Annotated in this window: 41 protein-coding genes and 1 pseudogene (1 of these 42 only partly in view); 18 read left to right on the plus strand and 24 right to left on the minus strand. The window is 58.2% G+C overall.

Annotated elements, in window-relative coordinates:
- From AB5Y84_RS12820 to AB5Y84_RS12850, 7 genes are all read left to right on the plus strand, one after another.
- Positions 1-506 carry the 3' portion of a YchE family NAAT transporter gene (locus AB5Y84_RS12820; protein ID WP_005337678.1) on the plus strand. It extends 130 nt beyond the left edge of the window, so 506 of the gene's 636 nt are visible here — the last part of the coding sequence; the start codon falls outside the window, past its left edge; it ends in the stop codon at positions 504-506.
- A 279-nt stretch (positions 507-785) separates the two neighbouring features.
- Positions 786-2,405, plus strand: a complete 1,620-nt coding sequence (locus AB5Y84_RS12825) for an ABC transporter substrate-binding protein (protein ID WP_005337675.1) — start codon at positions 786-788, stop codon at positions 2,403-2,405.
- Positions 2,406-2,503: 98 nt separating this feature from the next.
- Positions 2,504-3,424 carry an oligopeptide ABC transporter permease OppB gene (gene oppB, locus AB5Y84_RS12830; RefSeq protein ID WP_005337672.1) on the plus strand — a complete coding sequence of 307 codons (921 nt, stop codon included), beginning with the start codon at positions 2,504-2,506 and terminating at the stop codon, positions 3,422-3,424.
- A 14-nt stretch (positions 3,425-3,438) separates the two neighbouring features.
- Entirely contained in the window at positions 3,439-4,350 is a 912-nt protein-coding gene (oppC, locus tag AB5Y84_RS12835; protein ID WP_005337670.1) for an oligopeptide ABC transporter permease OppC, read from the plus strand.
- Between the two features lie 54 nt (positions 4,351-4,404).
- Entirely contained in the window at positions 4,405-5,385 is a 981-nt protein-coding gene (locus tag AB5Y84_RS12840) for an ABC transporter ATP-binding protein (RefSeq protein ID WP_368177084.1), read from the plus strand.
- On the plus strand, positions 5,386-6,381 hold the full coding sequence (oppF, locus tag AB5Y84_RS12845; RefSeq protein WP_005337666.1) for a murein tripeptide/oligopeptide ABC transporter ATP binding protein OppF: 996 nt from the start codon (positions 5,386-5,388) through the stop codon (positions 6,379-6,381).
- A gap of 302 nt (positions 6,382-6,683) precedes the next feature.
- The gene (locus AB5Y84_RS12850; protein WP_033137996.1) at positions 6,684-7,628 is read left to right on the plus strand and encodes a TerC family protein; all 945 of its coding nucleotides are present in this window, start codon (positions 6,684-6,686) and stop codon (positions 7,626-7,628) included.
- 65 nt (positions 7,629-7,693) lie between these two features.
- On the opposite strand, the gene alr is transcribed toward AB5Y84_RS12850, so the two are convergent.
- Positions 7,694-8,920, minus strand: coding sequence for an alanine racemase (alr, locus tag AB5Y84_RS12855; protein WP_368177085.1), 1,227 nt, complete (start codon positions 8,918-8,920; stop codon positions 7,694-7,696).
- Positions 8,921-9,093: 173 nt separating this feature from the next.
- Between alr and AB5Y84_RS12860 the strand changes: the two genes are divergently transcribed.
- Positions 9,094-9,543, plus strand: a complete 450-nt coding sequence (locus AB5Y84_RS12860; RefSeq protein ID WP_368177086.1) for an isoprenylcysteine carboxylmethyltransferase family protein — start codon at positions 9,094-9,096, stop codon at positions 9,541-9,543.
- A 94-nt stretch (positions 9,544-9,637) separates the two neighbouring features.
- Here the strand turns inward: AB5Y84_RS12860 and tapW are convergent, their stop codons facing one another.
- A complete protein-coding gene (gene tapW, locus AB5Y84_RS12865) occupies positions 9,638-10,777 on the minus strand; it encodes a type IVa pilus ATPase TapW (protein WP_005353124.1) in 1,140 nt (379 codons plus the stop codon).
- Between the two features lie 58 nt (positions 10,778-10,835).
- Entirely contained in the window at positions 10,836-11,192 is a 357-nt protein-coding gene (locus AB5Y84_RS12870; protein WP_005353120.1) for a DMT family protein, read from the minus strand.
- Between the two features lie 112 nt (positions 11,193-11,304).
- On the opposite strand from AB5Y84_RS12870, the gene AB5Y84_RS12875 reads away from it, so the two are divergent.
- The 3 genes from AB5Y84_RS12875 (at position 11,305) to AB5Y84_RS12885 (ending at position 14,002) form a co-directional block, all read left to right on the plus strand.
- Positions 11,305-12,036, plus strand: coding sequence for a substrate-binding periplasmic protein (locus AB5Y84_RS12875; RefSeq protein WP_368177087.1), 732 nt, complete (start codon positions 11,305-11,307; stop codon positions 12,034-12,036).
- A 95-nt stretch (positions 12,037-12,131) separates the two neighbouring features.
- Entirely contained in the window at positions 12,132-13,139 is a 1,008-nt protein-coding gene (gene btuC, locus AB5Y84_RS12880) for a vitamin B12 ABC transporter permease BtuC (RefSeq protein WP_368177088.1), read from the plus strand.
- Between the two features lie 65 nt (positions 13,140-13,204).
- A complete protein-coding gene (locus AB5Y84_RS12885) occupies positions 13,205-14,002 on the plus strand; it encodes an ATP-binding cassette domain-containing protein (RefSeq protein ID WP_368177100.1) in 798 nt (265 codons plus the stop codon).
- 239 nt (positions 14,003-14,241) lie between these two features.
- Here AB5Y84_RS12885 and AB5Y84_RS12890 read toward each other — a convergent pair whose 3' ends face one another.
- Positions 14,242-15,309 (minus strand): 3-deoxy-7-phosphoheptulonate synthase, encoded by a 1,068-nt coding sequence (locus tag AB5Y84_RS12890; RefSeq protein ID WP_139493988.1) that lies wholly within the window; start codon positions 15,307-15,309, stop codon positions 14,242-14,244.
- A 144-nt stretch (positions 15,310-15,453) separates the two neighbouring features.
- Between AB5Y84_RS12890 and AB5Y84_RS12895 the strand changes: the two genes are divergently transcribed.
- The gene (locus tag AB5Y84_RS12895; protein WP_111899524.1) at positions 15,454-15,834 is read left to right on the plus strand and encodes a diacylglycerol kinase; all 381 of its coding nucleotides are present in this window, start codon (positions 15,454-15,456) and stop codon (positions 15,832-15,834) included.
- Positions 15,835-15,915: 81 nt separating this feature from the next.
- On the opposite strand, the gene serA is transcribed toward AB5Y84_RS12895, so the two are convergent.
- The 5 genes from serA to AB5Y84_RS12920 all read right to left on the minus strand — a co-directional run bounded on the left by serA (position 15,916) and on the right by AB5Y84_RS12920 (position 21,835).
- Positions 15,916-17,148, minus strand: a complete 1,233-nt coding sequence (gene serA, locus AB5Y84_RS12900; RefSeq protein WP_005337639.1) for a phosphoglycerate dehydrogenase — start codon at positions 17,146-17,148, stop codon at positions 15,916-15,918.
- Between the two features lie 324 nt (positions 17,149-17,472).
- The gene (gene rpiA / locus AB5Y84_RS12905) at positions 17,473-18,126 is read right to left on the minus strand and encodes a ribose-5-phosphate isomerase RpiA (protein WP_279505264.1); all 654 of its coding nucleotides are present in this window, start codon (positions 18,124-18,126) and stop codon (positions 17,473-17,475) included.
- Positions 18,127-18,287: 161 nt separating this feature from the next.
- Entirely contained in the window at positions 18,288-18,884 is a 597-nt protein-coding gene (locus AB5Y84_RS12910) for a 5-formyltetrahydrofolate cyclo-ligase (RefSeq protein ID WP_058059524.1), read from the minus strand.
- A gap of 212 nt (positions 18,885-19,096) precedes the next feature.
- Entirely contained in the window at positions 19,097-20,431 is a 1,335-nt protein-coding gene (locus AB5Y84_RS12915; RefSeq protein WP_005361588.1) for a Na+/H+ antiporter NhaC family protein, read from the minus strand.
- A gap of 423 nt (positions 20,432-20,854) precedes the next feature.
- Positions 20,855-21,835, minus strand: coding sequence for an alpha/beta hydrolase (locus AB5Y84_RS12920; RefSeq protein ID WP_368177101.1), 981 nt, complete (start codon positions 21,833-21,835; stop codon positions 20,855-20,857).
- 273 nt (positions 21,836-22,108) lie between these two features.
- Here AB5Y84_RS12920 and dapB point away from each other — a divergent pair, with 273 nt between their 5' ends.
- From dapB to AB5Y84_RS12940, 4 genes are all read left to right on the plus strand, one after another.
- A complete protein-coding gene (gene dapB / locus AB5Y84_RS12925) occupies positions 22,109-22,921 on the plus strand; it encodes a 4-hydroxy-tetrahydrodipicolinate reductase (RefSeq protein WP_005347132.1) in 813 nt (270 codons plus the stop codon).
- Positions 22,922-23,591: 670 nt separating this feature from the next.
- Positions 23,592-24,728 (plus strand): glutamine-hydrolyzing carbamoyl-phosphate synthase small subunit, encoded by a 1,137-nt coding sequence (gene carA / locus AB5Y84_RS12930; RefSeq protein ID WP_005337628.1) that lies wholly within the window; start codon positions 23,592-23,594, stop codon positions 24,726-24,728.
- Positions 24,729-24,748: 20 nt separating this feature from the next.
- Complete coding sequence (carB, locus tag AB5Y84_RS12935; protein WP_368177089.1) at positions 24,749-27,973, plus strand: carbamoyl-phosphate synthase large subunit; 3,225 nt, start codon at positions 24,749-24,751, stop codon at positions 27,971-27,973.
- 301 nt (positions 27,974-28,274) lie between these two features.
- Positions 28,275-29,426 (plus strand): DUF1615 domain-containing protein, encoded by a 1,152-nt coding sequence (locus AB5Y84_RS12940; protein WP_368177090.1) that lies wholly within the window; start codon positions 28,275-28,277, stop codon positions 29,424-29,426.
- 36 nt (positions 29,427-29,462) lie between these two features.
- On the opposite strand, the gene AB5Y84_RS12945 is transcribed toward AB5Y84_RS12940, so the two are convergent.
- The 4 genes from AB5Y84_RS12945 to AB5Y84_RS12960 all read right to left on the minus strand — a co-directional run bounded on the left by AB5Y84_RS12945 (position 29,463) and on the right by AB5Y84_RS12960 (position 32,813).
- Complete coding sequence (locus AB5Y84_RS12945; RefSeq protein ID WP_368177091.1) at positions 29,463-30,461, minus strand: DUF1176 domain-containing protein; 999 nt, start codon at positions 30,459-30,461, stop codon at positions 29,463-29,465.
- A gap of 322 nt (positions 30,462-30,783) precedes the next feature.
- Positions 30,784-31,491 carry a phospholipase D family protein gene (locus tag AB5Y84_RS12950; RefSeq protein WP_368177092.1) on the minus strand — a complete coding sequence of 236 codons (708 nt, stop codon included), beginning with the start codon at positions 31,489-31,491 and terminating at the stop codon, positions 30,784-30,786.
- Positions 31,492-31,802: 311 nt separating this feature from the next.
- Positions 31,803-32,186, minus strand: coding sequence for a hypothetical protein (locus AB5Y84_RS12955; protein ID WP_368177093.1), 384 nt, complete (start codon positions 32,184-32,186; stop codon positions 31,803-31,805).
- 87 nt (positions 32,187-32,273) lie between these two features.
- Positions 32,274-32,813, minus strand: a complete 540-nt coding sequence (locus AB5Y84_RS12960) for a hypothetical protein (RefSeq protein WP_368177094.1) — start codon at positions 32,811-32,813, stop codon at positions 32,274-32,276.
- Positions 32,814-33,113: 300 nt separating this feature from the next.
- On the opposite strand from AB5Y84_RS12960, the gene AB5Y84_RS12965 reads away from it, so the two are divergent.
- On the plus strand, positions 33,114-33,311 hold the full coding sequence (locus AB5Y84_RS12965; RefSeq protein ID WP_368177095.1) for a hypothetical protein: 198 nt from the start codon (positions 33,114-33,116) through the stop codon (positions 33,309-33,311).
- A gap of 130 nt (positions 33,312-33,441) precedes the next feature.
- Here AB5Y84_RS12965 and AB5Y84_RS12970 read toward each other — a convergent pair whose 3' ends face one another.
- Positions 33,442-34,365 (minus strand): autotransporter domain-containing protein, encoded by a 924-nt coding sequence (locus tag AB5Y84_RS12970; protein ID WP_368177102.1) that lies wholly within the window; start codon positions 34,363-34,365, stop codon positions 33,442-33,444.
- A 265-nt stretch (positions 34,366-34,630) separates the two neighbouring features.
- Between AB5Y84_RS12970 and AB5Y84_RS12975 the strand changes: the two genes are divergently transcribed.
- Complete coding sequence (locus tag AB5Y84_RS12975) at positions 34,631-35,506, plus strand: OmpA family protein (protein ID WP_005337611.1); 876 nt, start codon at positions 34,631-34,633, stop codon at positions 35,504-35,506.
- Between the two features lie 84 nt (positions 35,507-35,590).
- On the opposite strand, the gene gloA is transcribed toward AB5Y84_RS12975, so the two are convergent.
- From gloA to AB5Y84_RS13025, 10 genes and pseudogenes are all read right to left on the minus strand, one after another.
- Entirely contained in the window at positions 35,591-36,004 is a 414-nt protein-coding gene (gene gloA, locus AB5Y84_RS12980; RefSeq protein ID WP_005337610.1) for a lactoylglutathione lyase, read from the minus strand.
- A gap of 56 nt (positions 36,005-36,060) precedes the next feature.
- Positions 36,061-36,702 carry an endonuclease III gene (gene nth, locus AB5Y84_RS12985; protein ID WP_042056548.1) on the minus strand — a complete coding sequence of 214 codons (642 nt, stop codon included), beginning with the start codon at positions 36,700-36,702 and terminating at the stop codon, positions 36,061-36,063.
- A gap of 13 nt (positions 36,703-36,715) precedes the next feature.
- Positions 36,716-37,468 (minus strand): electron transport complex subunit E, encoded by a 753-nt coding sequence (locus tag AB5Y84_RS12990; protein ID WP_041202329.1) that lies wholly within the window; start codon positions 37,466-37,468, stop codon positions 36,716-36,718.
- A 24-nt stretch (positions 37,469-37,492) separates the two neighbouring features.
- Positions 37,493-38,125, minus strand: coding sequence for an electron transport complex subunit RsxG (gene rsxG / locus AB5Y84_RS12995; protein WP_005359614.1), 633 nt, complete (start codon positions 38,123-38,125; stop codon positions 37,493-37,495).
- A 43-nt stretch (positions 38,126-38,168) separates the two neighbouring features.
- Complete coding sequence (gene rsxD, locus AB5Y84_RS13000) at positions 38,169-39,221, minus strand: electron transport complex subunit RsxD (RefSeq protein ID WP_368177096.1); 1,053 nt, start codon at positions 39,219-39,221, stop codon at positions 38,169-38,171.
- Positions 39,222-39,232: 11 nt separating this feature from the next.
- On the minus strand, positions 39,233-41,965 hold the full coding sequence (rsxC, locus tag AB5Y84_RS13005; RefSeq protein WP_368177097.1) for an electron transport complex subunit RsxC: 2,733 nt from the start codon (positions 41,963-41,965) through the stop codon (positions 39,233-39,235).
- A gap of 14 nt (positions 41,966-41,979) precedes the next feature.
- Positions 41,980-42,558: an electron transport complex subunit RsxB gene (gene rsxB, locus AB5Y84_RS13010; RefSeq protein WP_005350799.1), complete on the minus strand. Its 579-nt coding sequence runs from the start codon at positions 42,556-42,558 to the stop codon at positions 41,980-41,982.
- A 2-nt stretch (positions 42,559-42,560) separates the two neighbouring features.
- A complete protein-coding gene (gene rsxA / locus AB5Y84_RS13015) occupies positions 42,561-43,142 on the minus strand; it encodes an electron transport complex subunit RsxA (protein WP_005337600.1) in 582 nt (193 codons plus the stop codon).
- A gap of 181 nt (positions 43,143-43,323) precedes the next feature.
- A pseudogene (locus AB5Y84_RS13020) lies at positions 43,324-45,492 on the minus strand (DUF3427 domain-containing protein); the annotation flags it as partial.
- 22 nt (positions 45,493-45,514) lie between these two features.
- Complete coding sequence (locus tag AB5Y84_RS13025; protein WP_001809438.1) at positions 45,515-46,546, minus strand: IS630-like element ISAhy2 family transposase; 1,032 nt, start codon at positions 46,544-46,546, stop codon at positions 45,515-45,517.
- Positions 46,547-46,654 lie beyond the last annotated feature (108 nt).

Raw genomic sequence — 46,654 nt, forward strand, 5'->3', positions numbered from 1 at the left:
CCAATACCACCGCCAATATCGCGGTGATGGTGATCCTGCTGGTCTCCATGTATATGGGGCAGCTGATCCTCGATGGGTTTGGCATCTCGCTGGCGTCGTTCCGGATCGCCGGTGGGTCGCTGATTACCCTGATTGCCTGGTCGATGCTGCAGGGCAAGCTGGGCGAGGTGAAGCACAACAAACAGGAGAAGGGTGAACTGGCGGTGCGCGAGTCTATCGCCGTGGTACCGCTGGCGCTGCCGCTGATGGCGGGCCCCGGTGCCATCTCCTCGGTGATTGTCTATGCCAGCCAGAGCCACTGGCAGCAGCTGCTCGGCATGTCAGTGGTTGTCGTGGTCTTCTCCTTCTGCTCCTGGCTCATCTTCCGCGCCGCGCCGCTGCTGTTCAAGATCATGGGCAACACCGGCATCAACGTGGTGACCCGTATCATGGGTCTTATCATGATGTCGCTGGGTATCGAGATCATGGTGGCCGGTATCAAGGGGGTTTTCCCCAGCCTGATGTGAGCCAGCTCCGCTTTATGAAAGCCGGTCCTCGTGACCGGCTTTTTATTGGTTGCTTTTTGCCCGGTCTTTTCTAGAATCGGTCGTTTGTGTGAAAAATGAGCGCCTTGCTGGTGTTTTAATACTGAAAAAGCGCATGCCAGCTGATTTTTTGACCAGAAAATGACGATTACCCTGACAATATCTGTTGCATTATCGGAATTGGCAGGGAATTATGCTGGGAGCGGGTTTTAACCCCGTCACTTTAAAAAACGCATGGAATGTTCTTGTTGGAGTAGGGAAATGACTCATAAAAAAACAATGATTAACACATTGCTGGTGGCTGCACTGTTTGGTGGCGTCAATGTGGCTCAGGCTGCCGATGTCCCGGCGGGAACCAAGTTGGCTGAAGTCCAGCAACTGGTAAAAGGCAACGGCTCCGAGCCTGCGACCCTTGACCCGCACAAGACCGAAGGAACGGTCGAATCCAATATCCTGCGCGACCTGTTCGAAGGTCTCGTTGCATCCGGCCCGAAAGGGGAAATTCTCCCGGCGGTGGCTGAATCCTGGGAAACCAAGGATAACAAGCACTACGTCTTCCACCTGCGCAAAGATGCCAAGTGGTCCAACGGTGACCCGGTCACTGCCCACGATTTCGTTTTTGCTTTCCAGCGTGCCGTTGATCCGAAAACCGCCTCTCCTTACTCCTGGTATCTGGAGATCCCGACCATTGCCAATGCCTCCGAGATCATCGCAGGTAAAAAGCCGGCTGATACGCTGGGCGTGAAGGCGACCGACGACTACACCTTCGAAGTGCAGCTCGAGAAAGCGATCCCTTACTTCGTCAGCATGCTCTCCCACACCACCACCTATCCGGTACCGAAGAAGGTGATCGAGAAGTTCGGTGACAAGTGGACCCAGCCGGAAAATATGGTATCCAACGGTGCCTATACCCTGAAGAACTGGGTGGTGAACGAGCGCGTCGAAGTAGAGCGCAACAAGCACTACTGGAACGATGGCAAGACCGTCATCAACAAGGTGGTCTATCTGCCCATCCAGTCTACCAACGCCGACTTGAGCCGCTATCTGGCGGGCGAAGTGGACATCACCTATCAGATGCCCATCGAGCGCTTCAAGCAGATGAAGAAAGAGAAGCCGGACGAGCTGAAAGTGACCGGTTATGTTGGTACTTACTACTACCAGTACAACGTCAAGAAGAAGCCGTTTGACGATGTGCGTGTCCGTACTGCGCTCTCCTATGCCATCGATCGCGACGTGATCGCCGACAAGGTGATGGGTCAGGGTCAGACGCCCGGTTACACCCTGGTGCCGGACTTCGTCGATGGCTTCAAGCCGGTCGCCCCCGAGTGGTCGAAGATGACCCAGGCCGAGCGTGATGCCAAGGCCAAGGCGCTGCTGCAAGAGGCCGGTTTCGATGCCAGCAAACCGCTGAAGTTCGAGCTGCTCTATAACACCGACGACAACCACAAGAAAGTGGCTGTGGCCGTTGCCTCCATGTGGAAGAAGCTGGGCGTGCAGGTGAGCCTGGTCAACCAGGAGTGGAAAACTTACCTGGAAACCAAGAAACAGGGTCAGTTTGACGTAGGTCGTGCCGGCTGGATCGCCGACTACAACGAAGCCTCCTCCATGCTGGATCTGATGCAGACCACCCACGGCAACAACGACGGCAAGTACTCCAATCCGGAGTTCGACAAGCTGATGGATTCGTCCCGTGATCAGGTCGATGTGGCTGCCCGCAACAAGCTCTACGTCCAGGCTGAAGAGATCCTGGCCAAGGACATGCCGATTGCCCCCATCTACCAGTACGTGACTGCCCGTATGGTCAAACCCTATGTAGGCGGCTACCCGGCCAACCCGCTGGATAACCTCTACAGCAAAGATATGTACATCATTGCTCATTGATTTAAAGCAACAAGTCGCATAACAAGCAGGGCCCGCCGGACGGCGGGCCTTTATTACAACCGCGACCATTTGGAAGCAGTACAGGACAGGAAATGTCTATGTTGAAATTCATTTTTAAACGGCTATTGGAAGCGATCCCGACTCTGCTGGTCTTGATCACCGTCTCTTTCTTCATGATGCGTTTCGCCCCCGGTAACCCCTTTACCAGCGAGCGTTCACTGCCCCCCGAAGTCATCGCCAACATCGAGGCCAAATATGGGCTCGACAAACCCATTGGCATGCAATATCTCACTTACCTGGGCAACCTGGTGCAGGGTGATTTGGGCCCCTCTTTCAAATACAAGGATTTCACCGTCAATGATCTGGTGAGCCAGGCGCTGCCTGTTTCCGCCAAGATCGGGACCACGGCCTTCTTCTTCGCCGTGCTGCTGGGGGTCACCTTCGGCACCATAGCGGCCCTGAAACAGAACACCATCATCGACTATCTGCTGATGTCGTCGGCCATGGCCGGGGTGGTGATCCCGGGCTTTGTGCTGGCGCCCTTGCTGGTGCTGTTCTTCAGTATTCATCTGGGTTGGTTCCCTGCCGGTGGATGGCAGGGGGGGGGCATCCAGTTTATGGTCCTGCCGGTGTTCGGCATGATGATGTACTACATCTCTGCCATCTCGCGGATCATGCGGGGCAGCATGATCGAGACCATGAACTCCAACTTCATTCGTACCGCCCGTGCCAAGGGCTTGCCGCTGCGCCACATCATCCTGAAACACGCGCTGCGCCCGGCCATGCTGCCGGTGGTCTCCTATCTGGGCCCGGCCTTTGTCGGCATCATCACAGGTTCCGTGGTGATCGAGACCATCTTCGGCCTGCCGGGGATCGGTCAGCTGTTCGTCAACGGTGCCCTTAACCGTGATTACTCCATGGTGCTCGGTCTGACCATTCTGGTCGGCGCCCTCACCATCACCTTTAACGCTGTGGTCGATATTCTCTACGCCTTTATCGATCCCAAGATCCGTTACTAATTCAGGAGTTCATCATGGTTGTTTCAACTGAAAAACGCGATGCCGTCGAGGCGTTCGCGCAAAAGGTCGAGGTGGTGGAGGGGCGCTCCCTGTGGAAGGATGCCCGTCGCCGTTTCCTGCGTAACAAGGCGGCCCTGACCAGCCTGATCATTCTGACCATCATCGGTCTGGCGGTCATCTTTGGCCCCCATTTGTCCCAATACACCTTTGACGATCCGGACTGGGGCGCCATGCAGTCGCCGCCCGATATGGAAGCGGGTCACTACTTTGGTACCGACAGCCTGGGACGCGATCTGTTCGTGCGCACCCTACTGGGCGGTCGCATCTCCCTGATGGTCGGCATCATGGGCGCCATGGTGGCGGTCATCATCGGTACTTTGTATGGCGCTGCCTCCGGTTTTATCGGCGGGCGGGTCGACAGCCTGATGATGCGGGTACTGGAGATCCTCAACGCTTTCCCCTTCATGTTCTTTGTCATCATGCTGGTCACCTTCTTTGGCCGCAATCTGGCACTCATCTTTATCGCCATCGGGGCGGTTAGCTGGCTCGACATGGCGCGGATCGTGCGGGGCCAGACCCTGAGTCTCAAGAGCAAGGAGTTTATCGAGGCAGCCCACGTCTGTGGCGTCTCCAAGTGGAAGATCATTACCCGTCACATCGTTCCGAACGTACTCGGTATCGTGGCCGTCTACGCCACCTTGCTGGTGCCGGGGATGATCATGTTTGAATCCTTCCTGAGTTTCCTGGGCCTTGGGGTTCAGGAACCGATGACCAGCTGGGGTGCCCTGCTGGATGAAGGCTCCAAGTCGATGGAAGTGGCCATCTGGCAACTGCTGTTCCCCGCCTGCTTTATGGTGGTGACCCTGTTTTGCTTCAACTTCCTCGGGGATGGTCTGCGTGACGCCCTCGATCCGAAAGATCGTTAATCGAGCATCGGGTCGACAGGAAAGCATCACGAAAGATCGATAAGGAGTTTTTATATGAAGTTACTGGATGTGAAAGATCTGCGGGTCGAGTTCAAGACCCCGGACGGCAATGTGGTGGCGGTCAACGACCTCAACTTTTCTCTCTCTGCGGGTGAAACCCTGGGGATCGTCGGTGAATCCGGCTCTGGCAAATCCCAGACGGCCTTTGCCATCATGGGGCTGCTGGCCAAGAACGGCATTATTACCGGTTCCGCCAAGTTTCAGGGCGAAGAGATCCTCAACCTGCCGGAGTCCAAGCTCAACAAGATCCGCTCCGAGAAGATCGCCATGATCTTCCAGGACCCCATGACCTCGCTCAACCCCTACATGAAGGTGCAGGATCAGCTGATGGAAGTGCTGATGTTGCATAAGGGCGTCAGCAAGGCGGAAGCGTTCGAAGAGTCGGTGCGGATGCTCGATGCGGTCAAAATTCCCGAAGCACGCAAGCGGATGGGGATGTATCCCCACGAGTTCTCCGGCGGCATGCGTCAGCGGGTGATGATCGCCATGGCACTGCTCTGCCGGCCGCAACTGCTGATCGCCGACGAGCCGACCACCGCGCTCGACGTGACCGTACAGGCCCAGATCATGACTCTGATGAACGAGCTCAAGCGTGAGTTCAACACCGCCATCATCATGATCACCCACGACCTTGGCGTGGTCGCCGGTATCTGCAACAAGGTGCTGGTGATGTATGCCGGTCGTACCATGGAGTACGGCAAGGTAGACGATATCTTCTATCGCCCGAGCCACCCCTACACCGAAGGTTTGTTGCGCGCCATTCCCCGCCTCGATGCCGAAGGGGAAGTGCTGCCCACCATCCCGGGCAATCCGCCCAACTTGCTGCGTCTGCCCACCGGTTGCCCCTTCCAGGAGCGTTGCCACCGGGTCAGCGAGATTTGCGGCCAGCAGTCACCGATCCTGACCCCGTTCAACGACGGTCGGGAGCGTGCTTGCCACTGGGTTTCGGATGCCATGAACAAGGGGGCCAACTAAATGGGTGCCGACAAAAAATTGCTGTTGGAAGTGTCTGACCTCAAGGTCCACTTCAGTATCAAGAGTGGCAAGGCGTGGCCCTGGGCCAAACCGTCCGACCTCAAGGCGGTCGATGGTGTGACCTTGCGTCTCTACGAAGGGGAAACCCTCGGCGTGGTGGGGGAGTCCGGTTGCGGCAAATCGACCTTTGCCCGCGCCATCATCGGCCTGGTACCGGCCACCGATGGCAAGGTGGTGTGGCTGGGTGACGATCTCACCAAGCTCGATCAGAATGCCCTGCGCGAGAAGCGCAAAGAGATCCAGATGATCTTCCAGGACCCGCTGGCTTCTCTGAACCCGCGCATGACCATTGGCGACATCATCGCCGAGCCGCTCATCACCTTCTATCCCAACCTGCCACGGGAAGAGGTGAAGGAGAAGGTGCGCGCCATGATGAGTAAGGTGGGGCTCTTGCCCAACCTGGTCAACCGCTATCCGCACGAGTTCTCCGGTGGCCAGTGCCAGCGGATCGGGATTGCCCGGGCGCTGATCCTCGAGCCCAAGATGATCATCTGCGACGAGCCGGTGTCGGCGCTTGACGTCTCCATTCAGGCGCAGGTGGTCAACCTGCTCAAATCCCTGCAAAAGGAGATGGGGCTGTCGCTCATCTTCATCGCCCACGATCTGTCGGTGGTCAAACACATCTCCGATCGGGTGCTGGTGATGTATCTGGGCAATGCCGTCGAGCTGGGGACCCGCAAGGAGATCTTTGCCAATCCGCTGCATCCCTACACCAAGGCGCTGATGTCAGCGGTGCCGATCCCGGACCCTGAGCTGGAGCGCAACAAGGTGATCCAGATCCTGGAGGGGGACTTGCCCTCACCGATGAACCCGCCTTCCGGTTGCGTGTTCCGCACCCGCTGCCCGGTGGCTGGCCCCGAGTGTGCCAAGACCCGCCCTGTGCTGGAGGGTAACTTCGATCACGCGGTCTCCTGCCTCAAGGTCGACCCGCTCTGATGGGGCTGTGTTGAACCTGTTTGCGGGGCTCCTTGATGGGGCCCCGATTTATTTTTGACGGCAGTGAAGATGCCTCTTGGCGTTATCTTTTACCGCTGCTACTATCCGCACAACAAGGGGAGTAACTTCTCGCCGGTTTGTCGTCATTACGGTGCACCCATTTCCTGCAGTGCACCCGGCAGCCGGGCAGTTGATGCAAATCAGCTGTAAGTGAGACCTTGCCGAGAGGCAAGGTGTATCTGCTCCAAACGCAAACCCACGCCTCTCGGTCGTGGGTTTTGTCGTTTTTGGGAGAAGTGAACATGGGTGAATGGTGGATGTGGACCGGTTTCTTCAGCATAGTGCTGGTCCTGTTATGGATAGACATACGCTTTGTCGGTGGCGGCAAGTCACACAAGGTGTCCCTCAAAGAGGCAGGAGTCTGGTCTCTTATCTGGATCAGCGTGGCCCTGCTCTTCAACCTGGCTATCTGGCTTTGGCTCGATCACAGCGCGGGCCGTGAAATCGCCAACCAGAAGGGGTTGGAGTTCCTCACCGGCTACCTCATCGAGAAAGCGCTGGCAGTGGACAACGTCTTCGTCTGGCTGATGCTGTTCGGTTACTTTGCCATTCCGGCCGAGCTGCAGCGCCGGGTGCTGCTCTATGGAGTATTGGGTGCCATCGTGATGCGTGCCGGTATGGTGTTCGCGGGCAGCTGGCTCATCGAGCAGTTCCACTGGATCCTCTATCTGTTCGGCGCTTTCCTGCTGCTGACCGGCGCCAAAATGCTGTGGGCGGCCGACAAGGAGCCAGATCTCGCCAACAACCCGTTGCTGGGCTGGATGCGCCGTCGTTTCAAGGTGACCGAGACTCTGGAAGGGGAGAACTTCTTCGTCTGGCGTGACGGTGTGCGCTATGCCACCCCGCTGCTGCTCATTCTGGTGCTGGTGGAGGTGAGCGATCTCATCTTCGCGGTGGACAGTATTCCGGCCATCTTCGCGGTGACCACGGATCCCTTCATCGTGCTGACCTCCAACATCTTCGCCATCATGGGTCTGCGTGCCATGTACTTCCTGCTGGCGGGTGTGGCTGATCGCTTCGCCCTGCTCAAATACGGTCTGGCGCTGATCCTGATGTTTATCGGGGTCAAGATGCTGCTGCTGGATATCTTCAAGATCCCGACCGGCATTGCGCTTGGTGTCGTTGCGTTGATCCTGCTGGCATCCATGGGGCTGAGTCTGTTTGTGACCCGTAAAAAGGCCGCTTGAGCGCGGCAGACAATGAAGCAATAACAACAAGGGCTCCCGCGGGAGCCCTTTTTCATATCGCGTGATCAGCGTTTGATCTTCTTGGGGTTAGTGTAGCCCCAGATGGTGTACATGTCCGCCAGCAGGGCGCCGTTGTACTCCTCCAGATCCGCCTGTTTCACTTCGGCTTCACCCTGACGGCCAAACAGCACCACCTCGTCGCCGGGTTTCACCCCTTTCAGATCAGTCACATCCACCATGATGGTGTTCATGGAAGTCTTGCCGACCACCGGCACCTTCTGACCCTGGATCAGCACATAGGCCTTGTTGCTCAGGGAGCGGCGATAGCCATCGGAGTAGCCCAGCGGCAGGTTGGCGAGCCAGGAGTCACGCTTGAGGGTAAAGGTGCGGTCATAACCGACGGTGTTACCCGCTGCATAGTGGTTGACCGAGGCGACCTGGGTCTTGAATGCCATCACCCGCTTGTATTCGGTGTGGGAGGGGATGGAGTCACCGTAGAGCAGGCCGCCCGGGCGCACCATGTCGAAGTAGGCGTCCGGCACGGCCAGGGTGGTGAAGGAGTTGGCGGCGTGGATGGTGATCTTGCTGCGATCCAGCTTGCCCGCTTCCAGCAGCCACTGGGAGTCCAGTTTGAACTGGGCCAGCCCCATCTTGACGTCCTCTTTCTCCTCCACCGGGAAGTGGGTCATGATGCCGACCGGGGTGATCCCCTTGAGCTTGAGCATGGCCAGCGCATCCTGCTTGGCATCGGCCAGACGCAGGTCGATGCCGTTGCGGCTCATGCCGGCGGAGTTGAGTGCGATATGCACCGGAATGGTGGTGTGGTGGCGCTGGGCGATATCGGCGATATCCTGGGCACTCACCAGACTGCCGATCAGCTCCTCCATCTTGTAGGGCAGGGCCTGCTCTACTTCATCCGGGGTGGCAGCACGCACCCGCATCAGACGGCCGGTAAAGCCCTTCTCGCGGGCGACGCGCGCCTCTTCGTTGCTGGCGATGCCGATGCAGGGGATATTGGCCTTGACCACGGAGGGGACCAGCAGGTCGATGCCATGACCATAAGCGTCGGCCTTCATGATGGCGCAGATCTGCGGGCCCTTGTCGCCGAGGCGATCCTTGAGGGTCTGGATATTGTGTTCAAAGGCGCCCAGATCCACTTCCAACCAGGCGTTGCTGGCGGTTTGCTCCTGGCCGCTGCGATGATCCGTCGCAAGGGGCAGATAGGGAGCCGCAACGGCTTGGCCCGCGAGCAGGCCGAAGATCAGGGTAGCCAGCAGAGTTTTCTTGTGCATGGTGATTCCTTTTTGTTGTTCGCGTTGGATAGTTTGGACGGGGTCGGCCACATTGGTGGTGGTTTAACCACAACTTGTTGTTATTATTATGATCTTTGTCACTCTCAACAGGCGCTGACTGGTTGGGAGTCTACCGCAACACGGGTTCGGCCGACACTCGTCAGGGGAAGAAAATGGTCAATCTTGAGTTACGTTTGCCACCACCGCTGATCTTCCTGCTCTGTGCCGGGGCCATGTGGTGGCTAAGAGGGGAGAGCCAGCCCGGCATCTGGGCAATGACGCTGATGGCTATGCTGGTCGTGGCGGGGGCCATCATGGGCTTTGGTGCCCTGCAACGGTTTCGTCACCATCAGACCACGGTCAGCCCCACCAAGCCGCAGCACACCAGCCGTCTGGTGACCTGTGGCGTTTATCGTGTCAGTCGCAATCCCATGTATCTGGGCTTGCTCTGCTGGCTGGCCGCCTGGGGCTGTTATCTCGGTGGAAGTTGGATCTGGGTTGGGCCAATCGTGCTGGTGGCCTGGCTAACTCGCTTTCAGATCATGCCGGAGGAGCGGCTGCTACGCGCCCGTTTCGGCGACGAGTATGTGGCGTATTGCCAGCGCGTTCGCCGTTGGTGCTGACTGGCTGTGATCTGCGTGGGCTGAGCGGATAAGTCGGGCCAGCCATGCTGGATAAAGAGAACCCCGGGCTGGCCCGGGGTTCTCGAGGGGCTAGTTAGAAAAAATCGCCCTTCTCGTCCTTGGTGGGTTCGAGGCTCCAGCCGGTGGCATCGCTGCTGCTGGCAATCTGTCCCTTCTCCTTCCACAGCTTGATCTTGAGGCGCAGGTTGTTGGCCGAGTCGGCGTTTTTCACCGCCTCTTCTTCCTCAATCACCCCTTCCACCACCAGATCGAACAGTGCACTGTCGAAGGTAACCATGCCGAGGGCCTTGGATTTTTCCATCACCTCTTTGAGGCCGCCAAATTCGCCGCGCTTGATCATGTCGCGGATGGTGTGGGTGCCAAGCATGATCTCCACTGCGGCCCGGCGGCCGCCATCGGTGGTTTTCACCAGCCGCTGGGAGACAAAAGCCTTGAGGTTGTTGCCCAGATCGTTGAGCAGCTGGGGGCGGCGCTCCTCGGGGAAGAAGTTGATGATGCGATCCAGCGCCTGGTTGGCGTTGTTGGCGTGCAGGGTGGAGATGGCAAGGTGGCCGGTTTCGGAGAAGGCCAGCGCATGTTCCATGGTCTCGCGATCGCGGATCTCGCCGATAAGAATGACGTCCGGCGCCTGACGCAGGGTGTTTTTCAGGGCTGCGTGGAAGCTGCGGGTATCCACGCCAACCTCCCGCTGATTGATGATACTCTTGCGGTGGCGATGAACGAACTCCACCGGATCCTCGATGGTAATGATGTGGCCACCGCTGTTGCGGTTGCGATGGTCGATAAGCGCTGCCAGCGAAGTGGATTTACCCGAGCCGGTACCGCCGACAAACAGCACCAGACCGCGTTTCTCCATGATGGTGTCGAGCAGCACAGGCGGGAGTTTGAGATCTTCAAAGCGGGGGATTTCGGTCTTGATGTTGCGGGCTACCAGAGAGACTTCGTTGCGCTGCTTGAAGATGTTGACCCGAAAGCGGCCGATCTGGGGCAGGGAGATGGCGAGGTTCATCTCCAGATCCTTCTCGAACTGCTGCTTCTGCTCGCCATCCATGATCTCGGCGGCGATCCGCGCCACTTCACCCGGCTCCAGCGGCGTTTCGTTGAGGGGGCGCAGGCCGCCGTTAAATTTGGCGCAGGGGGGCGCGCCGGTCGACAGATAGAGGTCTGAGCCATCCTGCTTGGCCAGGATCTGTAACATGTCTCGCAATTCCATTTTTTTGCCTCGTCGATCAATGAGATGCCATGAGCGGGATGATATTGAGTGTACAGCCTCAGGCGCCGGTCAGTTTCTCGCGAAAGACAAAAAAGACCGCACCGAGAATGCAGAGCCCTGCCCAGAGATAGTCCCATTTCAGATCTTCCTTGAGATAGAAGATAGAGAAGGGGACGAATACGGTGAGTGTGATCACTTCTTGCAGGATTTTAAGTTGGCCCACGCTCATCACCGTATGGCCAATGCGGTTGGCGGGCACTTGCAGCAGGTATTCGAACAGGGCGATACCCCAGCTCACCAGGGCGGCAATGATCCAGGGTTTATGGTTCATGCTCTTGAGGTGAGCGTACCAGGCGAAGGTCATAAAGACGTTGCTGCAGAGCAGCAGACCGATACTGGCGAAAATCGGGTTCATAGGGTTCTCCTTGAAAATCCGGCGCATTTTATCCCTGAACCACGGGTTTTCATACGTGGTGCGGGAGGGTATTTTTAACCAACAGGATAAGCCGTGCGAGGTATGCGACGGGATGGGCAAGTTATGCGGGATAGTGTTGTTACTGTTATTTGCCATGCCGGTGCGTGCGGCCCCGACGCTGACGGTGGCCACCGATCTGTGGCCGCCATTTCGCATCCTGCAAGCGGATGGCCGGTTGCAGGGGCTCGACATGGACATCCTGCGCCGGTTGCAGCAGGCGAGCGGCATTGAGTTGCAGATACGGCGGATGCCGTGGGGCAGGGCGCTCAAGCAGATGCAGACCGGTCAGGTCGATCTTATGATTGGCCTCGCCTATACCGCCGAGCGGGCGCAGTTTATCGACTATCTGCAGCCTGCCTACTACCAATGCTGGCCCGCGTTTTATGGTCAGCCGGTCAATGTGGCCCGGATCCACCAATACCGCGATCTGCAGGGGGTGAAGGTGGGCTATGTGCTCAACTCTGCCTACTTTGAGCCCTTCAACAGTGACAGCCGCCTCGACAAGCACGGAGTACCTACCGAAGATCAGCTGCTGCGCATGGTGCAGCGTGGTCACCTGCCGCTGATGATTGGTACCGACTGTCAGGTGGACTATGCCCTGAGTCAGGGAAATGCCAGCCGGATAGGCAAGGCGGACTACCGTCCCGCCACGCCGGTGACCCTCTATCTAGGGATGAGCAAGCACTCACCTCACCAGTCGCTGCGCCAGCCCTTGCTGGTGGCGCTGCAAAATCTGGTGGCCAGCGGCGAGATAAGGGTGATGGCCAAGCGTTACCAGCCTTGACCTTGGGTGGCAAGCCACTGTTATCATGCCCTTTTCCTGCTTCTCCCCGGCGCTGCGACAGGGCCGGGGGGAGCCTTGTTATTCGGGGATCATCCTTGTACCTCTCCCTTATCGCCCGCCAGCAGCGCTGGCAGCGGCGCTGGCTCTGTGGCCTGACGCTGCTGACCCTGCTGCTGTTTCTCTTCTCCCTCGTCTGGGGCGAGTTTGTGCTGCTGCCCTGGCATCCCCTTGGCAATCTCGAACTGCGCATCTTGCTGGAGCTGCGGCTACCCCGTGCCTTGCTGGCCCTCTTGGCTGGCGCAGCCCTTGCCTGTGGCGGCGCCGTATTGCAGGTGATGCTGCACAACCCGGTGGCCGAACCCGGGCTGCTTGGTGTCTCGAGCGGAGCAGGACTGGCTGCCATGGTGGCGATGGCGGTGGCCAAGTCCCTCGGCCTCTATCTGCCCGGCTGGGGGCTGTCGCTGGCGGCCTTCGGTGGCGCCCTGCTGGTGACCATGCTGCTCATTCGGCTGGCTCGTCGGGCGCGTCTCGGCCATGCCCGCTTGCTATTGTTTGGCGTCGCCATCGGTATTCTTACCAATGCCGCCATGACCTGGTTGATGTACTTTGCCGACGACGGCTCCTTGCGTGAATTCATGTTCTGGATGATGGGCAGCCTCTCTTACGGCAGCCAGCAGTTTGCCTGGTGGTGGCTGGTGCTGCCGCTCACCCTGGGCTGGCTCTGCTGGCAGGGCAAGGCGCTGCAACAGTTGTTGTTGGGGGAGACCCAGGCCCGCCTGATGGGGATGGATGTCGACAAGATGCGGGTGCGGCTGGTGCTGGCGGTCTGTCTGCTGACCGGTGTGGCGGTGTCGTTGTGCGGCGTCATCGGTTTTGTCGGGTTGGTGGTGCCCCATCTGCTGCGGCTCTGCGGTGGCAGCGATCAGCGCTTTCTGCTGCCTGCCTCGGCGCTTGGCGGCGGGGCCCTGCTGCTGGCGGCCGATCTGGTTGCTCGATCCACCCTGAGCGCGGGGGAGTTGCCTATCGGCGTCATCACCGCCTCGGTGGGGGCTCCGCTCTTTATCTACCTGCTATTGAGGCAAACTGCCAATGGTGCTGCATGAATATCTGCATGATTTGGTCGGAGCGCGCAGTCTCCTTATTTACCCGTTGTTGAGGCAAGATGCTGATGTCACCCGCTGATCCCATGCCGGTTTCTTCTCGTGCTGCTGCACCGCTGCTGGAGGCGCACGCACTCGCCATTGCCGGACGGCTCTCTCCCCTGGATATCCGCTGGCATGGCGGCCAGTTGGTGGCGCTGCTTGGCCCCAATGGCAGTGGTAAGTCGACCCTGCTCGGGGCGCTGGCGGGGATTTTACCCGCCGATGGCACAGTGCTGCTGGGGGGGGAAGTGCTTACTGACATGAGTTGGCCCGAGCTTGCCAAACGGCGCGCTATGCTGCCCCAGCGTCAGTCCCAGCTGTTTCATATTCCGGTGTTTCAGGTGTTGAGCCTGGGGCTCGATGAGATGGTTGCACCTGCCAGGCAGAACGAGGCGATAAATGCACTGTGCGAGGCATTGGAGCTGGAAGCTTTGCTGGCTCGTGATTTCAGCCGGTTGTCGGGCGGTGAACAGCAGCGAGTGCTGATTGCCCGCACCCTGCTGCAGGTGTGGCCGAGCCTCAATCCGACCGGCAAGGTGCTGCTGCTGGATGAGCCGCTGGCGGGGCTCGACCTGCATCACCAGCTGGCGCTATTGCGCTTGCTGAAAACCCTGGCGGGGCAAGGCTTGCTGGTGGTGCTCGCCATCCACGATATCAATCTGGCCATCGACTGGGCCGACCGCATTCTCTGCCTGCAAGGGGGCGCGGTGGTGCGCGAAGGGGGTGTCGAGCTGGTGGATGAGGCGCTGCTGGCGCAGGTATTCCAGATCCGCACCGACCGCATCGAAGCTGCGGGGCGCGTGTGGTTTATGCCCAGTTTGTAAGTAGGGTGTACAGGAAAGAGGGCGCATGTAGGGCCGATTAGCGAAGCGTAATCGGCTGACAGCAAGAAGAAGGGGGCCGGTATCAAAAATACCGGCCCCTTTGGTTTTATTCGCAGTTCAAGCCTGTTTGCTCAGGCGCACCTGCGCAGCCTCTGCCAGCATCGCCAGCAGGGTTTCGGTGTCGCTCCACGACAAGCAGGCATCTGTGATGCTCTGGCCGAAGGGTGATGTCGCAGTCGTTACCGCAGGTTTGCTTTGTTCAACCGCACCAGCGCGGCTTCGGCCAGCATCGCCAGCAGGGTTTCGGTGTCGCTCCACGACAAGCAGGCATCTGTGATGCTCTGGCCAAAGGTGGCGGCGCAGCCGTTCTCCACATCCTGACGCCCTTCCACCAGGAAGCTCTCGGCCATGATGCCAGCGATGCCGGTACGGCCGCGGCGCAGCTGATCGCAGATATCTTGCGCCACCAGCAGCTGACGGCGGTGATCCTTCATGCTGTTGCCGTGGCTGAAATCGACCACCAGACGCTCCGGCAGGCCCACATCGGCCAACGCTTCACAGGCTTCATCGACACTGGCGGTGTCGTAGTTGGGTCGGTGGCCGCCACGCAGGATCACATGACCAAAGGGGTTACCGGCGGTGCGGTAGATGGTCATCTTGCCGTCTTTGTCCGGGGAATAGAAGATGTGGCTGTGACGGGCGGCGCGCACCGCATCGATGGCGATGCGGGTATTGCCGTCGGTGCCGTTCTTGAAGCCGACCGGGCAGGAGAGAGCCGAGGCCATCTCGCGGTGTACCTGGGATTCGGTGGTACGTGCGCCGATGGCGCCCCAGGTGATGAGGTCGGCAATATACTGGCCGGTCACCATATCGAGGAATTCGGTGGCGGTGGGCATGCCGATCTCGTTGATGTCGACCAGCAGTTTACGCGCCAGTTTCAGCCCTTCGTTGACGTCGAAACTGCCATCGAGGCGCGGATCGTTGATGAGCCCTTTCCAGCCGACGATGGTGCGCGGTTTCTCGAAGTAGGTGCGCATCACGATGCAGAGGCTCTCTTTATACTGCTCGCGCAGGGCGTTGAGGCGCTGGGCATACTCGCGAGCAGCAGCGGGATCATGGATAGAGCAGGGGCCGACAATGACCAGCAGGCGCTGATCGTCTCCGGCCAGAATGGCTTCCACTTCGCGACGGGCATCCAGCAGATTCTGGGCAATGGTATCGGTGATCGGAAACGTGTGTGCAAGCTCGCTCGGAGTGATCAGTGACTCCAGGCGACGGGTGCGCAATTCATCTGTGTGAATGGACATACAACTCAAGTCTCGAGTGGGTGGTGTCAGCCGCAAGGGGCGAAAAAGCAAAGAGATAAAATAAAGCAAAAGTCCCCTGATTGAAACCTTGGGGGGCTCTGATAGGATGTGAGGCCAAAATCGATTCCAAATGAGGTAGATAGCGTGGCAAAGCCAGGGGCAACCGGGGTCACCCGCATCATCAACGCAACCGGTTACAGCATGAAGGGGCTCAAGTCAGCCTGGATTAACGAGGCGGCTTTTCGGCAGGAGCTGATGCTGATCCTGTTGCTGATGCCACTTGCCTTCTGGATTGGCGATTCCCTCAACCAGATCCTGCTGCTTATCGTCATCAGCTGGCTGGTGGTGATCGTCGAGATCCTCAACTCCGCCATTGAAGCTGTGGTAGACAGGGTTGGCTCCGAGCATCATGAGCTCTCCGGCCGCGCCAAGGATCTGGGCTCCGCCGCCGTTTTTATCGCGCTGGCCCTGAACGCCCTGGTATGGGGCGCGTTGGTGGGCCGCAATCTGTTGGGGTGGTGGTAAGCCACTACGCTGCCTTTGGGTTCTGCTTCATAAAAAAGCCCGTCATCACGACGGGCTTTTTGCTGCGCAGATAAGGGTCTATCAGTGGAGGATGCGGGCGCGGATGGTGCCGTTGATCTCCTTGAGCTTGGCGAGCGCCTTCTCGCTGTGCTCGGTCTCCACGTCGATCACCACGTAACCGATATGGCTGCTGGTCTGCAGGTATTGACCGGCGATGTTGATCCCCTCTTCGGCGAAGATCTGGTTGATCTGGTTCATCACGCCCGGCTGGTTGCGGTGAATGTGCAGCAGGCGGCTGGAGCCCTTGTGGCCCGGCAGCGACACTTCCGGGAAGTTGACGGCGGAGAGGGTGGAGCCGTTGTCGGAGTATTTGACCAGCTTGTTGGCCACTTCCAGCCCGATGTTCTCCTGCGCCTCATGGGTGGTGCCACCGATGTGCGGGGTCAGGATGACGTTCTCCAGCCCACGCAGCGGGCTTTGGAACTCCTCGTCATTGGACTTGGGCTCGACCGGGAAGACGTCGATGGCGGCACCGGCAATATGGCCGCTCTTGATGACGTCAGCCAGCGCATCGATATCCACCACGGTACCGCGGGCGGCGTTGATGAAGATGGCGCCCGGTTTCATCATCCGCAGCTGCTCGGCACCGATCATGTTCTTGGTGGAGGCGGTCTCCGGCACGTGCAGGCTGATGACGTCAGACATATTGAGCAGCTCGACCATGCTCGGCACCTGGATGGCGTTGCCCAGCGAGAGCTTGTTCTCGATATCGTAGTAATAAACCTTCATGCCGATGCTTTCGGCGATGATGCCAAGCTGGGTACCGATGTGGCCGTAGCCGATGATGCCGAGCTTCTTGCCGCGCGCTTCCACCGAGCGGTTGGCCAGTTTTTCCCACACGCCGCGATGACACTTGGCGTTTTTCTCGGGGATGCCGCGCAGCAGCAGCAGGATCTCGCCCAGTACCAGCTCGGCGACCGAACGGGTGTTGGAGAAGGGGGCGTTGAAGACCGGAATTCCGCGGATCTGGGCCGCTTCCAGCTCGACCTGGTTGGTACCGATGCAGAAGCAGCCGATGGCGACCAGCTTGTTGGCGGCGTCGAGGACTTTCTCGGTGATCTGGGTGCGGGAGCGCAGCCCGATGAAATGGACGTCGCGGATCTGCTCGATCAGCTCCTCTTCGGAGAGCGAGGTCTTGAGATACTCCACACTGGTGTAACCTGCGGCACGAAAGGTCTCTACGGTGTTGGGGTGAACCCCCTCCAGCAGCAGAACCTTGATTTTATCCTTGTCCAACGAAAACTTGGCAGTCATGACGATCCCTCTGTATGTGCAAACGTAAGTGCAGATTTGGTGTGCGAAGAAAACCGTAAAGTAGCAAAAACGTTTGGGAGAGGGAATATTTGTGACGAAAGTCAAATTCTTTGAAGTTATCAACGAATGTTGTAAACATACGTATGCAACTTGTTGAGGGATAAATAAAAACGGCGCCATCAGGCGCCGTCATTTATTCACAGTGCAATGTTTGGGTCATATCCCATCCCGGGGCTCAATCAACGCGGCTGCTGCGTCAGGGCTGGCAGAGTGGCGCTGGCGTGCGAGGGAGGATGCCGCTGCACTGTGCCACCGGTGTCGGGATTACTGGGTAATCACGCCGTCCGGCGTACCGATCAAGACAACATCGGCGCCGCGTGCGGCGAACAGGCCGTTGGTGACCACGCCAACAATGGCGTTCAGTCGTACTTCCAGCGCCTTGGCGTCGGTAATGGCCATGCCTTTTACATCCAGAATGTGGTTGCCGTTGTCGGTGACCACGCCTTCACGCCACACCGGGTTGCCACCCAGTTTGCGAATTTCGCGGGCCACGTATTCGCGGGCCATCGGGATCACTTCCACCGGCAGCGGGAACTGGCCCAGCACGTCGACGGTCTTGGTGTTGTCGATGATACAGATGAACTTGTCAGCGACGGCGGCAACGATCTTCTCGCGGGTCAGGGCTGCGCCACCGCCCTTGATCATGTCGCGGGTTGCGTTGATCTCGTCGGCGCCATCCACATAGACGGAGAGGGAGTCGATCTCGTTGAGATCATATACGGTGATGCCGAAGCCCTTGAGGCGCTCGGTAGAGGCCACTGAGCTGGATACCGCCCCCTTGATCTCGTCCTTCATGGTCGCCAGCGCGTCGATAAAGTGGTTGACGGTAGAGCCGGTGCCCACCCCGACGATGGTGCCGGGAACCACATACTTGAGCGCAGCCCAACCGGCCGCCTTCTTCATTTCATCTTGAGTCATGATCGTTCCTTAAGAAAAAAGCGGGCGCATTATATCCAACCCGGTACCCCGTCGCGACCTTGTTGCTCACGTTCCGGGGCAAAAAGAGGGACTTTGTAAATCGTTTGCCTGTTTATTCTGCGTTTGCGCGCACAAAGCCGGGATTGCCGGCCAAAAACAGCCTATTCAAAGCGCCAGCAGTGGCTCGGGGTGATGATCTGGGGCAGCGGCACATCCCACTCCTCTTGCGGGACGGCATCCACCTGCTGGCAGTCGTGGGCAATGCCGAGCGGCTTGGGCCCCAGCTTGTGCTCATGCCAGATGGCGAGAGTGCGATCGTAGTAGCCGCCCCCCATGCCAAGACGATTGCCCTGGGCATCGAAGGCGACCAGCGGGGTGCAGATAAGATCGAGCGTGCTGTGGGGCACCACCTGCAGGATATCCAGCTCCGGCTCTTCGATGCCGTAGCGGTTGCGTACCATGGGGCTGGTGGCGGTATAGCGCAAAAAGAGCAGGTGACCCGGGGTAAAGGGGTGGAGCACCGGCAGGTAGACCTCTTTGTGCTGGGCCCACAGCCAATGGATGGTGGGCAATGGATTGATCTCCCCGTCATTGGCCAGATAGAGGGCAATGCGTTTGGCGGCGAGGATCTCGGGGTGTTGCTTGAACTGGGCCAGCAGCTGTTGGGCCGCCAATTGCTGCTCGGCCGGACTCAGATTTTTGCGGCGTTGACGAACCAGTTGGCGCAGGGATTGACGTTCGGGTTGGGACTCATGCATGGGGAACCTCTGGTATAGCTGCGCATCGATGGCTTGAACGCGCTCTACCTTAGCACATTCACTCTTGACGTTAAGGGGGGCAGGGGAACTCCCGCCCCGGACGGCTGATGCCCGGGACGGTGGGATAAATGCTGGCTGATCCGTTAGTGAGTCAACAAGGGCCAGGGTGTGGCCCCTGTTGACAGCATGTCGGCGCGCCAGAGTCTGGTCTGTTACTTGTCAGCCTTGCCGCGCATCTGGTGCTTCACGAACACTGCAATGAGTGCCGCTACCGCGAGTGCCATCGGGTAGAAACTCATGCTCACCACCGCCAACGGCGACAGGGCGAAGATGGATCCCAGCAGCAGCGCCTGTGCGCCCCAGGGGATCAGACCCTGTACCACGCAGGAGAAAATATCGAGCATGGAGGCGGCTCGGCGCGGGGTGACACCGTGGTGTTCTGCCAGATCCCGGGCCACCTTGCTGGCGACGATAATAGCCACCGTGTTGTTGGCGGTGCACAGGTTGGTGAGGCTCACCACCCCGGCGATGCCGAGCTCGGCCGCTTTCTCGTTCTGTTCACCATTGTGCTCGCGAGTGAAACGGGCAATCAGGGCGCTGATGCGCTCGCTGATCCAGGCCAGACCACCCTGACGCTCCATCAGGGCGCCGAGACCGCCTATCAGCATGGAGAGCAGGAAGATCTCCTGCATGCCGGTAAAGCCCTGATAGATATCCTTGCTGAACTGACCGATGGCGTAGCCGTTGATCATGCCCACCACTCCGGCGGCCAGAATGCCGATCCCCAGCACCACAAATACATTCACTCCGGCGAGCGCCAGCCCCAGGATCAGCAGATAAGGCATCACCTTGAACAGCTCGATGGCGCTGCCGTTGGCTGGGGATTCACCCACTGAGCCCAGGGTCAGATAGAGCAGGATCACCGCGATGGCAGCTGGGGCCGCAATCTTGAAGTTTTCGCGGAACTTGTCCTTCATCTCGCACCCCTGGCTGCGGGTTGCTGCTATGGTGGTGTCGGAGATGATGGAGAGGTTATCGCCAAACATGGCGCCGGAGAGAATGGTACCTGCCATCAGCACCGGATCGATACCGGCCGCCTGCGCCACGCCCAGCGCCACGGGGGCCACGGCACCTATGGTGCCCATGGAGGTGCCCATGGCGGTAGCAATAAAGGCAGAGATGAGGAACAGCCCGGGCAACAGCGCCCAGCCGGGAATGAGGGAGAGACCCAGCGCCACGGTGGCATCAACGCCGCCTGTGGCCTTGGCCACGCTGGCAAAGGCGCCCGCCAGCAGATAGATAAGGCACATCGCCATGATATTGCTGTGGCCAACCCCCTTGAAGAAGGTCTCCAGATTGCTGTTGAAGCTCTCTTTGCCAAGCAGCAGGGCCAGCATCACCGCAGGCAAGGCAGCAACCGGAGCGGGCAGCTGATAGAAAGCGAACTCGACCCCCTGCAGGGTCAGCCAGGTACCGGTACCGATAAAGAGTGCGAGAAAAACCAGAAGTGGCAGCAAGGCCCTGGCACTGGGTTGAGTCTGGATCATGTGTTCCTCTGAAATTGAACAATGACCTCCTGTCATAAACTGCTTTGTACCTGTATCGGATAGGGATAGGGGGAAAACAGGGCGGGCATCCTGCCTCATTGGGGTGCCCACAGTAGTGAGTCAACCCCACAAGGTCAAGATAGACGTCCAGATGGATAGGTGTTTTTGTTTGATGATTCTGGTGTTATTGAGATATCCAAAGAATATTCGGAAAAAGAAGCTAGTGCTGTTTATTGTTCATTGCTGTTCTGGCGCAGTCCGCGGGTATCTGGGGGTATCGCGTGCCTTTAATAAGGAAAGAGGTAAACGATAAGATCTCTGCATGCCATCTTGGGGATTTCTCCCGCAGCCCTCTCTCTATCTCTACGTGAGCATGGTACGGATATTTCCAGAACGCGTGGACACAAGACCTGGGCTGTGTGGTTACTGTGTCAATTTCTCCACTGCCTGAACGGCTGTTGTGATGGCGTCCTGTTCCAGCGTCAGCGGAATGTGGCCAATTCCGGGCAGCAGGGTGACAGGCCAGGAGATGCCGAGATGTCTTAACTCAGGTTCAAGTTGATCTGTTTGAAAGGCTTCGTCATTTGCGCCCGCGATCACGGCGCAGGGGCGTTGCACATTGCGCAAATTCTGCTGATAGTCGCGCTCTGGCTGAAAGTTCGAAGCAAGGTTGAAGGAGTAGGAGGGGGTCAGCAGGGATTTCGCCTCATCATTAAGGGCAAAGTTCAGCACGGTCAGATGGTTGAGTGCGGAAATATGGAAACCGTTGAGGATGCTCAGGGCGATGAGGCGAGGCAAGCCGACACGCACCCAGCCACCGCTGTTGGGCCGGTAGTTGGCGGCGGTGGGGCCAAGATAGGGGGAGAGCAGCAGATAGCTCTCGAACAGGGTTTGTCGCGCACTGCCAGCAACACGCAGGACAAAGCCACCCCCTGACGAGAAGCCGACGAGTGTTGCAGGCTTGCCGGGGGCCACCGACTTGATGAAATCTTCCAGATCGTCTTCAAGCTGGCCGATGTAGGCAATGGTGCCTTTGTCGCCCGATGCGCCATGGCCGCGAATATCGAGGGCGTAGGCGTCGTATCCCGCTTGCGAAAAGGCGTTCGCCATTTTGTGCATGCTTTGACTGCTGGCAGAAGAGCCATGAACCAGTACCACGCTGCCCTTGACCTTGTTGTTCTTCGTATTGCCCTCTGCGCCATAGTGCCGATAGGCCAGCTGCGTGCCGTCACGCGCCGGGTATCTTGAGAGGGGTGGCATGTTGCTCCAGCCACTCCCCTTGAAAGGGTCGTTGATGCTGGCCATCGCCGGTGCCGGACTCGGCCCGCCAAACAGCAGAGCCGCGGCCAGCATGACCAGGGTCAGTGATATCAACCCCACAGCAAACAGCAATCCTGCGCTCATTCTTGCACCTCGTTTGATATCGACACGGGCGTTGCCCTGATTTTGCTTATGCTGGCATTTCACTCGTTCGAACCTATCAGATGGCACCCGGTCTGCCAAATGATGGAGTGAAACGATGAAAAACGGCCTGTGACCAAAAGGAAGTTCTTGGCCAGCCAGTGGGCGCTGCCGTTGGCGAGTGCAGCAAGGAGTGGTGGCATCATGGCTTTTCAAACCCGGCGCGGGCTGGTAAAACGGTCTCTTTCCATAATTAAAAGAGATGAGAGGGTGGAGATGGACAATCCGATCCGTGTGGCCGTGATGGGCTGTAATGGTCGTATGGGCAAGGTGCTGCTGGAGGCCATCACCAACACCGATGGCGTAGTGGTCGGTGCCGCGCTGGAGCGGCCGGGTTCGGCGGTGATCGGCCTTGATGCCGGTGAGCTCAATGGGCTGGGCCATCTGGGTGTGGCCATCAGCGATAGTCTGGACAAGGTGCGCGATGAGTTTGATCTCATCATCGACTTCACCCGCCCCGAGGTGACCCTTGCCAATCTGGCCTTTGCGCTGGCCCACCACAAGCAGATGGTGATCGGCACCACCGGTTTTGACGATGCAGGCAAGGCCGCCCTGAAAGAGGCGGGCAAGCAGATCGGTATCGTGTTCGCCTCCAACTACTCGGTCGGGGTCAACCTGGTGTTCAAGCTGCTGGAGCAGGCCGCCAAGGTGATGGGGGATTACACCGACATCGAGATCATCGAGGGCCACCATCGCCACAAGGTGGATGCGCCATCCGGTACTGCGCTCTCCATGGGGGAAGTGGTCGCCAAAACGCTGGGCCGGGATCTCAAGGAGTGCGCCGTCTATGGTCGCGAGGGGATCACTGGCGAGCGGGATCGCAACACTATCGGCTTTGCCACCATTCGCGCCGGCGATCTGGTGGGGGAGCACACCGTCATGTTTGCCGATATAGGCGAGCGGGTGGAGATCAGCCACAAGGCCTCCAGCCGCCTGACCTTCGCCAACGGTGCTGTGCGGGCGGGCAAGTGGCTTGGTCAGCAGGGGGCCGGTCTTTATGACATGCAGGATGTGCTCAATCTCAAGTGATGCCTCTGAGCGGCACTTTCGTACTACTGCTACCCCAGTGAAAAACCCCGGCTTGCCGGGGTTTTTGCTGTCAGTCAGCCAGAGTTTGTGTAAAAAGGTACGCTGCCTGTAATTTTTATCTGAACGCCTTATAAATCACACTATTGCGTTATCCACCAGACTTTTCCTTCCTGAATGTCATCACCAGGTAACAGATTTGAGCATCTTTATGGCTGATTAAGCCATTTTTTTACACCGACAAGAAAAGACTAAAAATTCAAACGCGGAAAAACGTTTTCCATTTTTCATGTTCACTCTTGTCATCATAAAAGCGTTAAATTTGTCATTAATGTTTATTGTGTAAAAATAAATGCCATTGTTTTAATTGGTTTTTTTGTTTGTTTTTGTCGCTATTGCTGGCTTGGTGTCATCTTTTGGTGGTGGTTTTTCCTTTTCTTTCGTGGGAGGGGGTTGCAAAGCGGTTAAGTGCATAGATAATGGGTAATGTTGCTTTTTTATTGAATTTAGATGCATTTCATCTGAGAAAAGACGTTGAAATGCCACTTTTTTTAAGTAGAATGCGCCCAATTTGCCAGAAATCTGCCGAGTTCGAGTCCTGTCCAAGACCGGAACCGAGCCCGCAACACCCAGGTAAATTGCTGAATTTAAAGCTAAATAACTGGAGGTTGTCTTGAATCACACTGCATTGCTAGTGCTGGAAGATGGAACTGTGTTCAAAGGCGTGTCGATAGGCGCCGAGGGATGTTCTGTTGGTGAAGTGGTTTTCAATACGTCGATGACGGGCTATCAGGAAATCCTCACCGATCCCTCTTATTCCCGTCAGATAGTCACCCTCACTTACCCCCATATAGGCAACACCGGCACCAACAGCGAAGATGAAGAGTCCAGTCAGATCCATGCTCAGGGATTGATCATCCGGGACCTTCCGATACTTGCCTCCAATTTCCGCAATCAGCAATCCCTCTCCGAATACCTCAAGTCTCACAACATCGTTGGCATCGCCGACATCGACACCCGTAAACTGACCCGCATCCTGCGCGAGAAAGGCGCTCAGGCTGGCTGCATTCTGGCCGGGAAACAGGTCGATGAAGCCTATGCCCTCGAACAGGCCCGCGCCTTCCCCGGTCTGAAGGGAATGGATCTGGCCAAAGAGGTGACGGTTGGTGAAGCGTACAACTGGACCGAAGGGAGCTGGCAGCTTGGCAAGGGGCATGTCACCCCGGATGCCGACCAGCTGAAATACCACGTAGTGGCCTATGACTTTGGCGTCAAGCGCAACATCCTGCGGATGCTGGTTGACCGTGGCTGCCGCCTGACCGTGGTGCCTGCCAAGACCCCGGCCGCCGAGGTACTGGCGATGAACCCGGATGGCATCTTCCTCTCCAACGGCCCCGGCGACCCCGAGCCGTGCGACTACGCCATCGAGGCCATCAAGGCTTTCCTTAATACCAACACGCCGGTGTTCGGCATCTGTCTGGGTCACCAGCTGCTGGGTCTGGCCTCCGGTGCCAAGACCGTCAAGATGAAGTTTGGCCACCACGGCGCCAACCATCCGGTGAAGAGCCTTGATGACAACACCGTCATGATCACCGCTCAGAACCACGGCTTTGCGGTAGACGAGAACAGCCTGCCGGATTGCCTGCGCGCCACCCACGTCTCCCTGTTCGATGGTTCCCTGCAAGGTATCCATCGCACCGACCGTCCGGCCTTCAGCTTCCAGGGGCACCCCGAAGCGAGCCCGGGCCCGCACGATTGTGCCGGTCTTTTTGACCACTTTATTGAATTGATTAAGCAGTATCGCGCCTAAGAAATAGAGGAAAGAGTTTCATGCCAAAACGTAACGACCTTCAGAGCATCCTGATCCTCGGCGCCGGCCCCATCGTCATCGGCCAAGCCTGCGAATTTGACTACTCCGGCGCCCAGGCGTGCAAAGCCCTGCGCGAGGAGGGCTACCGCGTTATTCTGGTCAACTCCAACCCGGCCACCATCATGACCGACCCGGAGATGGCAGACGCCACCTACATCGAGCCCATCACCTGGGAAGTGGTACGCGAAATCATCAAGAAAGAGCGCCCGGACGCCATCCTGCCCACCATGGGCGGCCAGACTGCGCTTAACTGCGCACTGGCGCTGGAGAAGCATGGCGTGCTGGCCGAGTTCGGTGTCGAGATGATCGGTGCCACCGCCGACGCCATCGACAAGGCCGAAGACCGCTCCCGTTTTGACAAGGCGATGCGCAGCATTGGCCTGGAGTGCCCGCGTGCCGGCATCGCCCACAACATGGAAGAGGCGTGGGGCGTGCAGCAGATGGTTGGCTTCCCCTGCATCATCCGTCCCTCCTTTACCATGGGCGGCTCCGGTGGCGGCATCGCCTACAACACCGAAGAGTTCGTCGAGATCTGCGAGCGCGGTCTGGACTTGTCGCCGACCAAAGAGCTGCTCATCGATGAGTCGCTGATCGGCTGGAAAGAGTACGAGATGGAAGTGGTGCGGGATCGCAACGACAACTGCATCATCGTCTGCGCCATCGAAAACTTCGACCCCATGGGTATCCACACCGGTGACTCCATCACGGTCGCGCCAGCCCAGACGCTGACCGACAAGGAGTACCAGCTGATGCGCAACGCCTCCATGGCGGTGCTGCGCGAGATCGGCGTCGAGACCGGCGGCTCCAACGTCCAGTTCGGTATCAACCCGAAAGATGGCCGCATGGTCATCATCGAGATGAACCCGCGGGTGTCGCGCTCTTCTGCGCTGGCTTCCAAGGCGACCGGTTTCCCCATCGCCAAGATCGCAGCCAAACTCGCCATCGGTTACACCCTCGACGAGCTGATGAACGACATCACCGGCGGTCGCACTCCGGCCTCCTTCGAGCCGGCCATCGACTACGTGGTCACCAAGGTGCCGCGCTTCAACTTCGAAAAATTCGCCGGTGCCAACGACCGTCTGACTACCCAGATGAAGTCGGTCGGCGAAGTGATGGCCATCGGCCGCAACTTCCAGGAGTCCCTGCACAAGGCGCTGCGCAGCCTCGAAACAGGCAAAACCGGCTTCGACCCCATGGTTGACCTCAATGCCCCGGACTCCCTGACCCGCATCCGTCACGAGCTGCAGGACGCCGGTAGCGACCGTATCTTCTACATCGCCGATGCATTCCGCGCCGGTCTCTCCATGGATGGCATCTTCAAGCTGACCAAGATTGACCCCTGGTTCCTGGTACAGATTGAAGACCTGGTGAAACTGGAGGAAGAGGTGAAAGAGCGCGGCATGGCCGGTCTCGATGCCGACTTCCTGCGCGCCCTCAAGCGCAAAGGCTTCGCCGATGCCCGTCTGGCCAAGATCCTCGGTGTGGCCGAAGGGGAAGTGCGCAAACTGCGCGCCCGCCACAACATCTTCCCGGTCTACAAGCGGGTCGATACCTGCGCCGCCGAGTTCGCCACCAACACCGCCTACATGTACTCCAGCTATGACGAGGAGTGCGAGGCCAACCCCACCGACCGCGACAAGATCATGGTCATCGGTGGCGGCCCGAACCGTATCGGTCAGGGCATCGAGTTTGACTACTGCTGCGTGCACGCGGCGCTGGCCCTGCGCGAAGATGGTTACGAGACCATCATGGTCAACTGCAACCCGGAGACCGTCTCCACCGATTACGACACCTCGGATCGTCTCTACTTCGAGCCGGTGACCCTGGAAGATGTGCTGGAAATCGTGCGCATCGAAAAACCCAAGGGCGTCATCGTTCAGTACGGTGGCCAGACCCCGCTGAAACTGGCCCGTGCACTGGAAGCTAACGGCGTGCCGATCATCGGTACCAGCCCGGATGCCATCGACCGCGCCGAAGACCGCGAGCGCTTCCAGTCTGCCGTCGAGCGCCTCGGCCTCAAGCAGCCGGAAAACGGCACCGTCACCGCGCTGGAGCAGGCCGTGTTGCTGGCCGAGCGGATCACCTACCCGCTGGTGGTTCGCCCCTCCTACGTGCTGGGTGGCCGCGCCATGGAAATCGTCTATGACGAGCAGGATCTGCGTCGCTACTTCGCCGAGGCGGTGAGCGTCTCCAACGAATCGCCGGTGCTGCTGGACCGCTTCCTGGACGATGCGACCGAGCTGGACGTGGATGCCATCTGCGACGGCACCGATGTGGTCATCGGCGGCATCATGGAGCACATCGAGCAGGCCGGTATTCACTCCGGTGACTCCGGTTGCTCCCTGCCTCCTTACACCTTGTCCAGGAAAATTCAGGACGAGATCCGCGAGCAGGTGCGCAAGCTGGCGCTGGAGCTCGGCGTTATCGGCCTGATGAACGTGCAGTTCGCGGTCAAGGGCGATGATATCTATCTCATCGAAGTGAACCCGCGTGCCGCCCGTACCGTGCCGTTTGTCTCCAAGGCGACCGGTGCTCCGCTGGCCAAGATTGCCGCCCGTGTTATGGCCGGTCAGTCGCTGCAAGAACAGGGCTTCACCAAAGAGATCATCCCGCCCTACTACTCGGTGAAAGAGGTGGTACTGCCGTTCGCCAAGTTCCCGGGGGTTGACCCGCTGCTGGGGCCAGAGATGCGCTCTACCGGTGAGGTTATGGGGGTGGGCAGCAGCTTTGCCGAGGCCTATGCCAAGGCGCAGCTGGGTGCCAACCACGCCGTACCGAAAGAGGGTCGAGCCCTCTTGTCAGTGCGTCACAGCGACAAGGCGCAGGTGGTTGACTTGGCTGCCAAGCTGCTGGAGCTGGGCTACGAGCTGGATGCTACTCACGGCACCGCGGTCGCGCTGGGTGAAGCGAGCATCAACCCGCGACTGGTCAACAAGGTGCATGAAGGTCGCCCGCACATTCTGGATCGCATCAAGAATGGCGAGTACACCTACATCGTCAACACCGCCGAAGGGCGGGTGGCGATCCAGGACTCCAAGCAACTGCGTCGCGCCGCCTTGCAGAACAAGGTGGCGTATACCACCACCATGAATGAGGCGTTTGCCACCTGCATGGCCATCAGCGTGGATGCCACCGCCAATGTCAACTCGGTGCAGGAGCTGCACCAGAAGGTGAAAAACCGCTAAGCGTTTGCAGCGGGCATCAGCCCGACTTGCCAGACGACCAACCCCCGCCAGCGATGGCGGGGGTTTCTTTTTATCTGTCGCGCACCGTTCGGCTCGGGTCGGGTGAGTCATGGAGGAAGGTCATGTCTTCCGCATCGCAGACAACGGATGGCGCGTGGGGCGGTAAAAGCTGGCAAGGGGAGGGGATGCTGCGAGCGCGGGTTTCAACTGCAGCAGGCAATCCTCTACAATGGCCCTACTTTGCTTGTCAGTGCAGTGCCAGCGGCGCTGCCTGTAGGGCCAACAAAAAATGGACATGCTTATGACCGCTTTGCCTTCCTGTCGTCTTCTTGCCTTCTGCGCTGCCTTGCTGCTGGCCGGTTGTGCCAGTGATCCCGCCTCCGCGCCAGCCAAAGAGGCGAGCGTGAGCAACCCCAAAACGCCCCCTGCCATGCAGCCGCGCAAACCGGCGGATATGAAGAGCCGCATCGTGCGCTTCTTGCCCCGTCAGGTGCCTGACAAACAGGGGTGGGCTAACGACGTGGTGACGGCGCTCGCCACCCAGGGGGTGACGGTCAATGATCACAACGTCTGTAGCGTGCTGGCGGTGGCGGAGCAGGAAGCCACCTATCAGGCCGACCCCGTGGTGCCGGGCCTTGGCAAGATCGCCTGGAAAGAGATCAACTCACGGGCCGCCAAGCTGCTGATCCCCGAATTTATGGTGCGGGCCGCGCTCTCCATCAACTCGCCCACCGGCAAGAGCTACGCCGAGCGGATCGACAAGTTGCGTACCGAGCGGGAGATGAGTGAAATCTTCGAAGATATGATCAGCATGCTGCCGATGGGCAAGACGCTGTTTGGCAACCTCAACCCGGTGCATACCGGTGGCCCGATGCAGGTGAGCATCGCCTTTGCCGAGGCTAACGCCCGTGGCTACCCTTATCCAATCAAGGACTCCATTCGCCACGAAGTCTTTACCCGTCGCGGCGGCATTTGGTTTGGCACCAAGCATATCTTCGGTTATCCCGTCGACTACCCGGATACCCTCTATCGCTTTGCCGATTTCAACGCTGGCTGGTACGCCAGTCGCAATGCCGCTTTTCAAGCCGCCGTCAGCCGTTTGAGTGGCAAAACTCTGGCGCTGGACGGGGATCTGATCCGCTATGACTCGGATCTGCCGGGCAACACCGAGCTTGCCGTCTATACCCTCGCCAACCGGGTCAATATGAGCAAACAAGCGATCCACCAGAGCCTGCGCAAAGGGGATACCGCCGAATTTGCCGAGACCGATCTCTACCATCGCATCTTTACTCTGGCCGACAAGCAAGCGGGCAAGCGACTGCCCCGCGCCATCCTGCCCGGCATACAGCTAAAGAGCCCGAAAATCACCCGCAACCTCACCACCGCCTGGTTTGCCAAGCGGGTGGATGACAGAGAACAGCGATGTGTGCGGCAGATGGCGACCATTCGCTAAGAAACACAACAAGGGCGGCCAATTGGCCGCCCTTGTTTACTGCGCTTTGACTACCTTGCTGGTCAGGGTCGGTAGATGCCAGGTTCCCCCCAGTGCAATCATGCGGCAGCTTCCGGTAGTGCTTTGCTCACTCTGCACGAAGGTTTTGCCATCCCACACCCAGCTTTCGAAAGAAAAACAATCTCCTATCCCTCTTCCTTTATGTGAGGCACTCAGTTCACCCATTTCATAACCGTTTGCATCAGTACTGATGAGGGTCGCACTGGCGGTATCAAGATTCGTGTCAATCACAATGAAGGCGGAACCGTCGTTGTAAGCTGCGAGCCAGCAGGGTAGCTGGACCAAGGCTCGTTCTTGGTTCAGGGGATATAGCATGCCACCCTCTGAATTGTCGTCGACCATGGGACAGGTGTCTTTATCGACTAGCAGCTTCAGCCACTTGCCAATGCTCTGTTGTTCCGGCTTGGTGAGCGGGCGGGAGAGGTTGCCTGCGGCTACGGCGCCAGCGTGGATCACGGGAGCCGTCAAGGCAGGAGGAATGGATGTGGTGGGTAATGGGCCCTGTTTGGTCAGGGCTGTACTGGTATTGAGGCGGCCTTGGAAATCATCCATTTTGAGAAAAACGGCATAGGCTCCGGCGCCGGATAGCTGTTCCTGATGCTTGCTCCATTCAAATACCACTTTGCCAGTCCCCTTGATCGCTCGGACGAGTGCTGCGATTTGGGGCTGGCTGAACGGAGTCCGCTCTTTTACGGTGCCAAGCACTTCACCATTGATGCGCAGTGTGATCAAACCATCAGCGGGGGCTCCCGGTGCCTGTCCATCAACTTCTGCGATGGCAAGCTCTGCATGCAATGTACCTTTGGCGCCAGCCTCTCGGGTGAGCAAAACCGAGAGTCCACCTGATTCTGCGCTATAACCTGCGGCTCGGCATGTACGTGTATTGTCGCAGGCGATCTCCCAGTCTTTATGGGCAAAATATAGGGCTTCGGGTTGTGTGGCCAGTATGGTGGCCAAGAGGGTAGATATAAGCATCGATGGATTCCAGTGAGAACTTTAAAGAGCATACCATGGCTCTTGCATTGCTTTGACCGCTATCTGGACTGTATTCGTCTGTCTGCTCAGCGTTGTGCGTGATGCCAATGAAGGTCATCAAGGCGTGGTAGACCTGAAGGGGATTATCGCAGCTTGCGCATAACCCATCCTAAATGACCTCAGTTTGAGGATCTGGGAATGTCTAGGAAAGTAGCGGAATTCAGGGGCGTAATCAGCAGCAGGGGCCGCAGATACCAGAACTGGCCCAGCAGAACCGCAATAACGGGAGTGAAGTCCATTTCACATTTATCCAGTCAGTGAATTAGAGGGGATTCATGGCCTCTGGCCAGAGGAAATAGGGGCCAAATTTGGGGCTCATTCTAAACTCCCCTCCTTCCTCTTTGCCTTTGGCTGTGAGGTAATGCTTGCTGTCACGCAGCTCAAGCAAGCCGTGAGTCACCATTTTTTCCAACAACTCATTGGTTTTGATCCCCCACTTTTGCGCCAGTTTGGATGAGGTCAGTTTTTCAGTGGCTGACTCATTTTCGTTAGCAGAAGGCTGTTGGGTTTCGGTTTCACTGACAACCCGTTCAAGTGATATGCGGACTTCATCACTGACCCGAATAATTCGTTGGGCCTCATCATAGGCATCACGGTAAAGGTCATGGTCTTCCGAGCGCTGGATCAATACCCCCATCTCGTTGTTATTGACCTGACTGAACTCGTAGAGATTGAGGCTGGTGACAATGCACATCTCTTCATTGAGATAGCACTTGGCATGGAGGTTTTTGCAAAAGCTGGTGCGGATATAGGTGAGCTCTTTGAGCCAGCTGATCTCTTCCGGTTGCAGCTCGCTTTTGCCATAGACGATCCGCACATCGATCTTGAGGCGGTTCTTGTCGGTGAGCAGCTCCTTGATCCTGTCGTTGAGCTTGAGGAAGGGGCTGATCAGGATCAGACGCTCTTTGGCATCTTTGATAAGTTCTTCCAGAAAGTAGTTGGTTGCGCTGGTATTCAAAAACTTGGCCATGGCAAAAATCTCTATCCCTGTGGTGTAACTGGTGGCGCAAATACTTGGCTGGCGTTCGGCAGGTCATTTTCATTCCGGGCGCAGTGATCACCCAGCCAGTGCGGCTGGCAATCGACATCGTGGCTCTATGTGGATGATGGGGGCCAAACTGAGCCATTCTACCCATTCCATCAGAAGGAATATGTGACAGATTGCACTAACTCTGTGACAAGGCTGGATTTTTCGGGGCGGGCTGTGGTTGATGGTAAATCGCAGGTGCAAAAAAGCCCCTTGGCGGGGCTTGGTGTCTGGCAAGACCGGTGTCGGGGTTATCAATCGAACAGGATGCGGCCGCTGGTGCCGGCATCGCTGTCTTTCCAGCTGGCGCCGCTTTTGCGCAGGGTGTAAGTGATGGTCTCCTGCTTGAATTTCAGGTAGTCGCTGCCGCTGTGGCTTGGTTTGACCTGATTGCCATCGATATAGGTCTCCCCTGTGGTATCGACGTGAATTTCGGCCACGGTGCGGCCATCGTCAGTGACCGCTTTATAGTTGCCAGCCCACGGGCTCTCGTCGCCATACTGCACGGCCCCTTCCTGAGCGTGCGCTTGGGCATGGGTCTTGTGGCCGTGATGGGTTTTGGCCACGGCGCAGCCGGAGATACCGACCGCCAGCAGGCAACCGAGGGCGACATTGAGCAGAGTCAGTTTGGATTTCATCTTCATTTACCTGTATCAAATAATTGCAATGGATAAGGGGTGGAGCCCCCACGGTAGGTGTGGGCCCCGCTGAGCCGTGGCTCGAAATCAGTCCTGATTGATGCCAGAGATATGGCCGCGGGCGTCGGTGAGGCAGTGCCAGAGCTGGTCATGGGGCCCCTTGATATCAATCATCATCCCCGCCTGGGAGTCGGCCACATAGTCGAGGGTCAGTTTGCTGCGGCTGACGCCCGCTTTTCTGGCGACGGCGTTCATGCAGGCGTTCTCGGCAACCTTGGTTTGCGCAGTGCTGCCGTTGTAGGCACGGCTGCTGGCGCTCTCATCATCGCCGTCGTCATCGTTCTCATCGTCATTGAGCTGGCAGGCGCCGCTGTCGCCATTTTTGACAAAATAGGTGATGCCCCAGTCGCCATTTTTCACCATGGAGAGGGTGGTGTGCCCCTTGCTCGCCTCGTAGAAATTTGAATTCACTTTTTTAAGTGGAACTTGCTGGTTATTGATATAAGCCGTGCCATCTTCGACGCGAAGATTAATATGTCCAGGACAGCTGGCGGATAAATCAGGCACCCCTGCATATGCGGTTCCGGTCATGACCAATACAGAGAGAGCAAGCAGCGTTTTTTTCATCAGATAACCTCAAATCAACAAGGATCAGCAAGTGTGATGTCGTCAAAATAACGGTTGCTATGCCTGAACGTTATTTCTGTGCTCATTGCACACCTGTTATCGGTAGCCCGCAGTCAGTCGTTTCAGTGCGCCTCGTCCTGCCGGGATGACGCCAAATTTAGCAGTCGGGTGATGTAAGTAAAATAAAACAGGATTAATTGGATTCATAAAATATGAAAAACTATAAACCATTTAAAACAAATGGTTAGGTGTATTCAGGTCACTTTGCAAAAGATGGGGGACCATCCGGGATGGTTCCTTATGGGCATCGATAAAGTTGGCCATCGGTCTATGATGTTGGGCGTTTGGTATTTTTTCTGTTGCAAGCGGGCACAGGCTGGCGACATCAAGGGCCAATCAGCCATTGCGCGCCGTAAATACACAGACAAAAAACTCCAATATTCGGTGTGCGAGGGGGGGGCAAAATTGGCCTGCCAGCAGGAAGGTATTTTTACCTGATATGACTGGATCGTGAGAAATATGAAAGGGGGCAGTTCAATAAATCCTCCATCAATACGGGCATAATTATCTGGAGTGTTACTGTGCTTTCCCTGAGGATTGCCCACTCTTGGCAGGAAAATATAACGACTTAGAAACTCATGGCCAACCCGATGGAATAACCGCTGGTGTTGTGGCTGAACATATAGCGGGCAACCAGCCGGGTACGGGTGACTATGATGTCGTACTTGCTGCTATCCAGCTCCAGACCCGCGCCGATAGAGTTGAGGGAGTCAAAGCCAAGCAACCCCCGCTGCTCCCCCAGATATGCGGTATGGGCCCCCTCCAGTACATAGCGCACCGGTCTGTCGAGCAGGGTCCAGTCAAACAGCGGGGCCCGGCGGCGCAGATAGAGACCTAGGTTCTCCGCCTCGGCGTGACCACGGACGCTGGTCGAGGTGCCGCCAAAGCTCTGCAGGTGCTGGTAGGAGTAGCGCACTTCGATATCGATATCCTGCATCTTTGAAAAGAGCTCGTAGTCGAGCATCAGCGAGCCCCCCAGTCCGTACATATTGAGCTGTCCACCATCGAGAAAATCCAGCGAATAGCCCTTGGTTCGCTCAAGCAGCCAGTTGCCGATCCGCAGATCGCTGGCCATGGTACCGAGCGAGACGTTGGCGATGGGGCGCAGTACCCAGTGGCCACCGTGCGGGTCTTCATGGAGGGCGATATCCCAGCCGATCCCGCCAGAGGCGGTCAGGCTGTTCCATTTGGTCGGGAGGGTGCGGCTCTCGGTACCGTTGCTCACCACAAACTGGGGATCGTAGCGGCTAAAGCCGATCGCCCCTTCCAGATAGATGGGCACGGCTTCGCTCATGGTGGCGCCGCCACCGATCTGGGTCATGTTGAGGGCGGCAGATTGATTGGTGCCGCTGCCGATATCGAGGTTGCTGGCGGTGATGTCGGGCACCACGGTGAAGGTCATCAGCGAGAGCACCGCATTGGCGCGCTCTTGTGCCCACTCCTGATCCTGTGTTGCGGCCTTGACGGCGCTGCCGGATAGCGCCAGCAGCATTGGCAACAACATCTGCAATAAAGAGAAGCAAGAGCGGTGCATGAGTGTGGTTCCCGATAAGCGGCGTCTGATTGCCCTGGCTTTACTGTAGCGAGCTTCCCGGCGGTTGGCACGGAGCTAAGAGGGGGGAATAGGCGTCGCTTGCGGTCGGTTGCCGCTTGGGGGCAAGCCTTTGCCACACCAACGGCACACCTTTGCAGTTTGTCGCTAAAGCTTGGCCTCTTGCCGCCGATATCTCTTGTGAGATCGTGTGGAGGACAAGCAATTGAACGCTTGGGTGTTGGGGTTGGTCAGCATATCCGTGAGTATGCAGTTACAGGCTGGGGTCACCGAATTTGGTGCCGGTCTGGATCAATCCGTCTGGCGTTTGACCTCCGATACCCAGATTGAGTGTCGCCTCGAGCACCCTATTCCCAACTGGGGAACGGGGGCTTTTGTCAGCCGCGCCGGTCGCAAGATAAACCTCGACTTCGAGCTCAAGGGCAAGCGGCCGCAGGCCCAGACCCAGACGGTGAGCCTTGGCATCATGCCGCCGGTATGGCGCCCGGGGATAGCCGGGCGAGAAGTGAGTCAACTGCGTTTCTATCAGCAGTTCGATGGACTGGTGGAGGGGCAGACTGCCTGGACCATGCTCGACGAGCTGGAGGGGGGGCGGATGCCGACCTTCCAGTATCGGGACTGGTATCGCCAGAACCGCGCGGTGCGAGTGTCCCTCTCGTCAGTCAACTTTCGGGTGAAGTATCAGGCCTTTATCGACTGTCTGAGCGGGCTGTTGCCCTACAGCTTCAACGACATCGCCTTTAGCGTGCTTACCTACGACAAGAACAGCGATCAGCTCTCCATCCCCTCCAAGCGGCGGCTGGCGATGATCAGCGAGTTTATCAAGGCGGACAAGAGCATCGATGTGGTGGTGATCGACGCCTACAGCGACAGCTATGGCGGCCGCTGGCCGAACCTGAAACTCTCCGAGAAGCGGGCCGATGCCATCAAGAAGGTGTTTGTCGATCTGGGGATCGATCCCGGCAAGATCTCGGTGGAGGGGCATGGCGAGAAGCAGCACGTTGCCTCCAACGAAACCGAACAGGGTCGTGCCAAGAACCGGCGAGTGGTGATCAGCATGGGGCGCAATGGCGAGATCTAGCGCCGTCCCCGGCAGCCGGATATAAAAAAGAGCGCATCTGCGCTCTTTTTTGATCCTGCTATTAGGCAGTGAGATTAGGGCAGCTTAGAAGCTGTCACCGAGGCCAGTACCGGCATCTTTCTTGGCGATCAGTTCAATCTTGTAACCGTCCGGATCTTCGACGAAGGCGATCACGGTGGTGCCGCCTTTAACCGGGCCCGGCTCGCGGGTGATCTTGGCACCGGCGGCGCGCAGCGCTTCGCAAGTGGCGTAGATGTCGTCCGCTTCCAGCGCGATGTGGCCGTAGGCAGAGCCCAGTTCGTACTCGCTCACCCCCCAGTTGTAGGTCAGCTCGATCACCGCTTCATCCTTCTCGTCACCGTAGCCGACGAAGGCCAGGGTGTACTTGTACTCGCTGTTCTCGCTCTTGCGCAGCAGCTTCATGCCAAGGACACGGGTGTAGAAGTCGATGGAGCGTTGCAGATCGCCGACACGCAGCATGGTATGCAGAATTCTCATTGCTCAGTTCTCCGGGTTGGTGATGTGTACTGCTTTCAATCTCGGTTGCGAGGCTATCAGCTTTCTGGATAGACCTTCTCTTTGTACTCGCAGAGGTCCTCGATGATACAGGAACCACAACGGGGCTTGCGAGCCAGACAGGTGTAACGCCCGTGCAGGATCAGCCAGTGATGGACATCCAGCTTGAACTCGGCGGGTACCACTTTGAGCAGCTTCTCCTCCACCTGATCCACATTCTTGCCTACCGCAAAGCCGGTGCGGTTCGATACCCGGAATATATGGGTATCGACGGCGATGGTGGGCCAGCCAAAGGCGGTGTTGAGGACCACGTTGGCGGTCTTGCGGCCGACGCCGGGCAGGGCTTCCAGCGCTTCGCGATTCTCCGGCACCTCGCCACCGTGGCGCTCCAGCAAGATGGCGCAGGTCTTGATGACGTTCTCGGCCTTGGTGTTGAAGAGGCCAATGGTCTTGATGTACTCCTTGAGCCCGTCCACCCCGAGATCCAGCATCGCTTGCGGGGTGTTGGCCACCGGATAGAGCTTATCGGTCGCCTTGTTGACGCTGACATCGGTCGCCTGCGCCGAGAGCAGCACGGCGATCAACAGCTCGAATGGCGAGTTGAAGTTGAGCTCTGTGGTGGGGTGGGGATTGTGCTCCCGCAGTCGCTCGAGGATCTCTCTGCGTTTCTGGTTGTTCATGCCTTGCGTCCGATCATAGCTCGGTCGCCCGGACGCGGGCCGGGGCAACGTTGCAGTGGGCTACGGTGGCTGCCTGTTTGCGGTCCCGCCAGTCGTTGATGGCGTTCTTGGCGGCGATCAGCAGCCCCAGCCCGATAAAGCCGCCCGGCGGCAAAATCGCCAGTAGCAGGCTGGCATCGGCGTGGAACAGCTCGATGCGCAGGGATTTGGCCCACTCGCCCAGCAGCAGTTCGGCGCCATCAAACAGGGTGCCCATGCCGATGATCTCGCGCATGCCGCCCAGCACCAGCAGCACCAGGGTAAAGCCAAGGCCCATCATCAGGCCGTCGAGGGCCGCCAGCAGCGGCGGGTTCTTGGAGGCATAGGCCTCGGCGCGGCCGATGATGACGCAGTTGGTGACGATCAGGGCGATAAAGATACCGAGTGCCTGATAGAGGCCATAGGTGTAGGCGTTCATCAACAGCTGCACGCTGGTCACCAGCGAGGCGATGATCATCACATAGACCGGAATGCGAATATCCTTCGGCACCCAGTTGCGCACCAGCGAGACGGCGAGGTTGGAGCAGACCAGCACCGCCATGGTGGCAAGGCCCAGCCCCAGCGCGTTGGTAAAGGTGGAGGAGACGGCGAGGGTCGGGCAGAGCCCCAGCACCTGCACCAGCGAGGGGTTGTTCTTCCACAGCCCCTGACTCATCAGCTCCTTGAGCTCGCCCTTGCGGCTTTCCAGCTCGGCAATCGGGGCTGCGCCCGTTTCAATCTGTTCCATCTGGTTCATGATGGTTCGACTCCGTTAGTTCGCCGCCGGACAAGCCGGGGCGTTGCTGAGCAGTTCGGGTTGCTCCTGCTGCAGCTTCAGCAGGTTCTTCACCGCCTTGACCACGGCTCGCGGGGTGATGGTGGCGCCGGTAAAGGCATCGAACTCGCCGCCATCCTTCTTCACCGCCCACTGGGGCTCGTTGTCATGGGTCAGGAATTTTCCGGCAAAGCTGTTGATCCAGTCCGATTTCTTCAGCTCGATCTTGTCACCAAGGCCCGGGGTCTCGTTGTGAGCGAGCACGCGCACGGCGGTGATGGTGCCCTTGGCATCAAAACCCGCCACGATGCGGATCGCCCCGCTGTAGCCATCCGGCGCGATCGCCTCCAATGCATAGCCGGTCACCACGCCATTCTTGCTGGCGGTATAGAGGGCTTGCGGCTGATCACTGCCCAGATACTTCCTGCTGGTCACCTGCTTGCAGCTGGCCACCAGATCGTTGTCATAGCTCCCCTCCGGCAGCAATACCGAGAGGGTCTGCTGTTTCTCCAGCTGTTGCTGGTGGGCGATTTTATCCTTGGTCAGCTCGTTGGTCAGTACCACCAGCGCGGTACAGCCGAGCGCGAACATCGCCAGAATAAGGCCGTTCTTGCGCATGCTCTTTAACATGTCCGGGCTCCGTCAGCTGTGATGGGGAAAGAGGGCAGAAACATCATTGGCGACGGGCTCCATACACTTTCGGGCGAGTCAGGCTGTCAATAAAGGGCACGCAAAGGTTGGCCAGCAGCACGGCGAAGGCGAACGCATCCGGATAGCCGCCAAAGCGGCGAATGATGTAGACCAGCACCCCGATCAGCACGCCATAGACCAGTCGGCCGCGCGGTGTGGTGCAGGCACTGACCGGATCGGTGGCGATAAAGAAGGCCCCCAGCATGGTTGCGCCGCTAAAGAGATGGAACATGGGCGTGGCAGTCGCATCCGGGCTCACCAGATAGCCGATGGTGGAGGCCGCCAGCAGGGCACCGAGAATGGCGGTGGGAATGCGCCAGTTGATCACTTTCTGTTGCAGCAGGAACAGGCCGCCCAGCAGATAGCCGAGGTTGACCCAGCTCCAGCCGACGCCGCCCCAACCCTCAAACAGCGGGCCGCTCAGGATCTCGCCGGTGGTGAGCCCCTGAGTCAGGCCGGTTTTCAGGGTATCGAGGGGGGTCGCCATGGTGAGACCATCCACCCCCTGCTTGAGCTGGGCCATGCTGTAGCCATCGAGACTAAAGCCGGTGAAGATCACCGATGCGGCATCACCAAAGCCGAGGCTGTAGGCGCGCACGCTCTCCGGCGGCAGCCAGCTGGTCATCTGCACCGGGAAGGAGACCAGCAGCAGCACATAGGCGACCATGGCCGGGTTGAACAGGTTCTGACCCAGTCCGCCGTAAAGGTGTTTGGCGACAATGATGGCAAAGGCCGTGCCCACCACCAGCATCCACCACGGCAGCAGCGGCGGCAGGGAGAGACCGATCAGCACGGCGGTGAGCGCCGCACTGCCATCCATCAGGGCAGGCTTGATGGCGCGGCCCCGCAGCTTGAGCACCAGCGCCTCGCACAGCAGCGCAGTCACCAACGCCAGCAGGATCTGGATAAAGGAGCCCCAGCCGAAGAACCAGGTCTGGGCCAGCAAGCCCGGCACGCAGGCCAGGATCACCAGCAGCATCAGGGTTCGGGTCTGTTTGCGGTTATGGGCAAACGGCGCAGTCGCAATATTGAACATGAGTCTGTCGATTACCTTGTTGTTGTTCGGTCGGCTGACGGGGCATCTTCAGCGGCGGTCTCTGCGGCTCTGGCTGCCTCGGCCGCCAGCTTCTTCGCCTTGGCGCGGGCCACCGCGGCTGCAATGGCCGCTTTTTTCGGATCAACCGGGGCATCAGCCGCAGGGGCGCTCGCTTCAGGAGCCTCTGCGACGGCAAGTGGTTGCTCACTGCTGGCTGCATCGCTTTGCATCGGCTCGGCCGGTGCGCGCTCACCCTCAGTTCCGGCACTCTCTACCTGAGTAGCGGCACTTTCTACCTCAGCATCGGCATTTTCTACCTCAGCACTGGTACTTGCGCTCTGTTGCGCCAGCTTTTTGGCCTTGGCCCGGGCAATGGCAGCGGCGATAGCGGCTTTCTTGGGATCGACCGCTTCACTTGCAGCCGTATCGCTTTGGCTGGTGGTTACTTCGCTCTTGGCTACCGCCACGTCGCGGGTCTGTGCGCTGGCAGTAGGCTCACTCTGCGCACCTTCAGCACCGGCACTCTCGCCCTGCTGGGCTGCCTTTTTGGCCTTGGCGCGGGCAATAGCAGCGGCGATAGCAGCTTTCTTGGGATCAACCGCTTCGCTGGCCGCAGATGGCGCATCGTTTTGGGTTGCAGCGGGTTCGCTGGTGCCAGCATTTGCAGTCAGATCACCCTCAGCGCTGCCGCCCTGCTGGGCCGCCTTTTTGGCCTTGGCCCGCGCAATGGCTGCAGCAATAGCGGCTTTCTTGGGATCAGTGGGCGCATCGCTTGGCGTGTCAGCCTCGGCTGTCACGCTGTGATCTGTGCATACCGGCTCGCCACTGGCCTCGGCCTTTTTGGCTTTGGCACGGGCGATGGCGGCGGCAATCGCCGCTTTTTTCGGATCCGCCTCTGCCTTTTGCTGATCAGCATCTACCACAGGGGCAGCAACGGCTTCGGCAGTCACAGGCTCGGCGCTATCGCCAGCCTGAGCGGCCTTCTTGGCCTTGGCACGAGCAAGGGCCGCGGCGATGGCCGCTTTCTTGGGATCGCTGGCGGGGTCAACCGCCTCGGTGGATTGCGGCGCAGCGGCTGCTTCGCTGTTTGCGCTCTCCGCCAGTTTGGCGGCGCGGCGCGCCTCCGCTTCCCGTTTGCGGGCTTCGCGGGCGGCAATCACGGCGCTGTTGTCAGGCAAGCCCTCGGCGGTGGCGGTAATGGCGGTGATGGGGGCATCCTGCTTGGCCTTGATACGAGCCAGGGCGGCCGCCACCGGATCTTCCCCGCCTGCGGCCGTCATGGTCTGACGGCGCTGGGCGGCGGCTTCGGCATGGCGCGCTTCACGGGCCGCTTTCTCCCGCTCGAAACGGGCCTGCTTGGCCTCGAAACGCTGCTTGGCGCGCTCGGCCTTTTCGGCCTCGGCACGGGCTTCGCGAATGTCGTCTTTGGCGATCTTGTAGTACTGCACCAGCGGGATCTCGCTGGGGCAGACCCAGGCGCAGGCGCCGCACTCGATGCAGTCCATCAGGTTGAGCTTCTCGGCCTTGTCATACTCCTTGGCCCGGCTGTACCAGTAGAGCTCTTGCGGCAGCAGGGTGGCCGGGCAGGCATCGGCGCAGGCGCTGCAACGGATGCAGGGCTGCTCCGGGCCGGGGGCGGGCAGTTCGGCCTGCGTCGGCGCGAGCAGGCAGTTGGTGGCCTTGACCACAGGCACCATGGCGTGGGGCAGGGTAAAGCCCATCATGGGGCCACCCATGATGACCCGCTGCTCCGCTTCCGGTTGCAGCTCGAAACGCTGCAACAGCCAGCGCACCGGCGTACCCAGGCGCACCCAGGCGTTGCCGGGTTTCTTGAAGCTGTCGCCGGTGAGGGTGACGATCCGCTCGATCAGCGGTTCGCCGTCGATAATGGCGCGCTTGATGGCAAACACGGTGGCGACGTTGAGCACCATGATGCCGATATCGACCGCGCGGCCCCCCTTGGGGACCTGACGGCCGGTCAGCAGCTCAATGGTCTGCTTGGCTCCGCCCGAGGGGTACTTGGTCGGCACCGTCTTGACCAGCACATCTTCATCGGTGGCGTGGCGGGTCAGCTGCTCGATCGCCTCGGGCTTGTTGTCTTCCACCCCGATCAGGGTGAGTTTCGGTTTGAGCAGGTGCTTGAGCACCCGGATGCCATCCATGATTTCGTCGGCGTATTGCTGCATCAGCCGATCATCGGTGGTGATATAGGGTTCGCACTCCAGCCCGTTGACGATCAGGATCTCGGTGAGCTGGCCGCGGCCATCGAGCTTGCTGTGGGTCGGGAACACGGCGCCGCCAAGGCCCGCTACCCCCGCCTGCTGGATGCGTTCGAGCAGCTCGCCCCGCTCCAGATTCCAGTAATCGGCTTTGCCATTGCGCTCGCCCCACTCATCCTCTCCATCGGGGGTGAGAATGACGCAGAGATCGCCGAGTCCGGAGGGGTGGGCAACCGTGTGGTTGCCAATCTCGGTGATGGTGCCGGAGGTGGAGGCATGGACAGGGACGACCCGTCCCTTGGCATAACGGGTCAGCGGCTGACCCTTCTTGACCTTGTCGCCCACCTGCACCAGTAGATCGCCGGCGGGGCCTGCGTGCTGGCGCAGCGGAATGATGAGGCGTGGCGGCAGACCGGCGTCTACCACCTGGCTCTGGCTTGATTGCAGCTTGTTGTCGGCGGGGTGAATGCCACCGTGAAAGTCCCAGAGCGTGCCGGCTTTGATACGTTCGAGTAAGGAATGCATGGTTGCTCCGCTGTTTATTCCACTATCTTGACCGGAATCTTGCCCGGAACATGCACGTTATTGAGATCCCACTTCCAGTTATCGACCGTGGTAGGCACCGGGATCATCTCGATGCAGTCGGTCGGGCAGGGATCAACACAGAGATCGCAACCGGTGCACTCGTTGGCAATCACGGTATGCATCGCCTTGGTGGCGCCGACGATGGCATCCACCGGGCAGGCCTGAATGCACTTGGTGCAGCCGATGCACTGATCTTCGTGGATAAAGGCGACCTTTTTGACCGGCACGGCGGCCTCGTCACTGCCCCCCAGCGGCTGGGGCTCGACCCCCATCAGATCGGCAATCTTGCGCATGGTGGCCTCGCCACCGGGCACGCACTTGTTGATCTGATCGCCGTTGGCGAGCGCCTCGGCGTAGGGTTTGCAGCCGGGATAGCCGCACTGGCCACACTGGGTCTGGGGCAGCAGGGCATCGAGCTGGTCGACGATGGGGTCTGCTTCCACATGAAACTTGACGGCGGCAAAGCCCAGGATAATCCCGAACGCCAGCGCCAGCAGGGTGAGCACCAGAATGGCAAAGAGAATATGGATCATGGTTATATCTTGATAAGGCCGGTAAAGCCCATAAAGGCCAGCGACATCAGACCGGCGGTGATCATGGCAATCGACACCCCGCGAAATGGGGCGGGCACATCGGCGGCGACCAGACGCTCGCGCATGGCTGCAAACAGGATCAACACCAGCGAGAAGCCGGTGGCGGCGCCAAAGCCGTAGATCACGCTCTGGATAAAGTCGTGTCGCTCATTGATGCTGAGCAGCGCCACCCCGAGCACCGCGCAGTTGGTGGTGATGAGGGGCAGGAAGATCCCCAGCAGGCGATAGAGGGTCGGGCTGCTCTTGCGCACCACCATCTCGGTAAACTGCACCACCACGGCGATCACCAGAATAAAGGCGAGGGTGCGCAGATAGGCGATATCCAGCGGCAGCAGGATATAGTGCTCCACCAGATAGGAGCTGGCACTGGCGAGGGTCATCACGAAGGTGGTCGCCAGCCCCATGCCGATGGCGGTTTCCAGCTTGCCGGAGACCCCCATAAAGGGGCAGAGGCCGAGGAATTTCACCAGCACGAAGTTGTTAACCAGCACGGTGCCGATCAATAAAAGCAGGTACTCAGTCATCAATTACCGTCACTGAAAGTCGGGTTATCGGGGTTTGAAGGCGGGCGGTATTATCTGACGTTAGGGCCAGTTAAACAACCGCAAGGCCGCATGGTTATTATGCAACTGGATAATTTAGCCGGGGTTTTGGGCCAGAATCCGGTGGGTTTTGCGCCATATCCCCACCGGGTGAGAAGCCTTACTAACCAACAGCCAGTTTGGCGGCTTCTTTCCACATAAATGGCGGCATCGGAGTAGTGAGACGCCATTTAATGTTCATCGGTTGGCTGCCAGTGTGGGATACGAACTCCACCTCACCAAAGTTCACAAAGCCAAGGGTACGGCCAAATTCATCTTTGCTCTGCTCGCGGACGAACAAAAACAAGCGCTTACCCTCTGCCCTGTGATTTATGTAACTCAGCCCCTTACCCCGCTCGGGGCGAGCGCTGTTTTGGCTCTGCCAATGAAACAGCGACTCGTTGATGGCGTAGTCGTGATAACGGGTAGTGGGGGAGAAGTGCTGTTCCGTTTTGTTCAAGGTCACGAACAGCAACTCGATATTTTGCTCTGCGATGACATAGACCCCTTCGCGAGCCGTGGGTTGCTGCGCGAAGGTGGTCGCGCCAAAGCCAACCAGCACCTGCTCTCTGGCATAGCGAGCATGCAGTTGCAGCGGATTACCGGGAAGGTTTGGCATGGCGCTTTGTTCGTGCTGCACCCGGTTGATCAGCATGGGTAACAGATCTGCCAGCTCGGCCCTTAACTCTGGTTGATTGAGTTGTTTCAGGCTGTGCGCCAAGGAGCTAAAGCCTGCTGTGGGGCCGCTCTGTTGCCAGAAGTCGTAATGGCACATCAAGGCCATCCGCTCATCGTGCTCAGCCGTTAAGGTAAAGGCGCTTTCCACTAAGGTTTGTAAGAAGTTCAAGTAATGGAGCGCATCGCAGCCCAATAGCCGGGTTTTGATGGCCCGGGTGTAGAGGGTCGACAGCTTCTCATCGCTCATTTCAGAAATGGTATGGTTGCGGGCCTGTTTGACCAAGTTGCTCCAATTGCCGCGCTTGTAGATCTCCTCAAGGCTGATATGAGGGTAGAACTTCAAAAAGTTCGCCAGTGTCAGCGGTAAATCGCAATCCTGTGAGAAACGGCGGATCAGGCCCATGAGGCGTGAGGTATTGAGGGTCGCCTTTTTGATATTGCTCAGAATTAACTCTTGGGTCTGTTTTGAGAGTTCGATGCGGCAGCCCAAGGGGGCGTGAGGGAAGCCCTGTTTGATCTCGTGGCTGATCGCCTTATTAGTTTTACCCACCAGTGCCCGGAATTTCTGGGCAAAGTCATACTCAGCACGGGCATTGCCAACAAAGTCCAACACGGTGCAGCACTCTTTATCGCTCGCCAGCCGCAGGCCGCGCCCTAATTGCTGCAAGAAGATAGTGAGGCTTTCCGTTGGTCGTAAAAACAGCAAGGTATCGACTTCCGGGATATCAACCCCTTCGTTGAAGATGTCCACCACGCAGAGAATATTGATAACCCCAGTGCGCAAATCTTGTTGTTTACTATGCCGCTCGTCTCGATTATCGCTGGTGAGGATGTCAGCCTTGATGCCCTTCATTAAAAAGGCCTTGCACATAAAGTCGGCATGTTCACGGCTCACACAAAATGCCAGCGCTTTAATCTTGGTAATATCGGTGACGATCTCATTGAGGCTCTGGACTATTTTCTGTACCCGCTGCTGATTGTGGGTATAGATATTGGTGAGTTCAGTGATGTCATAACGGCCATTTTTCCAAGCGACTTGGCGCAAGTCAGTATCATCATCGATACCAAAATATTGGAACGGACAGAGATGGCGACGATTGATAGCCTCGGGCAAGCGGATCTCTGCTGCGATGACACCACAAAAGTCGGCAAGAATATCACCGCCATCATGGCGCTCTGGCGTTGCGGTTAATCCCAACAGAATGTGAGGTTCAAAGGCGGCGAGCAAACCACGATAACTGGCCGCAGCAATATGATGAACCTCATCAATGACGATGTAATCGAAATAGTCTGGGCTAAGGCGCAACGTATCCAGCTGGTTATTTAAGGATTGCACCGAGGCAAATAGTTGACGGTAGTGGGTTGGCACGGCGCCGCCGACTAAGAGTTCGCCAAAATTGGATTGCTTGAGCACACCGCGGTACGAGGCTAATGCTTGGCGCAAGATCTCCTCTTTGTGGGCGACAAACAGGAACTTGGCGTCGGGTTTGGTTTTCAGAAAACGCGCAAAATCAAAAGCGGAGATCAGGGTTTTCCCTGTACCGGTGGCCGCAACCACCAAGTTACGGAAGCGCTGGTGTAAAGCGCGCTCCATCGCCAATTGTTCAAGGATCTCTAAATAACTGATCCCAATAGTGCTACACCTTCGCTGTGCCATAGCCATTCCCCGGGAAAGGAGACACGGTATCCATGAAGTGTTTCACTCGGGCCAGCAGGTTTGCCATCCCTCTGCATTGATGATTGCGCGTGATGGTTTCATGTAACTTGTGCCATAGCCGTTCTATGTGATTAACCCAAGGGCTGTAAACTGGCTGGAACACCAGGCAGAACTTGGGATTCTTCTTCAACCATCGCTCGGTCTGTTTGCTTTTGTGAATGATGTAGTTATCGAGGATCAACGTGATGGTTTTGGCTCGTCGGTAGTGGTGGCGCAGCTTTTCCAGCATGGCAATAAACAGCGATGAGTTTTTCTTGATCCCGCTGACGTAAAGTACCCTTCCGTTGCCTGCGTGGAGAACGCCTGCCAGATAATGCTTGGCATTCTGCCCCGGTGTGACAACCCGCTTTTGCTGCGCTCTGAACATCCAGTCGGCTCCTAATTTGGGATTGAGGTCTATATCGACTTCATCCTCATAAAACACCGGATTATCGGCATCACAGCGGGCCAGCGCGGCGTCGATATTCGCCATTTTTTCCTGATAGGCTGGGTCTTTTATCCGCAAGGTCGGCACGGGCCTGCGCCAGACAATGCCCATACGAGGTAACCATCGGCGGAGCGTGGAGGCTGCCACATTGAGCCCTGTTAACCGATTGATTTTTATAGCCAATAGTTCAGTACACCAACGGCTGCGCTGATAACCAAAATCTTGCGGAGAAAACTGCATGAGCAGCACCAGTAAGGTGACAATCTTGGCGATAGGTAAGACTGGGGCACGGCCAGCCGGTAAGGCTTCTAGCGCATCTATGCCTTCATCTCGATACCACCGAAGCCAACGACCGATGGTCGAGCGCGCAGCGCCGGTAAGGTGATGAACATCGGTGATCGTGCGTCCTTCATGTAACAGCAAGATGGCCATCAAGCGACGAGCATGTCCTTTATCACGGGTGGCATGGATGATTTTGTGAATGCGGCGCCGTTGTGGTCGTGGCAGAGGTGGTAGGATAGGCATCAACTCAGTCCTTTGGGTGTGGCTTGTTTTGTTTAGCGACTAATCAGATCGCACAAACTGGACTGAGTTCCCTTCCTCCGGTGATCTACTATTCGGAACAGCTATTTA

The organism is Aeromonas sp. s11 (genome assembly GCF_040907945.1).
In the GTDB taxonomy this organism is placed as follows: Bacteria; Pseudomonadota; Gammaproteobacteria; order Enterobacterales; family Aeromonadaceae; genus Aeromonas; species Aeromonas veronii.

What these genes read in the sequence shown, in the direction of transcription:
- AB5Y84_RS12825 (WP_005337675.1), top strand. Translation starts at nt 786, where the DNA reads ATGACTCATAAAAAAACAATGATTAACACATTGCTGGTGGCTGCACTG.
- oppB (WP_005337672.1), top strand. Translation starts at nt 2,504, where the DNA reads ATGTTGAAATTCATTTTTAAACGGCTATTGGAAGCGATCCCGACTCTG.
- oppC (WP_005337670.1), top strand. Translation starts at nt 3,439, where the DNA reads ATGGTTGTTTCAACTGAAAAACGCGATGCCGTCGAGGCGTTCGCGCAA.
- AB5Y84_RS12840 (WP_368177084.1), top strand. Translation starts at nt 4,405, where the DNA reads ATGAAGTTACTGGATGTGAAAGATCTGCGGGTCGAGTTCAAGACCCCG.
- oppF (WP_005337666.1), top strand. Translation starts at nt 5,386, where the DNA reads ATGGGTGCCGACAAAAAATTGCTGTTGGAAGTGTCTGACCTCAAGGTC.
- AB5Y84_RS12850 (WP_033137996.1), top strand. Translation starts at nt 6,684, where the DNA reads ATGGGTGAATGGTGGATGTGGACCGGTTTCTTCAGCATAGTGCTGGTC.
- alr (WP_368177085.1), bottom strand. Translation starts at nt 8,920, where the DNA reads ATGCACAAGAAAACTCTGCTGGCTACCCTGATCTTCGGCCTGCTCGCG.
- AB5Y84_RS12860 (WP_368177086.1), top strand. Translation starts at nt 9,094, where the DNA reads ATGGTCAATCTTGAGTTACGTTTGCCACCACCGCTGATCTTCCTGCTC.
- tapW (WP_005353124.1), bottom strand. Translation starts at nt 10,777, where the DNA reads ATGGAATTGCGAGACATGTTACAGATCCTGGCCAAGCAGGATGGCTCA.
- AB5Y84_RS12870 (WP_005353120.1), bottom strand. Translation starts at nt 11,192, where the DNA reads ATGAACCCGATTTTCGCCAGTATCGGTCTGCTGCTCTGCAGCAACGTC.
- AB5Y84_RS12875 (WP_368177087.1), top strand. Translation starts at nt 11,305, where the DNA reads ATGGGCAAGTTATGCGGGATAGTGTTGTTACTGTTATTTGCCATGCCG.
- AB5Y84_RS12885 (WP_368177100.1), top strand. Translation starts at nt 13,205, where the DNA reads ATGTCACCCGCTGATCCCATGCCGGTTTCTTCTCGTGCTGCTGCACCG.
- AB5Y84_RS12890 (WP_139493988.1), bottom strand. Translation starts at nt 15,309, where the DNA reads ATGTCCATTCACACAGATGAATTGCGCACCCGTCGCCTGGAGTCACTG.
- serA (WP_005337639.1), bottom strand. Translation starts at nt 17,148, where the DNA reads ATGACTGCCAAGTTTTCGTTGGACAAGGATAAAATCAAGGTTCTGCTG.
- rpiA (WP_279505264.1), bottom strand. Translation starts at nt 18,126, where the DNA reads ATGACTCAAGATGAAATGAAGAAGGCGGCCGGTTGGGCTGCGCTCAAG.
- AB5Y84_RS12910 (WP_058059524.1), bottom strand. Translation starts at nt 18,884, where the DNA reads ATGCATGAGTCCCAACCCGAACGTCAATCCCTGCGCCAACTGGTTCGT.
- AB5Y84_RS12915 (WP_005361588.1), bottom strand. Translation starts at nt 20,431, where the DNA reads ATGATCCAGACTCAACCCAGTGCCAGGGCCTTGCTGCCACTTCTGGTT.
- AB5Y84_RS12920 (WP_368177101.1), bottom strand. Translation starts at nt 21,835, where the DNA reads ATGAGCGCAGGATTGCTGTTTGCTGTGGGGTTGATATCACTGACCCTG.
- dapB (WP_005347132.1), top strand. Translation starts at nt 22,109, where the DNA reads ATGGACAATCCGATCCGTGTGGCCGTGATGGGCTGTAATGGTCGTATG.
- carB (WP_368177089.1), top strand. Translation starts at nt 24,749, where the DNA reads ATGCCAAAACGTAACGACCTTCAGAGCATCCTGATCCTCGGCGCCGGC.
- AB5Y84_RS12940 (WP_368177090.1), top strand. Translation starts at nt 28,275, where the DNA reads ATGACCGCTTTGCCTTCCTGTCGTCTTCTTGCCTTCTGCGCTGCCTTG.
- AB5Y84_RS12945 (WP_368177091.1), bottom strand. Translation starts at nt 30,461, where the DNA reads ATGCTTATATCTACCCTCTTGGCCACCATACTGGCCACACAACCCGAA.
- AB5Y84_RS12950 (WP_368177092.1), bottom strand. Translation starts at nt 31,491, where the DNA reads ATGGCCAAGTTTTTGAATACCAGCGCAACCAACTACTTTCTGGAAGAA.
- AB5Y84_RS12955 (WP_368177093.1), bottom strand. Translation starts at nt 32,186, where the DNA reads ATGAAATCCAAACTGACTCTGCTCAATGTCGCCCTCGGTTGCCTGCTG.
- AB5Y84_RS12960 (WP_368177094.1), bottom strand. Translation starts at nt 32,813, where the DNA reads ATGAAAAAAACGCTGCTTGCTCTCTCTGTATTGGTCATGACCGGAACC.
- AB5Y84_RS12965 (WP_368177095.1), top strand. Translation starts at nt 33,114, where the DNA reads ATGGGCATCGATAAAGTTGGCCATCGGTCTATGATGTTGGGCGTTTGG.
- AB5Y84_RS12970 (WP_368177102.1), bottom strand. Translation starts at nt 34,365, where the DNA reads ATGCTGCTGGCGCTATCCGGCAGCGCCGTCAAGGCCGCAACACAGGAT.
- gloA (WP_005337610.1), bottom strand. Translation starts at nt 36,004, where the DNA reads ATGAGAATTCTGCATACCATGCTGCGTGTCGGCGATCTGCAACGCTCC.
- nth (WP_042056548.1), bottom strand. Translation starts at nt 36,702, where the DNA reads ATGAACAACCAGAAACGCAGAGAGATCCTCGAGCGACTGCGGGAGCAC.
- AB5Y84_RS12990 (WP_041202329.1), bottom strand. Translation starts at nt 37,468, where the DNA reads ATGGAACAGATTGAAACGGGCGCAGCCCCGATTGCCGAGCTGGAAAGC.
- rsxG (WP_005359614.1), bottom strand. Translation starts at nt 38,125, where the DNA reads ATGTTAAAGAGCATGCGCAAGAACGGCCTTATTCTGGCGATGTTCGCG.
- rsxD (WP_368177096.1), bottom strand. Translation starts at nt 39,221, where the DNA reads ATGTTCAATATTGCGACTGCGCCGTTTGCCCATAACCGCAAACAGACC.
- rsxC (WP_368177097.1), bottom strand. Translation starts at nt 41,965, where the DNA reads ATGCATTCCTTACTCGAACGTATCAAAGCCGGCACGCTCTGGGACTTT.
- rsxB (WP_005350799.1), bottom strand. Translation starts at nt 42,558, where the DNA reads ATGATCCATATTCTCTTTGCCATTCTGGTGCTCACCCTGCTGGCGCTG.
- rsxA (WP_005337600.1), bottom strand. Translation starts at nt 43,142, where the DNA reads ATGACTGAGTACCTGCTTTTATTGATCGGCACCGTGCTGGTTAACAAC.
- AB5Y84_RS13025 (WP_001809438.1), bottom strand. Translation starts at nt 46,546, where the DNA reads ATGCCTATCCTACCACCTCTGCCACGACCACAACGGCGCCGCATTCAC.